At 65.5% G+C, this 52,590-nt stretch carries 63 protein-coding genes (1 of these 63 only partly in view); 26 read left to right on the plus strand and 37 right to left on the minus strand.

Translation table 11 applies throughout. The annotated features are described in order from the left end of the window. The 3 genes from U3A55_RS02470 to U3A55_RS02480 form a co-directional block, all read right to left on the minus strand. Positions 1-243 (minus strand): DUF5518 domain-containing protein (locus U3A55_RS02470; RefSeq protein ID WP_330989941.1); only part of this gene is annotated, 243 nt, incomplete at its 3' end. A gap of 42 nt (positions 244-285) precedes the next feature. Continuing rightward, complete coding sequence (locus U3A55_RS02475) at positions 286-1,332, minus strand: extracellular solute-binding protein (RefSeq protein ID WP_330989942.1); 1,047 nt, start codon at positions 1,330-1,332, stop codon at positions 286-288. A gap of 40 nt (positions 1,333-1,372) precedes the next feature. Next, positions 1,373-1,543 carry a hypothetical protein gene (locus U3A55_RS02480; RefSeq protein WP_330989943.1) on the minus strand — a complete coding sequence of 57 codons (171 nt, stop codon included), beginning with the start codon at positions 1,541-1,543 and terminating at the stop codon, positions 1,373-1,375. Positions 1,544-1,744: 201 nt separating this feature from the next. Between U3A55_RS02480 and U3A55_RS02485 the strand changes: the two genes are divergently transcribed. Both U3A55_RS02485 and U3A55_RS02490 read left to right on the plus strand, forming a co-directional pair. Next, on the plus strand, positions 1,745-2,029 hold the full coding sequence (locus U3A55_RS02485; protein ID WP_330989944.1) for a translation initiation factor eIF-1A: 285 nt from the start codon (positions 1,745-1,747) through the stop codon (positions 2,027-2,029). 98 nt (positions 2,030-2,127) lie between these two features. After that, entirely contained in the window at positions 2,128-3,372 is a 1,245-nt protein-coding gene (locus U3A55_RS02490) for an inorganic phosphate transporter (protein ID WP_330989945.1), read from the plus strand. Between the two features lie 153 nt (positions 3,373-3,525). On the opposite strand, the gene U3A55_RS02495 is transcribed toward U3A55_RS02490, so the two are convergent. After that, the gene (locus tag U3A55_RS02495) at positions 3,526-4,095 is read right to left on the minus strand and encodes a hypothetical protein (protein WP_330989946.1); all 570 of its coding nucleotides are present in this window, start codon (positions 4,093-4,095) and stop codon (positions 3,526-3,528) included. A gap of 122 nt (positions 4,096-4,217) precedes the next feature. Between U3A55_RS02495 and U3A55_RS02500 the strand changes: the two genes are divergently transcribed. The 3 genes from U3A55_RS02500 (at position 4,218) to U3A55_RS02510 (ending at position 6,854) form a co-directional block, all read left to right on the plus strand. Further along, positions 4,218-5,276, plus strand: a complete 1,059-nt coding sequence (locus U3A55_RS02500) for a hypothetical protein (protein WP_330989947.1) — start codon at positions 4,218-4,220, stop codon at positions 5,274-5,276. Positions 5,277-5,393: 117 nt separating this feature from the next. Then, entirely contained in the window at positions 5,394-5,915 is a 522-nt protein-coding gene (locus U3A55_RS02505) for a hypothetical protein (protein ID WP_330989948.1), read from the plus strand. 30 nt (positions 5,916-5,945) lie between these two features. Then, entirely contained in the window at positions 5,946-6,854 is a 909-nt protein-coding gene (locus tag U3A55_RS02510; RefSeq protein WP_442978257.1) for a tyrosine-type recombinase/integrase, read from the plus strand. Between the two features lie 12 nt (positions 6,855-6,866). Here U3A55_RS02510 and U3A55_RS02515 read toward each other — a convergent pair whose 3' ends face one another. Further along, positions 6,867-7,061: a hypothetical protein gene (locus tag U3A55_RS02515; protein ID WP_330989949.1), complete on the minus strand. Its 195-nt coding sequence runs from the start codon at positions 7,059-7,061 to the stop codon at positions 6,867-6,869. Between the two features lie 198 nt (positions 7,062-7,259). Continuing rightward, on the minus strand, positions 7,260-7,589 hold the full coding sequence (locus tag U3A55_RS02520) for a hypothetical protein (RefSeq protein WP_330989950.1): 330 nt from the start codon (positions 7,587-7,589) through the stop codon (positions 7,260-7,262). Positions 7,590-7,898: 309 nt separating this feature from the next. On the opposite strand from U3A55_RS02520, the gene U3A55_RS02525 reads away from it, so the two are divergent. Both U3A55_RS02525 and U3A55_RS02530 read left to right on the plus strand, forming a co-directional pair. Then, positions 7,899-8,390: a hypothetical protein gene (locus tag U3A55_RS02525; RefSeq protein ID WP_330989951.1), complete on the plus strand. Its 492-nt coding sequence runs from the start codon at positions 7,899-7,901 to the stop codon at positions 8,388-8,390. Then, positions 8,390-9,322 carry a tyrosine-type recombinase/integrase gene (locus U3A55_RS02530; RefSeq protein ID WP_330989952.1) on the plus strand — a complete coding sequence of 311 codons (933 nt, stop codon included), beginning with the start codon at positions 8,390-8,392 and terminating at the stop codon, positions 9,320-9,322. Before U3A55_RS02525 ends, U3A55_RS02530 begins: the two co-directional genes overlap by 1 nt. A 23-nt stretch (positions 9,323-9,345) precedes the next feature. Here the strand turns inward: U3A55_RS02530 and U3A55_RS02535 are convergent, their stop codons facing one another. Both U3A55_RS02535 and U3A55_RS02540 read right to left on the minus strand, forming a co-directional pair. Next, entirely contained in the window at positions 9,346-9,609 is a 264-nt protein-coding gene (locus tag U3A55_RS02535) for a type II toxin-antitoxin system RelE family toxin (RefSeq protein ID WP_330989953.1), read from the minus strand. Continuing rightward, on the minus strand, positions 9,602-9,880 hold the full coding sequence (locus U3A55_RS02540) for a ribbon-helix-helix domain-containing protein (protein WP_330989954.1): 279 nt from the start codon (positions 9,878-9,880) through the stop codon (positions 9,602-9,604). Before U3A55_RS02540 ends, U3A55_RS02535 begins: the two co-directional genes overlap by 8 nt. A gap of 560 nt (positions 9,881-10,440) precedes the next feature. Between U3A55_RS02540 and U3A55_RS02545 the strand changes: the two genes are divergently transcribed. Further along, positions 10,441-11,385: a hypothetical protein gene (locus U3A55_RS02545; protein WP_330989955.1), complete on the plus strand. Its 945-nt coding sequence runs from the start codon at positions 10,441-10,443 to the stop codon at positions 11,383-11,385. On the opposite strand, the gene U3A55_RS02550 is transcribed toward U3A55_RS02545, so the two are convergent. From U3A55_RS02550 to U3A55_RS02585, 8 genes are all read right to left on the minus strand, one after another. Next, complete coding sequence (locus U3A55_RS02550; protein WP_330989956.1) at positions 11,382-12,026, minus strand: hypothetical protein; 645 nt, start codon at positions 12,024-12,026, stop codon at positions 11,382-11,384. The two genes, U3A55_RS02545 and U3A55_RS02550, sit on opposite strands and share 4 nt — an antisense overlap. Before the next feature lie 290 nt (positions 12,027-12,316). Next, positions 12,317-13,081 carry a Nif3-like dinuclear metal center hexameric protein gene (locus U3A55_RS02555; RefSeq protein ID WP_330989957.1) on the minus strand — a complete coding sequence of 255 codons (765 nt, stop codon included), beginning with the start codon at positions 13,079-13,081 and terminating at the stop codon, positions 12,317-12,319. Positions 13,082-13,233: 152 nt separating this feature from the next. After that, positions 13,234-14,034: an agmatinase gene (gene speB / locus U3A55_RS02560; protein ID WP_330989958.1), complete on the minus strand. Its 801-nt coding sequence runs from the start codon at positions 14,032-14,034 to the stop codon at positions 13,234-13,236. Next, the gene (locus tag U3A55_RS02565; protein ID WP_330989959.1) at positions 14,035-14,415 is read right to left on the minus strand and encodes a translation initiation factor IF-5A; all 381 of its coding nucleotides are present in this window, start codon (positions 14,413-14,415) and stop codon (positions 14,035-14,037) included. Positions 14,416-14,468: 53 nt separating this feature from the next. Then, positions 14,469-15,533 carry an aminotransferase class I/II-fold pyridoxal phosphate-dependent enzyme gene (locus tag U3A55_RS02570; protein WP_330989960.1) on the minus strand — a complete coding sequence of 355 codons (1,065 nt, stop codon included), beginning with the start codon at positions 15,531-15,533 and terminating at the stop codon, positions 14,469-14,471. A gap of 53 nt (positions 15,534-15,586) precedes the next feature. After that, positions 15,587-15,757: a hypothetical protein gene (locus tag U3A55_RS02575; protein ID WP_330989961.1), complete on the minus strand. Its 171-nt coding sequence runs from the start codon at positions 15,755-15,757 to the stop codon at positions 15,587-15,589. A gap of 30 nt (positions 15,758-15,787) precedes the next feature. Beyond that, positions 15,788-17,449, minus strand: a complete 1,662-nt coding sequence (locus tag U3A55_RS02580) for an ABC1 kinase family protein (protein WP_330989962.1) — start codon at positions 17,447-17,449, stop codon at positions 15,788-15,790. 2 nt (positions 17,450-17,451) lie between these two features. Continuing rightward, positions 17,452-17,799 carry an Hsp20/alpha crystallin family protein gene (locus U3A55_RS02585; RefSeq protein ID WP_330989963.1) on the minus strand — a complete coding sequence of 116 codons (348 nt, stop codon included), beginning with the start codon at positions 17,797-17,799 and terminating at the stop codon, positions 17,452-17,454. Between the two features lie 88 nt (positions 17,800-17,887). Here U3A55_RS02585 and U3A55_RS02590 point away from each other — a divergent pair, with 88 nt between their 5' ends. The 3 genes from U3A55_RS02590 to U3A55_RS02600 are packed head-to-tail and all read left to right on the plus strand — an operon-like array spanning position 17,888 to position 21,983. Beyond that, positions 17,888-19,093 (plus strand): molybdopterin molybdotransferase MoeA, encoded by a 1,206-nt coding sequence (locus U3A55_RS02590; RefSeq protein ID WP_330989964.1) that lies wholly within the window; start codon positions 17,888-17,890, stop codon positions 19,091-19,093. Then, positions 19,090-20,961: a molybdopterin biosynthesis protein gene (locus U3A55_RS02595; RefSeq protein WP_330989965.1), complete on the plus strand. Its 1,872-nt coding sequence runs from the start codon at positions 19,090-19,092 to the stop codon at positions 20,959-20,961. The genes U3A55_RS02590 and U3A55_RS02595 overlap by 4 nt, the downstream gene beginning before the upstream one ends. Beyond that, on the plus strand, positions 20,958-21,983 hold the full coding sequence (locus U3A55_RS02600) for a dipeptidase (RefSeq protein ID WP_330989966.1): 1,026 nt from the start codon (positions 20,958-20,960) through the stop codon (positions 21,981-21,983). The genes U3A55_RS02595 and U3A55_RS02600 overlap by 4 nt, the downstream gene beginning before the upstream one ends. Here the strand turns inward: U3A55_RS02600 and U3A55_RS02605 are convergent. The 7 genes from U3A55_RS02605 to U3A55_RS02635 are packed head-to-tail and all read right to left on the minus strand — an operon-like array spanning position 21,963 to position 26,812. Further along, positions 21,963-22,607, minus strand: a complete 645-nt coding sequence (locus U3A55_RS02605; protein ID WP_330989967.1) for an HAD family hydrolase — start codon at positions 22,605-22,607, stop codon at positions 21,963-21,965. The two genes, U3A55_RS02600 and U3A55_RS02605, sit on opposite strands and share 21 nt — an antisense overlap. A 40-nt stretch (positions 22,608-22,647) precedes the next feature. After that, the gene (gene lwrS / locus U3A55_RS02610) at positions 22,648-23,013 is read right to left on the minus strand and encodes an LWR-salt protein (RefSeq protein WP_330989968.1); all 366 of its coding nucleotides are present in this window, start codon (positions 23,011-23,013) and stop codon (positions 22,648-22,650) included. Next, a complete protein-coding gene (locus tag U3A55_RS02615; RefSeq protein ID WP_330989969.1) occupies positions 23,014-23,289 on the minus strand; it encodes a 4a-hydroxytetrahydrobiopterin dehydratase in 276 nt (91 codons plus the stop codon). It abuts the gene before it with no gap. A gap of 37 nt (positions 23,290-23,326) precedes the next feature. Next, positions 23,327-24,628 carry a glutamyl-tRNA reductase gene (gene hemA, locus U3A55_RS02620; protein WP_330989970.1) on the minus strand — a complete coding sequence of 434 codons (1,302 nt, stop codon included), beginning with the start codon at positions 24,626-24,628 and terminating at the stop codon, positions 23,327-23,329. Next, on the minus strand, positions 24,625-25,278 hold the full coding sequence (locus U3A55_RS02625) for a precorrin-2 dehydrogenase/sirohydrochlorin ferrochelatase family protein (protein ID WP_330989971.1): 654 nt from the start codon (positions 25,276-25,278) through the stop codon (positions 24,625-24,627). Before U3A55_RS02625 ends, hemA begins: the two co-directional genes overlap by 4 nt. Next, on the minus strand, positions 25,279-26,349 hold the full coding sequence (gene ahbB, locus U3A55_RS02630; RefSeq protein WP_330989972.1) for a siroheme decarboxylase subunit beta: 1,071 nt from the start codon (positions 26,347-26,349) through the stop codon (positions 25,279-25,281). Between the two features lie 46 nt (positions 26,350-26,395). Then, positions 26,396-26,812: a DUF5778 family protein gene (locus U3A55_RS02635; protein WP_330989973.1), complete on the minus strand. Its 417-nt coding sequence runs from the start codon at positions 26,810-26,812 to the stop codon at positions 26,396-26,398. Between the two features lie 92 nt (positions 26,813-26,904). On the opposite strand from U3A55_RS02635, the gene uppS reads away from it, so the two are divergent. Then, positions 26,905-27,804, plus strand: a complete 900-nt coding sequence (gene uppS, locus U3A55_RS02640; RefSeq protein WP_330989974.1) for a polyprenyl diphosphate synthase — start codon at positions 26,905-26,907, stop codon at positions 27,802-27,804. Positions 27,805-27,846: 42 nt separating this feature from the next. Here uppS and U3A55_RS02645 read toward each other — a convergent pair whose 3' ends face one another. Further along, positions 27,847-28,446 (minus strand): DUF5789 family protein, encoded by a 600-nt coding sequence (locus tag U3A55_RS02645; RefSeq protein ID WP_330989975.1) that lies wholly within the window; start codon positions 28,444-28,446, stop codon positions 27,847-27,849. Between the two features lie 354 nt (positions 28,447-28,800). After that, entirely contained in the window at positions 28,801-29,409 is a 609-nt protein-coding gene (locus tag U3A55_RS02650) for an undecaprenyl diphosphate synthase family protein (protein WP_330989976.1), read from the minus strand. Positions 29,410-29,492: 83 nt separating this feature from the next. Between U3A55_RS02650 and U3A55_RS02655 the strand changes: the two genes are divergently transcribed. Next, positions 29,493-30,791 (plus strand): DUF92 domain-containing protein, encoded by a 1,299-nt coding sequence (locus U3A55_RS02655; RefSeq protein WP_330989977.1) that lies wholly within the window; start codon positions 29,493-29,495, stop codon positions 30,789-30,791. On the opposite strand, the gene dnaG is transcribed toward U3A55_RS02655, so the two are convergent. The 3 genes from dnaG to U3A55_RS02670 all read right to left on the minus strand — a co-directional run bounded on the left by dnaG (position 30,783) and on the right by U3A55_RS02670 (position 33,915). After that, on the minus strand, positions 30,783-32,081 hold the full coding sequence (dnaG, locus tag U3A55_RS02660) for a DNA primase DnaG (protein ID WP_330989978.1): 1,299 nt from the start codon (positions 32,079-32,081) through the stop codon (positions 30,783-30,785). The two genes, U3A55_RS02655 and dnaG, sit on opposite strands and share 9 nt — an antisense overlap. A 53-nt stretch (positions 32,082-32,134) precedes the next feature. Continuing rightward, positions 32,135-33,553 carry an MFS transporter gene (locus U3A55_RS02665; protein WP_330989979.1) on the minus strand — a complete coding sequence of 473 codons (1,419 nt, stop codon included), beginning with the start codon at positions 33,551-33,553 and terminating at the stop codon, positions 32,135-32,137. A gap of 83 nt (positions 33,554-33,636) precedes the next feature. Next, on the minus strand, positions 33,637-33,915 hold the full coding sequence (locus U3A55_RS02670; protein WP_330989980.1) for a PadR family transcriptional regulator: 279 nt from the start codon (positions 33,913-33,915) through the stop codon (positions 33,637-33,639). A 59-nt stretch (positions 33,916-33,974) separates the two neighbouring features. On the opposite strand from U3A55_RS02670, the gene U3A55_RS02675 reads away from it, so the two are divergent. Next, the gene (locus U3A55_RS02675; protein WP_330989981.1) at positions 33,975-34,862 is read left to right on the plus strand and encodes an HFX_2341 family transcriptional regulator; all 888 of its coding nucleotides are present in this window, start codon (positions 33,975-33,977) and stop codon (positions 34,860-34,862) included. Here U3A55_RS02675 and U3A55_RS02680 read toward each other — a convergent pair. Both U3A55_RS02680 and U3A55_RS02685 read right to left on the minus strand, forming a co-directional pair. Continuing rightward, positions 34,859-35,086, minus strand: a complete 228-nt coding sequence (locus U3A55_RS02680; protein WP_330989982.1) for a hypothetical protein — start codon at positions 35,084-35,086, stop codon at positions 34,859-34,861. The genes U3A55_RS02675 and U3A55_RS02680 overlap by 4 nt on opposite strands. Positions 35,087-35,146: 60 nt before the next feature. Next, on the minus strand, positions 35,147-35,812 hold the full coding sequence (locus tag U3A55_RS02685; RefSeq protein ID WP_330989983.1) for a DUF1405 domain-containing protein: 666 nt from the start codon (positions 35,810-35,812) through the stop codon (positions 35,147-35,149). 130 nt (positions 35,813-35,942) lie between these two features. On the opposite strand from U3A55_RS02685, the gene pdxS reads away from it, so the two are divergent. Continuing rightward, on the plus strand, positions 35,943-36,851 hold the full coding sequence (gene pdxS, locus U3A55_RS02690; RefSeq protein WP_330989984.1) for a pyridoxal 5'-phosphate synthase lyase subunit PdxS: 909 nt from the start codon (positions 35,943-35,945) through the stop codon (positions 36,849-36,851). Positions 36,852-36,881: 30 nt separating this feature from the next. On the opposite strand, the gene U3A55_RS02695 is transcribed toward pdxS, so the two are convergent. Next, entirely contained in the window at positions 36,882-38,069 is a 1,188-nt protein-coding gene (locus tag U3A55_RS02695) for a PQQ-binding-like beta-propeller repeat protein (protein ID WP_330989985.1), read from the minus strand. 52 nt (positions 38,070-38,121) lie between these two features. Beyond that, positions 38,122-38,997: a homoserine kinase gene (locus tag U3A55_RS02700; protein WP_330989986.1), complete on the minus strand. Its 876-nt coding sequence runs from the start codon at positions 38,995-38,997 to the stop codon at positions 38,122-38,124. Between the two features lie 137 nt (positions 38,998-39,134). Between U3A55_RS02700 and U3A55_RS02705 the strand changes: the two genes are divergently transcribed. Genes U3A55_RS02705 through U3A55_RS02720 form a run of 4 tightly spaced genes read left to right on the plus strand, consistent with a single transcriptional unit; the run spans position 39,135 to position 41,985 of the window. Beyond that, entirely contained in the window at positions 39,135-39,305 is a 171-nt protein-coding gene (locus tag U3A55_RS02705) for a hypothetical protein (RefSeq protein WP_330989987.1), read from the plus strand. A gap of 38 nt (positions 39,306-39,343) precedes the next feature. Then, positions 39,344-40,657 (plus strand): NAD(P)/FAD-dependent oxidoreductase, encoded by a 1,314-nt coding sequence (locus tag U3A55_RS02710; protein WP_330989988.1) that lies wholly within the window; start codon positions 39,344-39,346, stop codon positions 40,655-40,657. A gap of 48 nt (positions 40,658-40,705) precedes the next feature. Further along, positions 40,706-41,281 carry a TetR/AcrR family transcriptional regulator gene (locus tag U3A55_RS02715; RefSeq protein WP_330989989.1) on the plus strand — a complete coding sequence of 192 codons (576 nt, stop codon included), beginning with the start codon at positions 40,706-40,708 and terminating at the stop codon, positions 41,279-41,281. 41 nt (positions 41,282-41,322) lie between these two features. After that, positions 41,323-41,985, plus strand: a complete 663-nt coding sequence (locus U3A55_RS02720) for an MBL fold metallo-hydrolase (protein ID WP_330989990.1) — start codon at positions 41,323-41,325, stop codon at positions 41,983-41,985. Here U3A55_RS02720 and U3A55_RS02725 read toward each other — a convergent pair. Next, a complete protein-coding gene (locus tag U3A55_RS02725) occupies positions 41,982-42,530 on the minus strand; it encodes a DUF6149 family protein (RefSeq protein ID WP_330989991.1) in 549 nt (182 codons plus the stop codon). The genes U3A55_RS02720 and U3A55_RS02725 overlap by 4 nt on opposite strands. 129 nt (positions 42,531-42,659) lie before the next feature. Between U3A55_RS02725 and U3A55_RS02730 the strand changes: the two genes are divergently transcribed. From U3A55_RS02730 to U3A55_RS02740, 3 genes are all read left to right on the plus strand, one after another. Beyond that, on the plus strand, positions 42,660-43,898 hold the full coding sequence (locus U3A55_RS02730; protein ID WP_330989992.1) for an NAD(P)/FAD-dependent oxidoreductase: 1,239 nt from the start codon (positions 42,660-42,662) through the stop codon (positions 43,896-43,898). A 128-nt stretch (positions 43,899-44,026) separates the two neighbouring features. Then, a complete protein-coding gene (locus U3A55_RS02735) occupies positions 44,027-44,233 on the plus strand; it encodes a hypothetical protein (protein ID WP_330989993.1) in 207 nt (68 codons plus the stop codon). Positions 44,234-44,279: 46 nt separating this feature from the next. Beyond that, positions 44,280-44,696: a DUF7124 domain-containing protein gene (locus U3A55_RS02740; RefSeq protein ID WP_330990057.1), complete on the plus strand. Its 417-nt coding sequence runs from the start codon at positions 44,280-44,282 to the stop codon at positions 44,694-44,696. On the opposite strand, the gene U3A55_RS02745 is transcribed toward U3A55_RS02740, so the two are convergent. Beyond that, positions 44,693-45,478, minus strand: a complete 786-nt coding sequence (locus tag U3A55_RS02745; protein WP_330989994.1) for an ABC transporter permease subunit — start codon at positions 45,476-45,478, stop codon at positions 44,693-44,695. The two genes, U3A55_RS02740 and U3A55_RS02745, sit on opposite strands and share 4 nt — an antisense overlap. Next, positions 45,471-46,367 (minus strand): ABC transporter ATP-binding protein, encoded by an 897-nt coding sequence (locus tag U3A55_RS02750; RefSeq protein WP_330989995.1) that lies wholly within the window; start codon positions 46,365-46,367, stop codon positions 45,471-45,473. Before U3A55_RS02750 ends, U3A55_RS02745 begins: the two co-directional genes overlap by 8 nt. Before the next feature lie 89 nt (positions 46,368-46,456). On the opposite strand from U3A55_RS02750, the gene U3A55_RS02755 reads away from it, so the two are divergent. Then, positions 46,457-47,008 carry a DUF5815 family protein gene (locus tag U3A55_RS02755; RefSeq protein WP_330989996.1) on the plus strand — a complete coding sequence of 184 codons (552 nt, stop codon included), beginning with the start codon at positions 46,457-46,459 and terminating at the stop codon, positions 47,006-47,008. 141 nt (positions 47,009-47,149) lie between these two features. Beyond that, positions 47,150-50,437: a carbamoyl-phosphate synthase large subunit gene (gene carB / locus U3A55_RS02760; protein WP_442978256.1), complete on the plus strand. Its 3,288-nt coding sequence runs from the start codon at positions 47,150-47,152 to the stop codon at positions 50,435-50,437. A 29-nt stretch (positions 50,438-50,466) separates the two neighbouring features. Here the strand turns inward: carB and U3A55_RS02765 are convergent, their stop codons facing one another. Beyond that, a complete protein-coding gene (locus tag U3A55_RS02765) occupies positions 50,467-50,742 on the minus strand; it encodes a hypothetical protein (RefSeq protein WP_330989998.1) in 276 nt (91 codons plus the stop codon). Between the two features lie 36 nt (positions 50,743-50,778). Then, positions 50,779-51,837: a glutamine-hydrolyzing carbamoyl-phosphate synthase small subunit gene (gene carA, locus U3A55_RS02770; protein ID WP_330989999.1), complete on the minus strand. Its 1,059-nt coding sequence runs from the start codon at positions 51,835-51,837 to the stop codon at positions 50,779-50,781. Positions 51,838-51,934: 97 nt separating this feature from the next. On the opposite strand from carA, the gene U3A55_RS02775 reads away from it, so the two are divergent. Both U3A55_RS02775 and idi read left to right on the plus strand, forming a co-directional pair. Continuing rightward, positions 51,935-52,348 (plus strand): Lrp/AsnC family transcriptional regulator, encoded by a 414-nt coding sequence (locus U3A55_RS02775; protein ID WP_330990000.1) that lies wholly within the window; start codon positions 51,935-51,937, stop codon positions 52,346-52,348. Positions 52,349-52,389: 41 nt separating this feature from the next. Further along, a protein-coding gene (idi, locus tag U3A55_RS02780) for an isopentenyl-diphosphate Delta-isomerase (RefSeq protein ID WP_330990001.1) crosses the window boundary here: on the plus strand, positions 52,390-52,590 show its 5' end (the start). The gene runs 378 nt beyond the window's last position; the window shows 201 of its 579 coding nt (coding positions 1-201); its start codon is at positions 52,390-52,392; its stop codon lies beyond the right edge, outside the window.

Below are 52,590 nucleotides of genomic sequence, written 5' to 3' on the forward strand. Positions count from 1 at the left end.
GAGCGCGGCGAACTCGATGGAGACGAAGGGGAGCGCGGCGGAGAACAGCGCGAGCACGAGAATGATCGGGAGGGAGGCGATGATGCCGGAGATCGCGCCGACGCGCGCGCCGTCGCGGGGACCGTTCTCTTGGAGGTAGCCGGCGGCCGCGCCGCCGAGGAGGGGTGAGACGCCCGTGAAGGAGAGGACGACCGTGACCGCGGCGCCGATGAGGGCGTTACCGAGGGTGTTCTCTTTCGCCATACGCGTCAGGACGCGGTCCCGGGATAAGTCGGTTGTGTCGGCTCAGGCGCGGGCGGCGGTGACCGTGCGCTGCCAGGCTGCGAGCCAGTCGTCGAGGGAGTCGGCGAGCGTGCCGTAGTCGAGACTGACGGTCGCTGTCGGGATGCGGACGTACTGGTCGAAGTCCTCGGGGAGCGCGGCGTTCTCGACGACGGGAAGCGCTCCGGTGAGCACGGCGATTCGGCCCTGTACGCTCGGGTTCAGGAGGAAGGACGTGAACGCGTCGGCGTTCTCGGGGTTCACGGCGTCCGCGAACCGGCCGACGCCCTCGACGTGCCGGTAGGCGTCGCCGTCGAGGAACTGCACGCGGTACCGTTCGAGGGGGAGGCGGTCGCGCGCGGCGAACAGCGGCGTCGTCGACGTGCCGACGAGCAGCGCGCCCAGGCCGTTCCGGTACGCGGTGCGTGCGGCCGTGCTCGACGGGACGAGGTGGGCGCCGGCGTTGAGGAGCGTGCGCCAGCGCTCGCAGGCGTCCTGAACGCCGAACTCGTGGACTGACCACGCGAAGAACGCGCGGCCGAGCGCGTCCGTCCGTGGGTCCGGAACGAGCGTCAGCGGCGCGTTCGCGGGCGCGAAGAACTCCGCGAACGTTGTCGGTGGTTCGACCTGCGTCTCGTCGTACACGAGACACACGTCGGAGCGCGTGACCGGGAAGACGCGCTCCGCGGGGTCGAACTCGTAGATATCGGGGACCTGGTCGTAGCCGGCCGCGGGCGAGAACAGCTCGTCGGTGCGGTCGCGCGCGGTGGCGAGCGTGGCGGGCGTCACACCGAGGAACGCGTCCGCGTCGACCGCTGCGCCGTGGAGGTGGCGGGCGACGTACGCTGACAGTGCACCCGGCGGCGTCTCCCAGGAGAGCGTAGTGCTCGTGCGCGCCCGGAACTCCTCCGCGAGCCAGTTCCCGGCGATTTCGGCGTCCGGGCTGGACGCGACGAACTCCCGGGTCGCGCCGGCGGTCAGGGCTTCCGGGGGCGTATCGGGGTCCGCACAGCCGGCGAGCCCGGCGAGCGCGCCGGAGGCGAGCGAGGTGAGGAGGGCGCGACGACGCATCACTCGGTTCTCGTCACACGACGACCTTAGGCTTTTACGACTACACCCCGCCGTGCATCGCGTGGTTCTCGTCGTCGACGAGGTTGTGAAGGCGTCGCTCCGAGGAACTGAACTGTCGCTGACAGCGCTCGACCCACGAGGTCGTCTCCTCGATGCTGGGGTGGTTGGCGGTCGATGCGGGCGTAGCGGGTCGTGTCGTACTCTGGCTCATCTAGGTGGTGTGTGTTCGGGTGGGTAGCGGGCGGAACTGGCTGGGGAGTGCTGGCGTGCGGCTGCGAGTACGGATAGCATCACGAGTAAGCCCAAACGCGGGACTATCATAAATGTTCATGCTACTACTGGGTGTTGCCACAATGCTGGATGCTACCACGGATATCGGATGACTTTACCGTCTCCCCGACCAAATTATGCTGTGAGCGAAGAAAGTGGCCGCCGGAACCTCCGGATGCCAAACGACGACGAAGTCTTCGCCGTGGTCTCCCAACACAACGGAGGCAACCACGTCGAACTCAAGTGCGCAGACGGCAAAACACGCATGGGCCGCATCCCCGGCCGCATGAAGTACCGGGTCTGGATCAACGAGGGCGACGTCGTCCTCGCCGAACCCTGGGACTGGCAGGACGAGAAAGCCAACGTCGAATGGCGCTACGACGACCAGGCAGCAGAACAGCTCCGCGAAGAAGGCCACATCGACTAACCCGACTTCTCACGTCGTTTCCCGCCGCGTAGCAACGCGTCTCGCGACGGTGATGCCCGATGTTATTTCCGTCCGGTGTGCGACCGTGTCGTAGACCGATGGTCTCACTATTGCTGATTAGCGGTCTCGCCGCCGCAGTGTTCGTGGGATTCAATATCGGGGGTTCCTCGACGGGCGTGGCGTTCGGGCCAGCCGTCGGCTCGCGCCTCGTTCGGAAAGTAACTGCGGCAACCCTGTTCGTCGGATTCGCGTTTCTCGGGGCGTGGACCGTCGGCCGGAACGTCATCGCGACGATGAGCAGTAGCATCGTGCCCGCGATTCAGTTCACGCCCGCTGCGAGCGTCGCCGTCCTGTTCTTCACCGGGGCGTCACTCCTCATCTCGAACCTCTACGGCGTCCCCGCTTCCACATCGATGACCGCTGTCGGCGCTATCGTCGGACTGGGTCTCGCGACGGGAACGCTCAATCAGGCGCTCATGTTCGTCATTGTCTCCGCGTGGATCGTCGCACCGCTGTTGAGCTTCACCGTCGGACTCGTCATCGGTCGATACATCTACCCGTACCTCGACCGCTACGCCGCATTTACGAAGTTCGACCTCCACTTCATCCAACTCGACCGGTCGGGGCGGATTCCACGCCCACACCTGAACCCGAACGCGACACCACGCGACATCCTCGGGTCGCTCTCCGTGATAGCTATCGCCTGCTACATGGCGTTCTCCGCGGGCGCATCGAACGCGGCGAACGCCGTCGCACCACTCGTCGGCGAAGGCGGGTCACTTACGGTCGACCAGGGCGTCCTCCTCGCGGTGGCGGCCTTCGCTCTCGGCAGCTTCACTATCGCTCGCCGCACGCTCGCGACGGTGGGAGACGACATCACCGAACTCCCAATCCTCGCGTCACTAATTGTCTCCGTCGTCGGCGGCACGATAATCACCGTCCTCTCCTATCTCGGCATCCCCGCGAGCCTCGCGGTGAGCACGACATCCACCATCATCGGCCTCGGATGGGGGCGGGCGAGCCGAGCGGCGACACTGGCCGAGTTAGCGACACCGACGCCCGACAACTCCGACATGGAGCTAGCGACGGGCGCGCTCCTCACCTCGCGGGCCGAGGACGCCCCCGCGAGTCCGACAATCGGAGACCTCGCGCGACACGAAGAACCGGCCGAGAAGCCGGACGAAACACCGAGTGTCCCGGCGGTCGGCGAGGAAGGACCGGCGGACCTCGACGAGCGAAGCCTCTTCGACTCCGGCGCAGCCAAACGCATCGTCACGATGTGGGTGTTGACACCATCCCTGGCAGTAGCCGCATCCTACCCGGTGTTCGTGCTTCTCGTGTGAGCGCCTCGTCCAACTACTGAGCGGCCCGACCGCGGTCACGCAAGCAAGTAAGAAAGCTGGCCTCGGCACTCACGACTCACAATCTATCCATAGTGAATGTGTTTAGCGCGGCTATAGACGCCGCTCAATCCGCAATCCGTTCACTCTCTCTTGCTACTCCTCTCGCATGTGTGCCAGAATTTGGAAGAATCGAAATGCGGGTTCATCGAAGCTCTTCTTTGTTTCTGATGCACGTTCACGGAGTTCACTTACCCGGTTGTTGTACTCGCCGTTGATTACGAGTTCAATTGATTCGTCATAGTCGCTCTCGAACTGTTGCGTCATCTCTTCCAACCCGTCGGTCAGATGACCCTCGGATACATACGGCGACCAGAATTGAAACCTGTACTCCTCGGCATCGTCAAAAACGTCGGTGACTAAGTCGTAGTCCTCCTCGAATTTGTGGAACATACGTTCGAGCGAGTGCTGATAACTCTCATTTCCGTATTTGCTCCACCATCCCTCCTCGTCGGGGGAGCCTGAATATAGTGAGCCTCGGATGTGAGTGACGACCTCACAAGCATAGACCGTCTGTTCCCCGTTTGTTGATTTGACGCCAAGCACGTCGAGTTCCATCTGTCGACCCGCTTCCTTCGAGCGTTGATTGTAGGAGACGAGTTCACAGTCGTTGATGACCCGAAGGTATGCCCCGACAATTAGCTCGCCAATCTGGGTCTGAATCATGGCTCCAAAATGAGGAGTCCAATTATAAACCGATGCTAGATTTGGATGAGTTGAATATGTCCATACAGCCGTAGCCGATAGGCAGTATTTACATGTGCAAGCTAACTCACTAAAAGTACAGAATGAATTTGAAACGTCGAGGAGAACAGGCTTTGCTTATTGTTTTCCTTGTCACTTTGGTCATTACTAGCGCAGTATTGACCTACTTTCTCTATCTAAATCCCGCCCAGCACTTCTCGGAACAGATACTTATTCGGCGAATCGAGGTTCTTGTTGCGAGTTTAGCCCTAATCGCAAACGTGGGGCTGACAGTGGGACTTATTTACATCTATCTCAACCAGAATCGGGTTCTTCGAGACGAGATGTCGATTTTAAAGAGCCAACAAAGGCTGATGCGCTCAGAACAGCAACCGGAGATTGATGGCCCCTACAACGTCCAGATATTTGGCAAGGACAATCAGGGGATTCAATCTGCGGAAAATGGCGATAACCGCCAATACCAACTCTCCGATATAGATTGGTTCCCAGACGGATTGAGCATTACTGGCACTATTGAATCAAGGGATGAGTCTATTACTATCGATGTTGGCGAAAATTCAGAAGAGAATTCCGTAAACCCGCCAGAGAATGGTGTCCGTTTCCTGTTGTCAAACAGTGGAGGAGGGGCTGCCCGGAAGTTCCGGCTGTGGTCTTGGATTATTGTACATGAGGGGCCACATGAAGGGATGTGGGCCCGTTCCCCATTGAAACGATTAGACCGATACTCCTTACATGAGTATGCGGATAACGTGATTCAATCCGGTGAACAGGATATTGCGTTTCAGGGAGAAATCCAGCTTAAATTCCGAGACCCACCAGAAGAAGAGGAGGAGATTGGGACCTTTGGTACATACTCTTTTTCAGAAGGGGTCGAAAAATTGGCGCGGGAGGGCACGAAAGAGATTGAAGTTGTCCTTGAACTCCGTTATGAGGATACATTTGAGGAGGATTACGAAGACCAATTCTTCCACCATCGAGCAAATATCTCTCGAGGTTTGGATTGGGCGGAGTTTGTAAAGGAAGATTATCCAACTGTCCGTTACGTGAACGAATCTGAGCAGCAGAAGTCAGGAATCGAAAAACTCCGTGCAAAATGGGGTAGCTTGAGACAAAGACTCAGCCATCTTCGACAAAGAGACTGAGTTGACGATTATCATAGATATCGATTCCTTCCATACTCCCCCTACAGTCACCATATCCATCGTTGCTATCCATAGGCCTAGGAGCGTCCAGGCGCAATTGTCTGTTGTGAGATACGAATGAGTGATGAAGAGCCACAGCAGACCGAGTGGGAGACCGAGGTCGGCTTGTCCGAGGAGACGACCTACGTCGCCATCTACCCGAGTCGCAAGCACGCCGAGGAGTGGATGGAGGAGGCCGAAGAGCAAGGCTATGGGAGTCGGTCAAAGTACCTCTACGAACTGATACAGGAGGCCCGTGCTGCCCGTCAAGAAGGGTTCCTCGCATACAGTCAGAACGAATCGAAGGTGGAGGAGCTTCAACTGCAAGTCGAGCAGTTGCAGGACGACCTCGAAGACGCTGTGACTCTGAGCCGGGAGAAATCGATATCGAACACGAAGAGTTCGTCACCGCGTTCCTCACCGACCGCTACCAGGAATTCGAACGCATTCTCAAGGAAGTCACCGGAAGCGGTGTCCTCACGGGTATCGTCAAAGACGCCGTCGAAGAGCAACTGTTCGACCTCGCGGAAGAGAACAAGGTCGAGTATAAGCAGGGGTATGGTTGGCGACTCGCCCACGACGACGCCGACGCGGAGGTAGTCGAGGCATGACGGAAAGACCCGCGAAAAAATTTACGAGAACGAGCACGACGCAGTCAATGACTTCATCGAGCGGAAGCGCGACATGGGGCGGAGTCGTCGAACGCTCAACGCCTACTCACGGACGCTGAAATCGTTCTTTCACGAGGAATTCCCTGACCTCGCACCCGAAGACGTCGAGGTGCGCCACATCGAGGACTACGTCGGGAAGCTCGCTGCCCGTAACCTCTCACAGAATACGAAGCGCAGATACCTCGAATCCCTGTCGTCGTTCTACGGGTGGACGATGAAGCGTCCACGGTTCGAAGACATCACGGGGAACCCGGCGGCGGTAGTCCTCGAAGACATCCCGCAGAAGTACCGCCAGCGTCCCGACTGCGCGACGTGGGAGAACGCGAAGAACATCGTCCACAACATCGCTGATCCGCGGAACAAGGCGATTGCCGTCATCCTCGCAAAGACGGACTGCCGGATTCGGGAGGCACTCGAAATCGAACGGGACGACCTGATGCTCGACGACGGTTTCATTCGCCTCCGTGAGCGCAAGGGCGGGAGTCAGACGGTCGTGCCCGTGGACGAGGAGGTGAAACACGCCATCAAGCGGTATCACCTCGTTCGCCCGGACAACGACTCCGAGTATCTGTTCCTGAGCGTCCGGGGGAATCGGGTGAATACAACGCAGGTGCAGCGGGCCGTTCGAGACGCCGCGGTTGAGGCAGGCGTGATGAATGAGGGTGAGACGCGCTTCCACCGCAAGTTCACGCCTCATACGTTCCGAACTGTTTTCACCACCCTCATGCGCAACCAGGGGATGAAGGACCACATTCTCCAGCACATTCGGGGAGACGCGAACAACCGAACGATGGATGTCTACACCCGCGTCGACCGGAACGGCGCTCGGCAGGAATATCTTGAGTGCATCAAGTCTCTCGACTTGTAGTGTGACTCTCGACTAATCTCGTCGTTCTTCAAGACCGCGAATAATCAGTTCACCGCCCTTCCCGAACATCTTACCGCGAATCTGCTCGAACTGTTCTGGATTCTCCTCTGCAAATCGTTCGATAGAACGACCCACCGCGGGACGTACAGGACCGTCAATGACTTTGGGACGATCTTGCATCATATCCGCTATCGGTGTTTCGACCATACTGTAAGGTCACGAACTGCTGTTTGAAGAGGATTATGCCGATACTCAGGTGTCCCTTCGCAGAGACGCGAAGAGACTCGTTCGTCTGACGGTCCACGACGTGGGTCCCTGTGTTCTATCGGACATCCTCTGCACCGGGAGAGACGACGAGCGTCTTCGGTCTGAGGGAAACGAGAATCGTTGTGTCTTCTAACTGTCTCAGAGCGCACCGCTCCACGTCAGGTATGCTATGGCCGCGACGGGGATTGACGAGTATGCCCAGGCCAGCGTGTAGTACCATCCGGGGAGTGATTCATCGAATCCGTATGTGTAGAGGGCGAGGCCAGCAACGAGAAGTCCGATATTCGCGTACCAAGTGAGCCAGTCGCTGACGAACGAGTAGTCGTATAAGTGAATGTTGATGGCTGCGACATTCGCCCAAATGGCAGGCCGGCTAATGTACTGTTTCTCAACGAGCAATCCGAGTAGTATCAGCGCAATCACGTCCAGATTCTCGATGACGACTGGAGGAAACATCTCAATCCACATACCTCGTACTTGTTGAGTGTCAAGATAATGCTTGTCCGAGCGGAGTGAATCTAATCGTAGTTTGAGCCCGTAAACCGCTTAACTAGAGCCCATCGGTGTACCTGCTTTCGCGTCTTCTATTCGCCTTTTGATTACGACTGTCCTCTCTCAGAGGGTAGCAGACGTGATTCTCTAACGTTCGTTCACTTCTTTCCCGAAATGTATGGATAGAACGCTGGCCTCGGCACTCACGGAAGCTCCGGTTAGTATTAACTATAAAAAATTTGAGTATTGTAGCTATGATGCACAGAGCAACGGAGGTATCGTTAGATGACTGGCTGGAAAGAGAATATGGGTATGTCGCAAGACACCGGACTGGTGAAGATCTACGCGCCGATGAGCCACAAGGAAACGTGGCAAGAAGAAGCGGACGAGAAAAATTATAAGAGTACTAGTAAGTACCTACACGAACTGATTCAAGAGGCACGGGCAATCAGAGAGGAAGGCTTCCTCGCGCCCCAGGGCAGCGACCAGGAAGTCCAGCGGCTCAAGAAGAAGATCGAAGAGTTGGAAGACCGGTTGGCACAGGCAAAGCAGCAGAATCGTGACTCGGTGACGATTGACGATGCCGCGTTCCTGAAGCAGTTCCTCACCGAGGAGTATCAGACGTTCGACGAAGTGCTACAGAAGGTCGTCGAGAGCGATACGGTCGACGAATTGCTTCGAGAACCGGTCGAGGACGAGCTCTACTTCTTGGCTGCTCGTGAGGAGGTCGAGTTCGAGCACGGGCACGGGTGGCGACTTGCTGGAGGTGATGAGTAATGGCGGACGACTGGTACGAGACGGTCTACGAGAACAAGCACGACGCCATCAACGACTTCATCAAACAAAAGCAGACGACGGGCCGTAGTCCTCGAACCCTGAACTCCTACAGCCGAGTGTTGAAGCGGTACTACCACGAGCACTTTCCTGGCCTGACACCGGAGGAGACGGAGGTACGGCACATCGAGGAGTACCTGCGTATCTTGGATGATCGCGGAGTCAGTCAGAACACGAAACGCCGCTACCTCGAATCGCTGTCGGCGTTCTTCAGCTACGCGATGAAGCGCCCCCGGTTTGAGGAGATTACGGGGAATCCTGCTGGTGTCGTTTTGGAGGAAATCCCGAAGCAGATTCGGCAGCGTCCGGACTGTGCGACGTGGGGGAACGCGAAGAAGATCGTGAAGGCGATTCCGAACCCGCGGAACAAGGCAGTCGCCGTGTTACTGGCCAAGACCGGATGTCGTTTGGAGGAGGCGCTGGAGATCAAGATGGACGACTTGATGCTTGAGGACGGCTTCGTCCGACTGCGAGAGCGGAAAGGTGGGAAGCAGACAGTGGCGCCGATTGACCGTGAGACGATTCGGACGATAAAGCGGTTCAAGTTGATCCGGCGAGACACAGATCTGGATTATCTGTTCGTGAGTATCCGTGACGACCGGTTAACGAAGACGGTGATTCAGCGTGCCGTGCGTGAGGCGGCGGTCAGCGAGGGCATCATGGAGGACGGCGAGGATCGGTTCCACAAGAAGTTCACACCGCATACCTTCCGGACGGTGTTCACGACCTTGATGCGGAATCAGAGGATGAAGCAACACATACTCCAGTATATCCGTGGGGATGCGGAGAGCGAGACGATGGACATCTACACGCGGGTCGATAGAGACGACGCGCGGGAGGAGTACCTGGACTGCATCAAGCCGCTGGGTTTGTAGCTACGCAGATCCGGATGGGAAGCTCAGGGCGGGAGGTGTCGGTCGTAGATGTTCCGGCGATGCCCGACAGCTTCGACAATCAGGCGGTCGTCATCCCGATTCCACGTGATGATCGCGCGGTAGTCGCCGGCCCGGAGTTTGTAGTAGGGATAGCCGGTAAGCTTCTCTAGTCGGTGGGAAGTCCAGTCTTTCGCCTCGTCAAGTTTCTTCACCAGTCGCTCTTGTGCTTCGCTGTCGAGGCCTTCGAGTAGGTCGAGCGCTTTCGGCGTCCACTCGACCTCAGTCATCGATGCCGAGACGGTCCTTCACGTCGTCCTGTGAAACCGTGTCGCCATCCTCGCGCTGCTTGCGGCTCTCGGCGAGATGCTCCAGTGCCTCCTCGGAAAGTTGTGTCGGCGGTTCGACGGCGTCACGGAGTGCGTCGCGGATGAACTCGGATTTGCTCGCGTACCCGCGTTCTTCCCACACGTCGTCGACCTCGGCGAGAAGCGTCTTTGGGACTCGAACGTTGATCTTCTCCATCTCTCCGTCCGTGCCAGCGTCACTGTCCGTGCTCATATGCTGTGATACGGATGTATTACACAAGAAGGTTCGCTCTCCGAACGAGACGAGAGAATCCGCTTAGTGAACTCCTGAGGATAGGTTGATAACTGTGACACGGCAGTCACCGATTTCTCGGCGACGGGCTCTGATCGTTGGCGGTGCGGGTGCTACGAATCCATTCACAGGGTGTTCAGAACGCGGAGATGGTGATATCAAACCAGGAGCCCCGAAGCGTAATATAACTTTGGGTAATTCTAATACGGCCCTGTACTAACTTTTGGAGAAGCTCTCAGTATTCCTCTTTCATATTGTCTGAAGCCCCGTTGTAACCTTCGATGACGTCTCTGAGGATGCCTTCAATATCTGCTTCTTCATCTGTATGATTGGCGCTAATTCCAGCATGATATTTTGAATCCTCCTGATTGATTGAGTTACCTACTCATAGATCACAGATAGCTTTAATGCGGTTTTGCCGTCTTCTATTCCTCGGTTCTCTAGCAGGGTTTATACTAACTTCTCTAGATGCAGCCGGCCAGGCAGGAGCAAGCGGAGCACAGATAAACAATACTCAGGCCATGACCCAGTTCATAATGTACACTACCTATTCCGCATACCAGTGTACACCAGAAGCCGGAGGCTTCGAGAAAGGTACAACTTTTGGAGGAGGGACTTACTGGGGATCATGGACAGAAGTAAGGGATCAGACAAACCGGCATGGAGACTTCGAAAAATTAAATGCCTCCTACGGAGGTAAAGAACTGAACTGCTACGGCGTAGAAAACAAACTCCCGCTCTCACAGGGGGCATGGGAAGAAGTAGAAGAAGGGATCCGTGAAGACGACTTCTGGATAAACGACCAGGAAGGAGAATACTCCAAAAGACAGTTCACTATAACCGAGAAAAACTCAGGTCCTCAAGGCGTCCAATTAGGACCATGCGTAGCGTATAATGAAGAAAGTAGTGGTGTTAGTGTAGACTTTACGTTCTATGTTACGGATGAAACAGTTCCAAATATAATCAGATACTATCATACTGGGACAAATAATCCGGTTGATCCAAATCGAGGTCTAGGTATGACTGAGGTTAATGATTTTCAGGGAGGGAGTTCTTTGAGTCCGAGTGACTGTATGTTTCCAGATGATGGCTATGCAGGATTGACAGATGAAGGCCCTATAGGTACTTTAACCGTTATAGGAGCTGATGGCGCTTTACAGAGAAGCACTGAGGTAGATGCTTTCGGCGAAGTTGACAATCTTATTGGTGGAGGAGACGGTTGGGATAATCGTGATGTTAAGGAATGGAAGCTCTGCCCAGGAACTAAAGGATATATTCAGGTGAATACAGGGAAAAACAGTAACGAACAGGGGCCCAGCGGCAATTGGAATGATAGAGGGTCTCAAGATTATAGTGTTGAATATGAAAGATTTCCTGGGAGTCCTGATATAGAGGCAGCGGGTAGTGGTAAAGCAAATACGATCCATCCTTTCATAGTCCTTACTGAGCATAAAACAGGTTGCTAACTTACACCCAAAACTTCTGCGTATTCTTCATCTATCTCTGGAGATACATCATTATACCCTTCAACTACTTCTGTTAAAACACCTTCTACGTCTGCATCACCGTCTATATACCCGTGACTTTCATCTGACATTGGTTTTGTATATGAGTCGTCTTCTATAACATGTGCTTGTAGACTTAGCCCGTCTTCAAGTTCTAACCACGCCAAATACACTGCTTCATGTTCTTCACTGTATGCATCGAATCGTTCTTCAAGTATTGCAAGTTCCGGGAATTCTTCCAGAGTGTAGTTTTCTTGTGGGAGTTGTTCACCAAGTTCTTTGAATTCTATCCAACCTTCATAGGTATCATCCCAGTATCCTTCTAGTGTCTGTTCTGCCTGTGATTCGTCTTCTTCGTATTTCTCGGGAGCATCTCCGTTGGATCCATCGGTTGTGGTAGTGTTACTTTCTTCTGTACCGGTACCGTCTCCCTCTGTAGCTGTTGGATCGCTTCCTCCTTCAGCTCCTGGTTCTTCTGTAGGTGTTCCTGTCGTACTTGAGCCAGAGTTTCCGTTATTGTTTTCGTTGTTGTTACCTGAGCATCCGGCCAATATTCCGATTCCGATGAGTCCACCAATCCGTACAAAACTGCGTCGTCTCATCAATTACTTGTGTAGTGTCAGGCAATGATTAAGTAGTTTCGGGGTGATTAATGGCCGGTGTTTCGCAAACGTGGTGCCAGTTTTGTGGGTGTGTCTAAACTCTTACCAACAGGATGGAATCTAGAACCTCTCTACGTTGATTTCCGGAAGTTGTGGGACGAATAACGGTCCCACAATCGAAGGCCTCGGCACTCATAGGGCTCGTCGTTCCGCGGGTGCCAGCCCGGGTCGGAGCGGTGGCATCGTCATCGGCCGTTCGGACGTAGCGCGTTCCGCCGTTTAGGGGTTTCCTAGATGCCGGTGGGCGCGTCGAGCACGGTCGTCTCGACGCCCCAGTCAGTCGCGAGGTCCGCGAGCGCGTTCACGCCGAAGGTTTCGGTGGCGTAGTGGCCGGCGAGGTAGACGTGGACGCCGGCTTCCTTCGCCTGATGGTAGAGCTTCTGCTTTCCCTCGCCGGTGATGAAGGCGTCCGCGCCGCGTTCGACGGCGTCGTCGAACCAGTCCGCGCCGCTCCCGGTCACGACCGCTACGTCCTCGATTTCGCGGGGGCCGAAGTCGAGGTGGCGGACGCCGCCCGCGCCGTGGTCCAATTCGGTTTCGAGTGTCTCCCGCACGCTCGCGGGGTCGAGCGCGTCCGCGGTGCCCGCGAGTCCGATGTATTCGGGTCCCATCGCGCCGAAGCGCTCTCGGCCAGCGAGGCCGAGGAGATCCGCGACACCGGCGGCGTTCCCGAGTTCCGCGTGGCCGTCGAGCGGGAGGTGAGAGACGTAGAGCGCCACATCCTCCCGAATCAGGGGTTCGACTCGGTCGAAGTCGCGGCCGGTCACGCGTTCGATGCCACCCCACGACAATCCGTGGTGTGTGACGAGGGCGTCCGCATCCACCGAAACAGCGCCTTCAATCGTCTCCACGGCCGCATCTACCGCGAACGCGACGCGTTCGACCTCCCGGTCGCCGCTCCCGAGCTGGAGGCCGTTCGCGCTCGCGTCGATATCCGCGTAGTCGCTCGTCCGTAGTTCCTCGTCGTACCGCGCCGCGAGTTCGGAGACGTCCATACCGGCACATGGCCCGCCCCCGGCATAGGTGCGGCGAACATTCAAGTACGAACCCGCGGCCAACCGGGAGCGTGCAGTAACAGTCAGTCCGGGGCGTTCCGCGGTTGCGCGTCACACCGCCCCGGAAGCCCGCGAGTGACGCCTGTTCGCCCTTACTCGCTGGCGGCGTGTGCGAACACGAAATCCCGAAGGAGCTTCGCCCCTAGCACCGCGGCCTGCCCGTCATCACGGTCGTTCACCTCCACGATATCGAACGCTGACGCCACAGGGGCGAGGTCGCGGACGAGCCGCCGCATTGTTCGACTGGAGAGCCCACCCGGTTCCGGCGTTCCCGTCCCGGGTGCGAACGCCGGGTCAGCGGCGTCCACGTCCACCGAGAGGTAGACCTCCTCGGAGAGCGACGGCGACCACGACTCGACCTCCGCAGGCTCCACGACAGTCACGTCGTCCTCGCGGGCGCGCGCCCACTCGTCCTCGCTCCCCGAGCGCGCGCCGACGATGTACGCCTCGTCCGCCACTGAGAGCGCGTGCCGCGTCACGGTTGAGTGACTCAACGTGTTCCCGTCGTACTCCTCGCGGAGGTCGAGGTGAGCGTCGAGCGCGACAAACACGTCGGGGTCTATCGCCCGCACGCCCGCGACGGACACCGTGTGTTCGCCCCCGACGAGCAGCGGCACCGCGTCGTCCCACACCACGTCCGTGAGCGTCCCTCGAAGGTAGTCGAGGTACTCCTCGGCATCGTCCCACGCGCGTACGTCGCCCGCATCGTGTACGCCGAGCGTCGAGAACGACTGGTCCGTCCGGTGGTCGTAGTCCTCGAACGTCCGCGCGAACGTTCGGACGCGGTCCGGCCCGAACCGCGTCCCCGGCTGAAAAGACGTCGACACGTCGAGCGGTGCGCCGACGACCACGTACTCCGCGTTCTCGCGGTCGGCGGTCGCACCGGGAAACATCTATTCGAGGACTTTCCGCTTCCCCTCCCACTCCAGGTACTCGATCTCGTCGTCGGGGTCGACGGAGATGTCGTCGGGGAGTTCGATGGTGATAGTCTCGTACGTGTCGAGGTCCATCACTTGCACGACGTTCTCGGACTCTTTCGCGACGACCTGACCGCCCTTTCGGTTGACGATGGGCACCCAGACTTTCGCGTCGACAGGCTGGCTGAAGCTCCGCTTCTTCTCGTCGAAGACGCCGCGGGCCTCGACGCGCGCCTTCGCACTCCCGTGCTTCCCGGGCTTCGCGGTGGAGTACGCGTCGATTTTGCACGCCGCGTCGTCGATGATGACGTAGTTCCCTTCCTGGAGTTCGCGAACCTGCTTCTGCTCTTTCGCCATGCACCCGGATTCTCGACGTGCGAGTATAAACCGTTTGGAACGCGACGACCGTCCTACGCGCGGAGGACGGCGCTCACGCGCTCCAATCCGTCTTTGAGTTCGTCGGTCGGCAGCCCGAATCCGATGCGGACGTAGTCGTCGTACCCGAAGCAGTCCCCGGGCGCCAGCACAACGCCCGCGTCCTCCACCACCGTCCGACAGAACGCCCGCGAGCCATCGTACTCGCTCGGAACTGTGACGAACCCGTTCACGCCCGTCGGGTCGTGCCAGTCGAGGCCGTGCTCGTCGAGCCAGTCCGCGACGATGTCGTGGTTCCGGGACGCGACCGCGTGGTTCTCCGCGAGGATGTCAGATTCCTGCTCGCCGAGCGCTTGCCGGGCGACGTGCTGGCCGAAGGCACCGGGCGAGATAGTCGTGTAATCCTTCCACTCGACCGCGGCGTCCACGACCGCTCGCGGACCGCACAGCCACCCGAACCGCAGGCCCGCCAGTCCGTACGACTTCGAGAGGCTGGACGTGCTAACTCCATAGTCGCCCAGGCTCGCCACGGGCGGCATCGGGTCCTCGGCCAGAAGACGGTACACTTCGTCCCCGAGCAGGTAGGCGTCGTGCGCGGCCGCAACCTCGTACAGTTCCTCGACGGTCTCCGCGTCGTGGTGGCGGCCGGTGGGGTTGTTCGGGTTCACGAACGCCACTACGTCCGTTTCCTCTCGAACCGCGTCCCGCACCGCCTCAATGTCCAACTCCCACGTCGGCGGTTCGAGCGGGACCTCGGTCACCTCCCCGATAGTATCGGGGACGGCGGTGAGCGCCTGGTAGGTCGGCGTGACGACGACCGCGTGTCCCCCTTCGTCCATCAGTGCGTGGTACGCGAGGAAGTTCGCCTCCTGCGCGCCGCACGTGAACGCGAGTTCGTCTTTCGTCCGATTGTGCCGGCCCGCCACTTCTTCTCGGAGTTCGGGGTCGCCGTCGGTCGGGATGACGTACCCGAGCTCGCCCGGGTCGGTGTCGAAGCGCTCGCTGTCGAGACTCCTGATACCCGACTCCGCGAGCATGATGTCCGCGTCGTGTTCGTACTCGTCGAACCACCGTTCCAGGTCGAACGTCGCGATGTCCATACCCGATACAGGAACAGAACCGGGAAAAATAGGCGGGCGTCGCCCGGCCCGCGTCACCTGTCGCGTATCATCAACCCGAGTGAAGCGAGGAACGTGATGACGCTGGCGAGTAGGACGACCGGAACGACAGTCCACCGCTCGTTTACTGTGTAGAGAAGTCCCGCGAGCAGCACGAGATAAATCGAGACGAGAAGCCAATTCGTCGGCGACCTGTATTCTTCCATAGTATCTTGGGTGGTTGTTCAAGTGGTATTTTATTTGTTTCTGCGCTCGCGGAGGCTCTGTCGCGTGAACTGCGGGGTCGCCTGCAACCGCTTTCGCTTCCGGAACGACCGGTAGAGGTAGAACGCGGTGACGGCCGCGAGCCCCGCGGTCACGGCGGCCGCGCGGAGGTGGGCGTCCGCGTACAGGTAGGACGTGGAGAGCACGGACACCGCGAGCAGGAGGCCGAGCACGATGCGTTTCCCGAGGCGGTCGATGACGTCGTTCGAGTCCTCGATGTCGGCGCGGACGTAGAGGTCGTCGCGGTCGATGCGGTCGAGCGCGCGTTCGAGTTTCGGCGGGACGCGGACGGCGGACTGCGCGGACCGCGAGAACTGGTCCGCGGTCTCCTCGACGACCTGGCGCGCGCCCTCCTCGCGATAGCCGGTCTCCCCGAGGTAGTCGGTCGCGACCGAGACGAAGTCGAAGTCGGGGTCGAGCGTCACGCACACGCCCTCCACGACCGTCGCCACCCGGAGGACGAGCGCGAGGTTCGCGGGGAGGCGGAGCGGGAAGTCGTAGATGGTGTCCTCGACTCGCCCCACGATTTGCTGGACGCGGTAGGTCTCGATGGATTCGCCGCGAGCGTCCCGAATCGCGAGCTCCATCACCTCCGCCATCGTCGCGCGGTCCGCCTCCGGGCTGAGCGTCCCGAGTTCGACGAGCGTGTCGAGGATGGCTTCGATGTCCTGGTTCGCGACCGCGATGTAGAAGTCGACTATCTTCCGCTGGACGAACTCGTCCGCGCGCCCGCTCATCCCGAAGTCGTAGAAGACGATGGTGCCGTCGTCCTGCACCGCGAGGTTCCCCGGGTGGGGGTCGGCGTGGAACACGCCGTCCTCGATTATCATCTGGAGGTACGCGCGCTCCAGCGTCTCCGCGACCGCGTGCCGGTCGACGCCGCGTCGTTCGAGTTCCGCCACGTTCGAAATCTTCGTGCCCGGGACGTACTCCATCGTGAGCACGCGGTCCGTCGAGTACGCGTCGTACACGTCGGGGATGGTAATGCGGTCGTTCCCCGCGAAGTTCCCTCGAATCTCCGCGAGCATCTCGGACTCCCGGTCGTAATCCATCTCCTCCCGAATCGTCTTCGCGAACTCGTCCGCGAGGTTGTCGAGGCTGAACGCGCGCGCCTGCCCGACGAACCGCTCGACCAGCGGGAGCGTCCACCGAATCACCCGCAAATCGGCCTCCACGAGGTCCTCGATGCCCGGCCGCCGGACCTTCACCGCGACCGGGTCGCCGTCGAGTTCCGCGGTGTACACCTGGCCGAGGCTCGCGCCGCTGATGGCGTCCGCGTCGAAGTCGTCGAACGCCTCGTCCACGTCGCCCACGTCCGCTTCGAGCACCTCGCGCGCCTCGTCCCAGTCCGCGGGCGGCACCTGGTCCTGCAAGCCCTCCAGTACGTCCACGTACTCCGGCGGGAGGATGTCCGGCCGCGTGGAGAGGAGTTGACCGAGCTTGATGAACGTGGGACCGAGCGTGAGCAGGCTGTCGAGCAACCGCTGGGCGCGCCGCACCCGCATCTCGCTCGTCACTCGGCGACGCCCCCCGAACACGAGGTATTTCCGGCGGTCGCGGAGGTACGCGACGATGAGTGGGAAGAACTGCCAGAGCACGACGACGAACCGTCGGTACGCGCGCAGCACCGCCACCGTCAGCCCTCGATGGCTATCTCGCGGCCGCGCCCCGTCTTCGGGAGCGTCACGGTCAGCACGCCGCCGTCAATCGACGCCGTCGCGTCCGCGTCCGTCGCGTCCGGCGGAAGCGGGAGGTCCGCGTCCAGGAAGAGCGCGCGGTCCTCCCGGTGGTAGGAAAAGCCCTCGGGGGCGTCCTTCTCGCGGCGCGCCTCCACGCGCAGTATGCCGTCCGCCACGCGCACGTCGGTGGTGTCGGCGGTCGCGCCCGGGACGTCGACGACGACCCGGTAGGCGTCCTCGGATTCGAGGAGGTCCACGGAAACGGCGTCCGGCAGTTCGCGGAGCGCGTCGCGGAAGCCAGTCATACCCACGCCTTCGCGCGCCGGGTCGAAAAAACCGACGGGCGTTCCGCGACCCGCTGGCTTTAGACGGCCCACGGCCCAATACGGGGGTATGAACGCAGACCGCCACGAGGCCGGGTTCAAGAACCGAACCCGCCTCGCGGACGCCGTCGACACCCTCCGCGAGGTCGTCGACCCACACGGCCGCGCGGAGCGCGTCCCGCTCGCCGACGCGGACGGCCGCGCGCTCGCCGAGTCCGTCACCGCAGCGCGCGACGTACCACATTACGACCGCGCCGCGATGGACGGGTACGCCGTCCGCGCCCGCGACACCTTCGGCGCGGGCGACCGCTCGCCCGCCGTTCTCCGCGAAACCCAGGGCGACGTGGGGTCGGATGAGGCTGTGCGCGTCCACACGGGCAGCGCCCTCCCCGAGGGCGCGGACGCCGTCGTGATGGTCGAACACCTCACCGAGGTCGGCGACGAAATCGAGGTGTTCGACGCCGTCGCCGAGGGCGAGAACGTCGGTCCCGCCGGCGAGGACGTATCGGCGGGAACGCCGCTGTTCGACGCCGGCCACCGCCTCCGCCCGAGCGATTTAGGCCTCCTCCGCGGCACCGGAGTCGATGCCGTGGACGTGTTCGAGCGCCCGTCGGTCGCGGTGATTCCGACGGGCGAGGAGCTCGTGGACGCCGACCCCGGGCCGGGCGAGATGGTGGAGACGAACGGCCTCACCGTCTCCCGGCTCGTCGAACGCTGGGGCGGCACGAGTCGATACCGGGACGTGGTGACGGACGACGCCGCGGCGCTCCGCGACGCCATCGAGCGCGACCTGGACGCCGACATCGTGGTGACGACGGGCGGGTCGTCGGTCGGCGAACGCGACCTCGTCCCCGACGTCGTCGCCGACCTCGGGGAGGTGCTCGTGCACGGCGTCGCGCTCAAACCCGGCCACCCCGTCGCGTTCGGCCGCGTCGAGGGAACGCTCGTCGTGATGCTCCCCGGCTATCCGGTTGCCTGCATCGTCAACGCCGTCCAGTTCCTCCGACCCGCAATCGCGTGGGCCGGCGGCTTCGAACCCACGCCCCCTCCCGGTCGAGAGGTGACGCTCGACCGGAAACTCGCGAGCGAACCCGGCACGCGGACGTTCGCGCGCGTCACCGTCGCGGACGACGTGGCGACGCCCGTGCGGACCTCGGGGTCGGGCATCCTCTCCTCGGTCGCGCTCTCCGACGGCTGGGTCGCCGTCCCCGAGGACGTGGAGGGCTACGCCGCCGGCGAGACTGTCACCGTCGAATTCTGGGAGGGCGAGCGATGACCCGCAAGGAGTTCCGCGACCTGTCGTCGATTGCGGAGGCGCGCGAGGTCGTTTCCGGCCTCGATATCTCTCCGGGAACCGAACTCGTCCCGCTGGAGGACGCCCGCGGCCGCGTGCTCTCGGAGCGCGTGGACGCCGACCTCGACGTTCCGGGCTTCGACCGCGCGTCGATGGACGGCTACGCGGTGCGCGCCCGCGACACGTTCGGCGCGACCGAAGCAGATCCGGTCGTCCTCGACCGGATTGGGACTGTGCACGCGGGCGAGACGCCGGACGTGTCGATCTCCGCGGGCGAGTGCGTCGAGGTGTCGACTGGCGCGGTCGTCCCGGACGGCGCGGACGCGGTCGTGATGGTCGAACGCACCGCCGAACGCGACTCGGGCGACCGCATCGAGGTTCGCACGGCGGTCGCGCCCGGCGAGGACGTGATGGTCGCGGGCGCGGACGTGGCGGCGGGCGAGCGCGCGCTCGGCCCCGGAACCCGCCTCACGTCACGCGAAATCGGCCTCCTGTCCGCGCTCGGCGTCGCGGACGTCCCCGTCCGAGCGAAACCCCGCGTCGGCATCGTCTCCACGGGCGACGAACTCGTCCGACCGGGCGAACCCCTCGACTCCTCGCGCGGCGAAATCCACGACGTGAACACGTACACCATCGCCGCCGGTGTCGAGGAGGCGGGCGGCGACCCCGTGCTCTACCCGCACGCGGGCGACGACGAGGCGGAGATGGAACGCCAGCTCCGCACTGCGGCCGACGAGTGCGACCTCGTGCTCTCCTCCGGGTCCACGAGCGCGAGCGCCGTCGACGTGGTCTATCGGGTCGTGGAGGACCGCGGCGACCTCCTCCTGCACGGCGTCGCCGTCAAACCCGGGAAGCCGATGCTCGTCGGCGAACTCGGCGGGAGCGCGTACGTCGGCCTCCCCGGCTACCCCGTGAGCGCGCTCACCATCTTCCGGGCGTTCGTCGCCCCCAAAATCCGGGACGCTGCCGGCCAGCCCACCCCGCCCTCCGCGACCGTTCACGGTCGGATGAGCGCGCGCGAGCGCTACGGCGAGGGCCGCACCCGCCTCATGCCGGTCGGTCTCGTCACCGACGGCGACGGCGGCACGCTCGTCTATCCCGTGGACAAGGGGAGCGGCGCGACCACCAGCCTCGTCGAGGCGGACGGCGTCGTCACCGTGGACGCGGACACCGATTACCTCGACGAGGGCGAGCGCGTGGAGGTCCAGTTGTTCTCGCCGGACGTACGCCCGCCCGCCCTCCTCGGCGTCGGCGAGGACGACCCCGCGCTCTCCCGCGTCCTCGACAACGTTCGAGGGCCGCGCTACCTCTCCTTCGGCACGCGCGAGGGCCTCCGCCGACTCCGAGACGGACTCCCCGACATCGCCGTCGCCAGCGGCCCGCTCGACCGCGACGTGGCGGGCGACGAGCTCGCCGCGTGGACCCGCGAGTGGGGGCTCGTCACCGCCCCGGACGGCCCCGACAGCCTCGCCGCCCTCGTCGACGGCGACTACCGGTTCGTCAACCGAACGACGGAATCCGGGCTCCGAACGTCGCTCGACGCTGCGCTCGACGACCTCGCGGTCGACCGCGACACCGACTCCCTCACGGACCGAATCGACGGCTACGACTTCACCGTGAAGGCGCACGCAAGCCCCCCGCGAAAAGTCCTGGAGGGCCGCGCGGACGCCGGTCTCGGCCTGCGCGCGACCGCCGACGACCTCGGACTCGACTTCGTCCCGCTCGGGACGGAACGCGTCCGCGTCTTCGTGAATCCCGACCGCCGCGAGAAACCCGGCGTCAGCGCGCTCACCACGGCGCTCTCCGACCTCGACGAAGTACTCGCGGACCTCCCGGGGTACGACCGATGACCGCCATCGACGGCCACACCGACGTGCTCCTCCAGTGCGTCGACGCCGCCGACCCCGTCGCTGCCCTCCGCGCGCGAACGGGCGGCCACCTCGACCTCGAACGCGCCCGGGAGAGCGGCCTCTCCGCGGCCTTTTTCGCCGCCTTCCCGCCCAGTCCCGAGATGCCCGACCCGGTCGTCGAAGCCGAGTCCTATCGCTATCCGTTCGCGCCGACGCCCGACTTCGAGACCGCGCGGGACAGCGTCTACCGGATGCTCTCCCTCCTCCACCGCGCCGCCCGCGAACTCGACGGCCTCCGAATCGTCACCACGTCCGACGACCTCGACGCCTGCCGCGACGGGGCCGCGCTCGGCGCGATACCCCACTTGGAGGGCGCGGAAGCCGTTGCTCCCGACCTCTCGAACCTCGACTTCCTCTACTCGCTCGGCGTCCGGTCGCTCGGCCCCGTCTGGAGCCGCCCGAACGACTTCGGGCACGGCGTCCCCTTCCAGTACCCGAGCGACACCGACACCGGCGACGGCCTGACCGACGCGGGCCGCCGCCTCGTCCGCGCGTGCGACGACCGCGGCATCCTTGTGGACGGCGCGCACATGAACGCCGCGACGCTCCGCGACACCCTCGTCGAACTCGACTCGGCGATGGCGGTCACGCACACCGCCGCGCACGCCGTCACCCCGCACTCGCGGAACCTCACGGACGACCAGCTCCGCGCCGTCGCGGACGAGGGCGGCGTTATCGGATTGACGTTCGGCGCGAGCAGCTACGCCGACCGCCCCGACCCCGACGCGAGCGCGAGCGTCCACGACATCGCCGCGCACGCCGCCCACGTCGCGGACACCGTCGGCGTCGACCATGTCGCGCTCGGCTCCGACTTCGACGGCGCGAGCCTCGTGGACGAACTCGACGACGTGACAGACCTCCCGGTCCTGTTCGACGCGCTCCGCGACGCCGGCTTCGACGAGGACGACCTGGAGAAAATCTGCCGGGAGAACTGGCGGCGCCTACTCGGCGGCGTCCTGTAGGAGGGCGTCCACGCGATTCGTTCGGCGGTCGCCGAGCACGCACCGCCCCCGGACGCCGGGGTCGTGGCGTTCCACGTGCACGCCGTGCAGGCCCGCGTTCGCCGCCGCCGTCACGTCCGCCTGCCCGTCCCCCACGTAGACGCCGTGCGTTCCCGGCTGGACGCCCAGCTCGGATATCGCGAGTTCGAGCGGCCGCGGGTCCGGCTTGTATCCGGTCTCCGGCGAACAACAGAGCCGGGTGTCGAACCAGTCCGCGATGTCGAGGTGGTCCAGCACGGGCTCCGCGAGGAACTCCGCGCAGTGCGTGACGAGACCGGTGGGGCGGTCGAGATCCGCCAGCGCGGCCGCGTCCTCGTGCAGGTACGTCGCCTCCGCGCGCGCCGCCGGGTCCTCCACGGCGTCGAGCGCCGTCCAGAACGCGTCCGCGTCGTACCCCCACGCCTCTAGCTGGTCGTCCCGACTCCCGCCGAGGCCGTGCCACAGAATCTCCGCCTCGCGGTCCGAGAACGCCGTGCCGAGGCGCTCCCCGACCTCGTCGAACACCTCTCGCGCGTACGACCACTCCACGTCCACCAGCGTTCCATCGAGGTCGAACAGCCAGTACTCGTACTCAGACGCCGCCATCAACTCCAGAAAGGGCGCGGACGCGTAAGTACCTCCGGCTCTACTGCTTCTCTACGCTGCTCCCGAAGTACTTGTTCACGACCTCGGAGACGGCGTCGGCCTTGAACACGTCGAGGTTGGATTCGATTTCGTCCGTGAACGCCTCGTAGTACTCGTCGTCCGTCTCGAACCCACGGTACTCGACGGCGAGCACGGGCACGTCCAGCGCGTCCTCCGTGAGTTCCCGGAAGTGCTTCCTGTCCTCGAGTTCGCCCCGCCAGAGGTTGTCCCGGAAGAACAGCCACCCGGAGTCCCCGGGAGTGTCGGCCGCCCGGTACATCCGCGTCTCGAACTCGTTCGGCTCCACGGACACGTCCCGTGTGGGTTCGACGCGAAACCGCACGTGGAAGACGTAGCGCGCGTCCATCTATCGGAGCGCGTTCGACTCCTCCGCCAGTTCGATGTCCTTCCCCGTGATACCGCCCTCCTCGTGGCTCGTGAAGCGCACCGCGACCTCCTTGTACCGAATCACGATTTCGGGGTGATGGAACTCCTCTTCCGCGAGTTCGCCGATTTCGGACGCGAACGCGACGCCCTCGAGGTAGTCGTCGAACTCGAACACGCGCACGATTTCGTCGCCGTCGCGTGTCCAGCCCTCCGGCAGACGGTTCTCCACCTCGTCGTCACTGAGTAGTTCTGCCATACCAGAACGTCCCGCGCCAGCCCCAAAACAGTACTCGCTAGTCGTCCTCGGTCTCCGCGGCTGCCCACGCGCTCGGGTCGGCGTCCGCGAGCGGACTGCTGCCGTCGAGGTCGGGGTCGAACAGTTCGAGCGCGGTCGCGATGGTCTGCCAGTCGTCGTCCTCCGCCGCGTCACGCAGACTCCGCGTCGGCGCGGCGAGAATCTGGGAGACGAGGGAGTCCGCGAGCGCCTCCACCGTCTCGCGCTGGTCGTCACTCAACTCGTCCTCCGCGTCGAGTTTCGAGAACGCGGTGTCGAGTTCGCGCGCCTTCAGGCGTTCCGCGCTCTCGTACATCGTCGCGATAACTTCGTCCGCGCGCTTTCGCTTGTACTGCGCGAGCAACCGCTCGAACTCCTCCGTGACGATGCGTTCGACCTCGCGGGCGGCGTCAGCGCGCTTATCGCGCGTCGCCTCCGTCACCGCCTCGATGTCGTCCAGGTCGCGCACCGACACGTCCTCGACCTCCGAAACGGCGGGCGCCACGTCCCGGGGCTGACCGAGGTCGACGAGGAACGTCTCGCCCGCGCCCTGCACGGTTCGCTTCGTCACGACGGGGTCGTCGCTCCCGGTGGCGGTGACGACCACGTCCGCGGACGCGACGTGCTCCGAGAGCGCGTCCAGGCTCACCGCCGCGCTCGCCGTCTCCAGTTCTTCGAGCACCCACTCGGCGTGCGTGACGGTGCGGTTCGCGACGACGAGGTTCTCCGCGTCGCTCGCGTCGAACGCCTTCGCGGCGAGCGCGCCCATCTCTCCCGCGCCGACGACGAGAGCGCTCGCGCCCGCCAGTCCGGTCTCGCGGTCCGCGAGCCGGGTCGCCGCGCTCCCGAGACTCACCACGCCCTCGTTGATTGTGGTCTCGTTCCGCGCGCGCTCCCCGACGTGTAACGCCTTCGTCACGGCCTCGCGGAGCACGGGACCGATGGCGTCCGCGGCGCGCGCCCCCTCGAACGCGTCGCGGAGCTGTCCCATGATTTGGTCCTCGCCGAGCACGACGGATTCGAGGCCGGCGGCGACCCGGAGGAGGTGGCGGAGGCTCGCCTCGTGGTTCATGCCGACGACGGGCGCGTCCCCGAAGACGGCGGCGAGCGCGCGGTCTCCGGTGGACTCGTCGTCCGCCACGACGTACCCCTCCACGCGGTGACACGTCTGCACGACGAACGCCTCCCGGACGCCCGGCTCGTCGAGCAGCGCGCCGACCGCGTCCGCGTCGCTCCCGAGTCTGGCGGCCTCGATGTCGTCCAGGGTCGCGTGGTCGTGCGAGACGCGCACGCCCGCGATGACGCCCATGTTCCCGTTCACGGTGTGTACTGCTCCCCGAGTTCGTCCGCGAGGACGACCTCGGCTTGTTGGCGAGGATTCGCCCCACGCGTACGTAAAGCCTTCCAAACCGACGGCGCTCGCACCAGCCGCCGCACCGCCCTCCGCCGGTCCTCGGGCGGAACGCCAGCGGCCTTCAGTTCCTCACGCACCGTCCCCGAGAGCTCCGCCATCCCGCCCGCGCCCGCTATCTCGTCCTCGACGCGTTCCCGGAGGTGCTTCGCGAGCGCCGGACTCGACCCGCCCGTCGAAATCGCCACCGTAACCGGGTCGTCCTCGACGGTCGCGGGCACGGTCACGCTCCCCGCCGACCGGCCGCCGGACTCGTCCGCGCGATTCACGAGCGCGCCGTGGTCGCGCGCCGCCGCGGCCGCTGCGTCGTTCACGCCCGCCGAATCGGTCGCCGCGACCACGAGCACGGGGTCGACGCGCGCCACCCACTCGCGGACATCGTCGGGGTCGGGCGCGTCCCGGACGAGTTCGGCGTCCGCGAACCCCGCGTCCGCGAACGCGGGACTCACGACTATCACGTCCGCCTCGCTCGCGAAATGACGGGCCTTCCGCGCGCCGACGCGCCCGCCGCCGAACACCAGCACGGTCTCGCCCGTGAAGTCGTGCGCCAGCAGCGCCATCTACGCCCCCGATTCCGTCTCCGTGTTCGCGTCCGCGCGCTCCGCCATCCGAATCCCCGTCTTCTTCAGTATTCGCGTCGAGAACAGCGTGTCCCAGTCGTCCTCGCTGACCTCCCAGTACTCGCTCATCACCTCTCGCACCTGCTGGATGCGCTCCTCGCTCTCCGCCTCGCTGCGGCCGTGCGTCATCGCGAAGAAGTTGTACGGCCACACGCCCTCGTGGCGCGGCCGCTCGTAACAGTGCGTCACGAAATCGAGACCCGCGACCGCCGGCCCGACCTCCGACACGGCGTCGTCCGGCACGTCCCACACTGTCATCCCGTTCTCCGTGTACCCGAGCGCGTAGTGGTTCGGAATCACGCCCACCCGCCTGACCTTCCCCTCCTCGTTGAACCGCCGGAGCGTCTCCACTACCCACTCCGCGTCCTGCCCGATGTCGTCCGCCACGTCCGCGTACGGCGTCGACGTTATCGGGAGGCCGTCCTGAATCGCGAGCACGAGGTCGCGCTCGGCCGGCGTCAACACGCCCCTATCACTCCGGTCGGGACTCGGCCCGAGGTGCGAGAGGTCCACGTCCCCCTCCTGAATCGGCCCGTCGACGAGGAACTTCGCCTCCACCCGGAACTCTCGCTGCTTCGGCAGATTGTACGTCTCCTGTCCCGTCTCCGCTTCGATTTCCGCGAGAACGTCGTCGACGCGCGCTTCGTCCGCGACGGACAGCACGAACCACATGTTCAGGTAGGGGTGTTCGCGCTCGTAGTTGTGCGCGACCTCCCGGTGGTCGTTCACCAGTTCCGCTATCTCCTCGAACTCGTCCTCGGGCGCGTGCATCGCCACCAGCGTCGCCTGCCCGCCGATCTCCTCGGCGTTGATGAGCGCGCCGAACCGCGTCAACACACCGTCGTCGTCCAACTCCCGAACCAGCTCCACGAGGTCCGCGGCGTCCACGTCGATACCCCGCCCGCAGAGCGCCTCCGCGGCCGGCTCGAACGGATGACGGACGACCGGAAACCCCCCCTGGAACGCGTTGATGACCGCGCGCTCCCGGTCGTCGAGGTCCGTCTCTGTCATACACCCGATTGGGGCGCGGATACAGATAAGACCACCCGTTCCCCGGCTACGCGAAGTACTCCTCGTCCGTCACGCCGACGACCTCGTCCGCGTTCTCGACCTCGCGCAGGGCGTCGAGGACGGCGTCGTGGTCGTCCGTCGCCTCCCAGTACAGCACCACGTCGTACGTCCCCTCCCGCATGAGCTGCTGGCACTCCCAGACGAACTCGTCGCCGTCGATGGTGCGGCCGTGGTGCTGGTTCACGCCGAAGTCGTCGCTGTCGTTCCCCGAGTAGACGTACGTGTCCTCGTCGGTGACGTGCGCGGAGATGGCGTCGCCCGCGTCGAGCGTGAGCTGGTGCATCATGCTCTCCTCCTCGCCGGTCAGGCTCGTGTGCACGACCGCGCCGTGAAGCTCGATGTCCCCGGGCTTGAGGAGTTCGACCGCGCGCCGGTAGAGATCCGCGTTCAGCGTCTCCGTCATACCCGGGAGTGGGGGAGAGCGCGCCATACGTCTCACGGTCCCCGTCCGCGACTCCAGAAGGCTGATACCCCTCCGCTGCCGACGGACTGGTGATGCGAGACTGGCTGCGCCGCCGCGTCCGCGCGGGCTACGAGCGACTGCTCTCCCGCGAGGTCGACGGCGCGCCCGAACACGTCGCCGTCATCCAGGACGGCAACCGCCGGTACGCCCGCGAACGCGGCGACGAAGCCACCGACGGCTACCAGGCCGGCGCGCGCACCACGGAGGAGATGCTGGACTGGTGCGCCGACCTCGGCGTCGAAGAACTCACACTCTACGCGTTCTCCACCGAGAACTTCGAACGCCCCGAGGAACAGCAGGAACACCTCTTCGACCTCCTCACCGAGAAACTCCACGAGTTCGCGGACGCAGACCGCGTCCACGACCGCCGCGTCCGCGTGCGCGCCATCGGCGAAACCGACCGCCTCCCGCCCCGCGTCCGGGACGCCATCGCGTACGCGGACCGCCGAACGCGGGGCTACGACGGCTTCACGCTCAACGTCGCGCTCGCGTACGGCGGCCGCGCCGAACTCCTCGGTGCCGCCCGCGACGTCGCCCGCTCGGTGCAGTCCGGCGACCTCACGCCCGACGACGTGACCGTGGACGAAATCCAGGAACGCCTCCACCCCGACCGCGTCCGCGACGTGGACCTCATCATCCGCACCGGCGGCGACGAACGCACCTCCAACTTCCTCCCCTGGCACGCCAACGGCAGCGAGGCCGCCGTCTACTTCTGCGCACCCTACTGGCCCGAATTCTCCAAAATCGACTTCCTCCGCGGCATCCGCACCTACCAGGCCCGCGAGAAATCCTGGCAGCGCGCCCGCCTCGAACGCGCCGTCGCCCTCGTCCGCGCGTTCGGCAGCGCCGAACTCGACGACGCCCGCGCCATCATCGACCGCCTCCGCGCCCGCCACACCGTCGACCTCCCCGACGAAGAACCCGCGGACTAGCGCGCGACCTGGTATAGCCGATACCGGCTGAACTGTCGCGGTCTAGACACCAAGCCACTCGTCGCTCCGGACCTGATAGCCGTTCGCGCGACAGAACTCCGCCGCTCGCCGGCGCACCGCCCGGGAACTCGGGAGAGCGTCTTTCTCGTGGATTCGGTCGACGACCCAGTCGCCGACGACGCGAATCCCGTCGTCGTCGTCGTCGGCGTCGATGGCTTCGAGCTCCTGGAACGTCATCTCGTACGCGTTTCGCTGCGTCCACCCGAACTCGGCGTCCTGGAGCGCCCTGCTGGCTTCGACGACTCGCTTCATCGCCGCGGCGACTGTCGGCCGTCGTACCTGCGCCCGGACGGCGGTCGGCGAATCGTACACGTCCGCGTCCGTCTCCGGGACGACATCGGCGAGACTGTAGTCACGCGCGACCGATTCGATTTCGCGGTCGCCGACCGCCGCGACGACTTCGGCCCCCGTCGCCGGGAACTCCAACACGTCGAGCTCGGTTTCGAGGTCGCTGAGGTCCGCTTCATCGGCCGGTGGTTCGCGTTCGTCCCCCCGCTCTAGCTCCATATCGACCTCTCGCTCCCGCTGGCGTCGGTCGGCGTCCTGTGCTTGCTTGTCTCGTCCGCGCTTGTCGTCCGCCATTCATCCCACTTCGCTCTCCAGCCGGATACCACTATGGTCGACGACGGCCCCAGCCGTTCCAGCCCGCTGAGTGCGTGATACACGACCAGTACAAACCAGAGCGCCGGTACTCCGCGTCACCACTCCGCGCTCGCGAGAACCCGGGTCCACCGAGCTCGATTCACCGGCCGAACTAACGCAAATCGGAGATTTGCCGAATTCGGTCTAGCGACCGAACTTGTGCAAGACCTGCGGCCTTGCTAAGTTTGGACGGTTCGCTGACGCTCACTGTCCAAACTACTGTGAATCGGAGATTCACTGAATTCGGTCTAGCGACCGAATTAGCGCAGGGCCGCAGGCCCTGCTGAGTTTGGCCTAGCGGCCAAACCTCCGCTGGCGGTTCTGGTAATCCCGTATCGCGCGGAGGTAGTCGCGCTTCCGGAAGTCCCGCCAGTTCACGTCGGTGAAGTAGAGTTCGGCGTAGACGGACTGCCATATCATGAAGTCGCTGAGCCGCTCCGCGCCTGTTTTGACGACGAGGTCGGGTTCGTCGGGGAAGACGAGGCGGGACTCGATTTCGGACTCGTCCACGTCGTCCGGCGTGAGGTCGCCGGAGTCGACGGATTCGGCGATGGACTGGACGGCGTCCGCGAACTCGTGTTTCCCGCCGAGACCCACTGAAATCTGAATCGGCGCGTCGGCGCGCTCGGTGTCGCCGGGGCCGCGAACGGCGACCTCGCGGGGTGCGTCAATGCCGGCGAGCTCGCGTTCGAGCGTCGGAACGGCGGCTTCGTCGAGCACGCTCACGTACACCGTCACGCGCTCCGCGCCGTAGTCAAACGCCCACGCGAACGCGTCACTGAGCGTGCCGTACGCGCCCTGTTCGAGGAGGTCGCGTTCGGTGATGACGAGCGCGACGTGGTCGGGGGTCGGCGCGCCGTCCCGGCGCACGCGGAGCGCGAGGTAGTGGTCGTAGACGCCCACATCCCGTCTCCACGGCCAGCGGCCTAAACCCCTCCGCTGTTCGGGAGCCTTAAGTGCGGCGCAAGTGAAGCAACGCCGATACCGTGACTCTCCCGCTTCGGCGGGCGGCGGCGTACGCGTTCTGCAGTCTCCTCGCGCTCACCGCCCCCTTCCTCGGCCCGTTCACCGCCGCGCCGTTCGCCGCGGTGGCGGCCGCCGCGTACGTCGTCCGGGACGGCCCCGTCTTCCGACTGCTCGCGTTCCCCTGGGACGAACACGCGGAACGCCTCCGGACGTTCGTCGGGTTCGCTCTCGCCAGCGCCGGTCTCGCCGTTCTCCTGCCCGCCGTCGACCTCCCCGTCGTCGTCTACGTCGCGACCGTGCTCGCGCTCACGTTCGGCGACCTCGGCTACCGCGCCGTCCTCGATATCCGGGAGTCCCGCGTGTACGCGACCGCCGGGTTCGCCGTCCTCGGCACGACCGCCGCGTTCCTCGGCCAGCTCGCGGTCGTCGAGGCCGGCGCGACAGCCGCCACACCGCCGACGTACGCCTTCTTCGCCACGACCGCCGCGCTGCTCGCCGCGCTCCTCCGCGCCGTCTTCACCGAACGCGACTCCCCCCTCCTCCTCGCCGTCATCGCCCTCCTCCTCTGGCTGTTCTGGACCGTCGCCGACCCGGTCTCCTGGGAGCGCATCGGCGTCGCGCTCGCGCTCACTGTCGGGTTCGGCGCGCTCTCCTTCGTCGTCGGCTCCAGCTCCATTCCCGGCCTCCTCACCGGCGTCTTCCTCGGCCTGCTCGCCGTCGTCCTCGGCGGCTACGGCTGGTTCGCCGTCCTCATCACGTTCTTCGGCCTCGGAAGCTTCGCCACCAAGTACCGCTACGAGGAGAAGAAATCCCGGGGCGTCGCCGAGGAGAACGAGGGCGCGCGCGGCAGCGGGAACGTCCTCGGGAACTCCGCCGCCGCGCTCGTCGCGCTCCTCCTGTTCGCGTCCGCCGACCACCTCCCGTGGGGCGCGCACGTCTTCCTCTACGCCTACCTCGGGAGCGTCGCCACCGCGCTCGCCGACACGCTGTCGAGCGAAATCGGCGGCCTCTACGGGCCGCCCCGCCTCCTCACCACGCTCAAACCCGTCGAACCCGGGACGGACGGCGGCGTCACCTGGCAGGGCGAACTCGCCGGCGTCGCGGGCGCCGCACTCATCGCCGCCATCGCCCTCGCCGCGTTCTCCCTTCCCGTGTTCGGCGCGCTGCTCGTCGCCGCGGGCGGCCTCGTCGGTATGACGGTCGACAGCCTCGTCGGCGCGACGCTCGAAGGCGGGCTGTTCGGAAATCAGTCCGTGAACTTCATCGCCACCGCGTCCGGCGGCGTCGCCGCCGCCGTCCTCGCACTCCTGTTACTCTAACTCGGAAACCGTGTGCACCCGGACCGCCGCGGGCTGTTTCACGTACTCGCCGCGCTCCGTCCCGACGATCCGGCCGACGCCGCGCTGCGCCGCCACGTCCAGCACGCGCTGCGTCACCGCGCCGTCCAGCACGACCAGCGCCGGCACCGGCTCCGCGTCGACGAGCGCGTCGAACACCTCGCTCGCCGCGACCACATCGAGTTCCGCACGCTCGCCGTCGAAAAAGTGGGCGTCGCCCGACCCCGCGACGCTCGCCGCGAGGTCCGCTAGCGACGCCGGCTCCGCCGGCTCCGCCGCCTCCGCTGACGCCGAAACCGTATCGTCGTCGTCGGTCCCGCTCGCGCCGTCCTCGCGTTCGTCGTCGGATTCTCCGCCTGATGCGGGTTCGGGCGGCGCGTCGGTGGATGGTTTCGACGGCGCGTCGGTCGGCGTCGCCGCCGGTGCGGGGACGGTTTCGGTGCTGCCGTCCGTCACCGCGGTGGGGACGGGGTCCGCGCTCGCGTACGGCGTCTTGTTCCGGAGCGCGGCGTCCACTTGCTCCCGTGTGAGGTCTTCCACGGACTCGTCGTCGGGCGCGCGAGCGACGTAGTCGATTTCCCCCACCTGTTCGAGTTCGCGGCGGATGAGGTCGCCGCCGCGGTCGCCGTCCAGGAAGACGGTGGTCGTGCGCTCCCGTGTGAGGTCGGCGACGGCGTCGGGGACGTTCGTCCCCTCGACCGCGATAGCGTTCTTCACGCCGTATCGGAGCAGGCGTTTCACGTCAGAGCGTCCCTCCACGACGACGACCGCGTCCGAGGATGCGACGTGGGGGCCCGCCGGCAGCCCCTCGTACTCCGTGATGTCCGCTTCCTTCACGGACTCCCGGACTTCGTTCAGGATTTCGTCGCTGTCGAGCACGCCGTCGTCGAACGCGGTCGCGAGGAGTTCCTTTGCGCGTTCTTTCACCTCGCGGCGTTTCGCGGCGCGCACGTCCTCGATGTCGGTGGTGTGGACGCTCGCGCGACATGGACCGATGCGTTCGACCGCCTCCAGCGCCGCGGCGAGGACGGCGGTTTCGACGCGATCCATGCTGGACGCGATGGTGATGGTGCCGGTGGAACGACCCTCGACGTGCTCGACGCTCACGTCGATGCGCCCGAGCTTCGACGAGTTCTGGAGGTCGGGGATGTCGAGGTCGTCCCCGAGCAAGCCCTCGGTCTGCCCGAAGGCGGCGCCGACCACGTCGCTGCGTTCGATAACGCCGTCGGCGGTGAACTCGGCGTGGATGAGGTATTTCGCGGTGTCTTCCATCGGCGGTGTCGGGAAAAAATTCGTGACGGCGATGGAAATACCTGTCGTCGCCGCTAGGTCAGGGGTTCGCCCTTCGTCTCACGGCCGAATAGGAGGACGACGAGGCCGCCGAGCGCGAACGCGACGGCGAGCGGGGTGAGCGCGACGAGGTAGCCGACCTCGACGAGCGCGCCGGCGAGGATGGGGCCGATGACGGCCGCTATCTTCCCGACGCCGCCCGCGAAACCGTTCCCGGTCGCCCGGGCTTCCGTGGGGAAGAGTTCGGGCGTGTACGCGTAGATAGCGCCCCACGCGCCGAGCGTGAAGAAGGAGGACGCGAGGAGCGCGAGGAAGAACGCCCAGAATCCCGAAATTCCGAGGCCGAACCCCGCGCCCGGCATCGCGCTCGCGAACACGAACGTGAACGCGCCGGACGCGAGCAGGTAGGTGCCGAGCGTGAGTTTTCGCCCGACTTTCTCGACGAGGTAGGCGGCGCTCAGGTAGCCGGGGAACTGGACGAGCGCGATGAGGAGGAAGTAGACGTAGACGCCGCCGAACGTCAGGCCCGCGAATTCGAGGGAGGGGACGGTGCCGCTCGCGCCGAACGTCTGTGGGAGCCAGATGAACACGCCGTAGTACCCGAAGTTGATGGCGAACCACGCCGCCGAAATCATCGCCGTCTGTGCGCGGATGTCGTCCTCGAACAGCCGGCGGAAGCCGGGGGAGTCCATCGGCGTCACGTCGTCCGCGTCGATGAGTTCCACGTCCTCGCCGTTCTCCTCCGCGATGGCGCGCAGGCGGTCGTTCGCGGCGTCGACGTTCCCCGTGCGTGCGAGGTAGTACGGGGTCTCCGAGAGCTGGGTGCGGATGACGAACACGAGGAGGCCGGGGAGGGCGGACGCGACGAACAGGAGCCGCCAGCCCTCCACCGCGCCGAATACGGGCACTGAGACGGTGCCGCCCGAGGGGAGGAAGGCGAGGAAGAACCACGCGAGGCCGACGGCGAGCCCGTAGCCGAGCGGCCAGAACGCGTCGAGGTACACCAGGTACCTGCCGCGGCGGTTCGTGGGGAGGTGTTCGGAGAGGTAGGAGGTGTCCACTGCGAGCGCGCCGCCCAGTCCGACGCCGGTCAGGAAGCGGAGGGCGAACCCGCTGTAGAAGCCGACGGCGAGCGCGGTGAGGCCGGCGAACACCGCGTAGGTGAGGACGGTCCACTGGAACGCGGGTTTGCGGCCGTACTGGTCAGCGAAGTACCCCCAGCCCCAGTTCCCGACGACCATGCCCATGAGGCTCGCGGACCCGAGGAAGCCCGCGGTGAGGCCGCTGAGGCTCCACGCGTCGAGGAGGACGGGGAGGGTGAAGCTGATGAGGATGACTTCCATGCCGTCGAACGCCCACGCCGTCCCGCAGATGGCGAGGAGGCGGCGGTGGAACGCACCGACGGGAATCCTGTCTAACACCGCCGACACCGGAACGCTTCGTTGTTCGGACATTCGCGTACTCGGCACCGACGATTCAATACCCCAAAAAGATTGCGACTACCTGTTCGATATCCGATGTCGGAGAATATTTTTCTTCAATCGGCGAGCGTGTCCGCCATCCATTCGAACTGCGCGCGCAAGTCCGCCGCCCCGGTCTCCGTGAGCGCCACGCGCTCGTGCGCGCCGTCCGCCGTCCGCTCCACGAGCCCCTGCGATTCGAGGCCGTCGATAGCACCGTGGTACGTCTTCGGCCGCACCCGGCTCTCGTAGCGCTTCTCCAGCGCGCGCTTCACGCCGCTCACCGTCGGGTCGTCCAAGCCGGCGATAGTGATGCACACGTCCCGCCGCAACCCCGACTGCAACCATCGAGACATACCCCGACCGTCGAGCGCCGACGAGTAGTCTTTTGCCGTTCACGACCCCACGACCGGGTATGCAGACGCACGTCATCCCGGTCGGGTTCGACTACGACCGGCTCATCGCGCCGCTCGTCCGCGACAGACTCGACGTGGACCGCGTCGTCCTCCTCGAAGGGGCGGTCGGGAGCGAGGCGAACGTCGAGTACTCCCAGCACCTCGCGGAGAAACTCGAACAGGACTTCGAGAACCTCCTCGGCGCGGAGACCGACCGGGTGTCGGTGAGCGACGTGTACGACTACGACGCCGCGTTCGCGCAAGCGTTCGACCTCATCGCCGAGGAACTCGACTCCGGCGGCGAGGTCTGGGTGAACATCGCCTCGATGCCGCGCACCGTCTCGTTCGCGTTCGCGACCGCCGCGCACTCGCTCGCCGTCGAACGCGAGGAAGACCGCTCGCGCATCCACACCTACTACACGGCCCCCGAGAAGTACCTCGAAACCGAACTCGCCGAGGAACTCCGGAAAGAAATCGAGTTGCTCTCCGACCTCGACGCCGGCGACGTGGACGGCGACCGAATCACCGAGCGCGTCGAGAGCGCGCGCGCCCTCCTCGACGAGTTCGACGAACGCGGCACCACCATCGGCGCGAAGGAAATCGACGGCCGGCACGTCGTCGAAATCCCCGTCGCGTCCTTCTCGAACGTCAAGCCCTTCGAGGAACTCGTGCTCTTCACGCTCGGCGAACACGGCGAGTTCGCGAGCGTCAGCGATCTCGCCGAAACCCTCGCGAGCGACCTGGGCGAGGAGTACACCGACTCCTTCCGCTCGAAAGTCATCTACAACGTCGACAGACTGGGGCCGGGCGGGAAGGGCTACATCGAACAGGAACGCGAGGGGAAATCCCACCGCACTCGCCTCTCACGAATCGGAGAACTCTGGGTTCGCGCCCACGAGAACGACTAACGGCGCCGCTCCCGACTCATTCCGACCAGCCGCACGAACTGGTAAGCGGCGAACGCGAAGAACGCGACCGCGAACACGTCGCTCGGTACGCGGTACGGGAGCGTATCGGTCAGTTCGCCCGCGCAATACGCGCCCGCGACCAACACGAGGGCGGCCTGAACGGTCCAGGGGAGTCGGCTGATGAGGCTAGTGAGGCTTGGTGGATAGCCCGCGCGTTCGCCCATACACGGGTTGCTCGACGAGCGTATATAGCCATGTTGGGTCGATGAAACAAGCTGTCTGGTTCAGGCGCGCTTCAGCTTCTCAGCTCGTGTCGCGAGCGCGAGGAACGTCGCGAGCAGGGTGAGGCTGAGGGCGGCGACGGCGGCGAGGTCGTGCGCGCGAAGGGAGTGGTCGATGGCGCCGGCGACGTACTCCGCGCGGAGGGTCGTGTGGTGGAAGTCGCCGACGAGGGGGGCGAAGTAGTCCACCACGTCGTTGAACCAGTACCAGCCGGCGGCGAGCGCGACCGCGGGAATCGAGAATGACGCGTACCGGTGAATCACGAACGCCTCGACGGCCATCGCGGCGTGGCTCAGGACGAGGAACCAGTACATCGCCCACCAGAGTTCTCCCTGGCCGTTCACGACGAGCTGGACGAACGGCGTCCACAGCCCGAGTTTGATGCAGCCGAAGAAGGCGAGCGCGTGCAGCCACTCCGCGTCCCAGTCGAGCCGGTACGCGGCGAGCGAGAGGCCGATGAAGAGCGTCGCCACGGGGCTGTCCGGAACGACGGCCCACGCGACCAGGGGCGTGCTTTCGAGCTGGAAGCGGTAGTACCAGAACCCGAAGACGGTGCCGACGAGGTTCACGAGCACGATGAGCGGGAGCAGGCGGAACGCGAGGTCTTCGAGCCACGCGGGGAGGGGCGCGACGTACCGCGGGAGGTCGTTGCGCGCCGGAATCGTCATACCGGGGCATCGACGGACTGCATCAAAGCGTCTGCGGTATCGGCGGTCGGTCGCGGCCGACCGCCCGCGGTCGCGGTAGTTCGTTCGGGTAACCAGACGCGTTAAGGTACTCCCGGCGGAACTGTCGTGTATGAGCGAGGAGACCGACATCGAGGAGTTAAAGCGCGGAACCGACCTCGTGAAGCGCGGGTTCGCGCGGATGCAGAAGGGCGGCGTCATCATGGACGTGGTGAACCGCGAGCAGGCGCGCATCGCGGAGGACGCGGGCGCTGTCGCGGTGATGCACCTCGAAGCCGTCCCCGCGGACATCCGCAAGCGCGGCGGCGTCGCGCGGATGGCCGACCCGAGCGGGATTCAGGAGGTCATCGACGAGGTCTCCATCCCCGTGATGGGGAAGGTCCGCATCGGCCACCGGAAGGAAGCCGAAATCATGGAGGTCGCGGGCGCGGACATGATAGACGAGTCCGAGGTGCTCACGCCCGCGGACGACACGTACCACATCGACAAGCGCGACTTCACCGCGCCGTTCGTCTGCGGCGCTCGAAATCTGGGGGAAGCCCTGCGACGCATCCACGAGGGCGCGGCGATGATTCGGACGAAGGGCGAAGCCGGCACCGGGGACGTGAATCAGGCCGTCCACCACCAGCGCACCATCAAGAGCGCGATTCGGAAGCTGGAGGGCATGAACTACGAGGAGCGCGAGATGTGGGCGCGCGAGCACGAAGCCCCGAACGACCTCGTGCACGAGACCGCCGAAATGGGTCGGCTCCCCGTCGTGAACTTCGCCGCGGGCGGCATCGCCACGCCCGCGGACGCCGCGCTGATGATGCACCACGAGTGCGACGGCATCTTCGTCGGCAGCGGTATCTTCGGCGCGGAAGACCCCGAGAAGATGGGGCGCGCCATCGTCGACGCCGTCAACAACTACGACGACCCCGAACGCCTCGCCGAAATCGCCTCCGACATCGGGAGCGGCATGAAGGGCGAGGCGAACGTCGACCTCCCCGAGGAGGAGAAGATGCAGGGCCGCGGGAACTGACTCGGTCGATTTTCTCTTTCGTGACGCCGGTTACTGCAGGACGCGGAGTGACGGCTCGTCCCCAACGTAGTCGACGAACGCGATGCGGTCCCCGACGGCTATCGGCGTGTTGAACCCGTCTCCCGCGAGCGACCACGCTATCGTTCCGGCGTCCCCGTCGCTCTGTTCCGTCCGAACGCTCGCCAGGCCGAACCCCCGGGAACTGGCGAGAACCATGTCTCCGACGACGCTGATGCCCGAATGTACCGAGCCGTGCAGTCCGTGCTCGCCCATTCGCCACGCGACATCGCCGGTACGCACGTCGAGCGCGACGACATCGTCGGGGTCCGTTACGTACACGCGGTCGTGCGCCACCGCGGGCGGCGACCAGCACCCCGTCGCCCTCCACGTCCACTCCCGGTCGCCGGTCGCGGCGTCGAACGCGTGCACGCCAGACCGTACGTCCGAGACGTAGACGGTTCCGTCGGCGATCGTCGGACACGACCGTACCTTCCGGAGTGTGCGCCGCCACCGGACGCTCCCGTCCGCCGGGTCGACGGCGGTGATTCCGGCCGCGTCGGGGAACACCACGAGGTCGCTGCCGACCGCCGGCCCGACGTTCTCGAACGCCAGGAAGTCGTCCGCGGACATGTGGTCCGCGTTCGCGTTCCGCCAGCGCACCTCCCCCGAGTCGGCGTCGAGCGCGAGGTACGCGTCCGCGGACCGCACGAACAGCCCGCCGTCGCCGAGCGTCGGCATCGGCACGCTCCCCGCCGAGAGCGGCGTCTCCCACAGCGTCCCCGCGCTCTCGCTCATCGCGGAGACGTGCGCCGTGCTCGTCCCGTCGTGACTGCGCTCGGTGGTGACGTACACTCGTTCGCCGTCGAGGCACGGCGTCGCGGCGACCCTGCCCTGCGTCTCGATTCGCCGCGCGAGCGCGTCGTCCGCGAACGGAACGAGACGCAGCCCGTGCTGGTCGCCGACGACGAGGTGGGTCTCGGACGCGACCGGCGACGTGGCGACCGACCCCCGCAGGCCGTACGACCGCTCGGTTTCGGGCGGACTCGACGGAACCGACCCCGCGGCGTAGCTCGCCCGATGCGTCGATTCTCGGCCGTACGACTCCCAGCCGGACGGCCCGCTGATTCGTTCACTGGCGTCGTCGGTTCGGCCGAGCGCGCTACACCCGGAGAGCGCGAGCATACCGGCCGCGAGTATTTCTCGTCGCTGGAGGGGCATGACTACGACTACGAACGACGCGGATTAAAAAAAGCTATCGGGAATAGGATACTTACAGTATTTCTGCGCCGGTGCCGACGCCGGACTGGTAGGCGCGGGCGTCCACGCCTTCCTCGTTGAATCCCTCGATGAGCGCGGACGCGACCTCGCGCTGGCGGCCGGGGTAGCAGACGGCGAGGACGCTCGGGCCGGACCCGGAGATGGTCGCGCCGGTCGCGCCGGCTTTCTTGGCGTGGTCGACGGCGCGCGCGTAGCCGTCGATGAGCGCGGCGCGTGCGGGGGTGACGACGTGTTCTCGCATGCCGCGGCCGACGAGCACGGGGTCGTCCTGCTCGAAGCCCGCGGTGAGCGTCGCGGCGCTCCCGACGGTGTCGACGAGGTCCTCGATGGCGACGGAGTCGGGGACGACGCGGCGCGCGTCCCGGGTGGAGACGACGATTTCGGGGAGGCAGGCGACGAGCGACACGTCCGTGGGAATGGACGTGACGCCGTCGTCGCGGACGATAGTGAACCCGCCGAGGATGGCGGGCGCGACGTTGTCCGCGTGCGCCTCCCCCGAGACCGCCGCTTCGCCCTCCGCGGCGACGCGGACGAGTTCCTCCGTCGTGAGGCCGCAGTCGTAGAGCTCGTTCAACGCGACGGCGGCGGCGGCGGCGCTCGCGGCCGACGACCCCAGTCCCGACGACGGCCGGACGCCCTTCTCGATGGTGATGTGAGCGGGGGCGTCGAGTTCGCGCGCGACCACGCCCGCCGTGTTCCGCGCGGGGTCGGTCGGGATGTACTCGCTCCCGTACCCCTCGATTTCGAGCGTCGTCGCTTCCGCGCGCTCGACGGTGACGTAGTCCGCGGGTCGGTCGAGCGCCACCCCGAACACGTCGAAGCCACTCCCCAGGTTCGCGCTCGTCGCGGGCGCCCGTACCGTAATCATGGCACGGAGTAGCGAGGGCGGGGGGAAAAGACTAGCGGGTATCCCGGGGACGGCGTCTCCCAGCAGACACGACCGGGCAGTGTCTGAGACCAAACCCACCCGGAGAGTTATCAATCTCCGGGTTGACAATTCATAGCATGACTCCGTCGGACGACGGCCGCAACCCCCTCTCGCCGTACTATCCGAGCGAGGTCCCGAGCGTCCGCGGGCACGGTCGTCGGTGGTTCGCGGTGCTGGTCGCCCTACTCCTGCTCGGAACCACGTTCCTGGCGCTGGTGTTGCCGCTCCTCGCGTTCCTCCCGCCGTAACCGTAACCGTAAACCGCGCCGCTCGCGGAGCATTGGACATGATTGGCATCGTCGGCGGCGGTATCGCGGGTCTCGCGGCCGCTCGACGCCTGCAAGCCCACGGGGAGGACGTGCGCGTGTTCGAGGCGTCGGACGCGCTCGGCGGGCTGGCCGCGACCTACGAGACGGCCGGCGACCCCATCGAGAAGTACTACCACCACCTCTCCGCGAGCGAGGAGACCATCGTCGACCTCATCGACGACCTCGGCCTCTCCGACGACCTCGACTGGCCCATCGGGAAGAACGCCTACTACATGGACGGCACCGTCCACCCGCTCGATAAGCCCTGGGAGATCCTCGCCTACCCCCACCTCAGCCTCTACGACACGTTCCGCCTCGCGATGCTCACGCTCGAAGTCGACGTGCGCGGCGGCATCCCCTCCTTCGACACGTACGAGAACCTCGAAGACTTCGAGGACGTTCCCATCAAGGAGTTCCTGCTCGAATACACCACGCGCGGCGTGTACGAGAACTTCTTCGAACCCCTCCTGAACGCGAAGTTCGGCAGTCGGAAGGAGGACGTGTCGGCGGCGTGGCTGCTCGGCCGCGTCAAGTTCCGGGGCGAGCGCGACCTGCTGCGCGGGGAGCCGCTGGGCTACCTCGACGGCGGGTTCGGGCAGTTGCTCGACCGCCTCGTCGCGGACGTCGGTCGGGAGAACATCACGACGAACGCGCGCGTGACGAACGTCGGGTTCGCCGACGGCGCCGCCACCTCGCTCTCCGTCGACGTTGAGGGCGAGACGGAGACGCACGACGTGGACGACGTGGTCGTCGCGGCGATGCCGAACGTCCTCGAAGCGCTCACCGGCTACGAGTGCGACATCGAGTTCCAGGGCACCGTCTGCTCCGTGATTTCGATGGACGAGTCCCTCACGGACACCTACTGGCTGAACATCGGGGACGACGCGCCCTTTGGCGCGCTCATCGAGCACACGAACTTCATCCCGCAGTCGAACTACGGCGGCGAACACCTCCTCTACGTCCCGAAGTACATCCAGAGCCCCGAGGAGGCTGTCTGGCAGATGGACGACGACGAGGTGGAGGAACTGTGGCTTTCCGGCATCGAGGACCTGTTCCCCGCGTTCGACCGCGAGTCCGTGAACTGGATTCGGACCGCGCGAAACCCGCGGACCGCGCCGGTGTACGAGCGTGGCTACCTCGACATGGTCGTCCCCTACGACCTCTCGGACGAGGTGGCCGACGGCGTCTACTACGCGGGCATGGCGAGTCGCGCCCAGTACCCCGAGCGCAGCCTCAACGGCGGTATCGTCGCCGGCTACGAGTGCGCCGATCTGATCGTCGAGACGCAGTAGCGTGGTGACCGATGGACTTTTCCCGCTAGCTGACTAACTGGTCAGTCAATGAGCGAGACGAAGGAGGAGATACTGCGGGCGACCTACCATGCGCTCTGCAACCACGGCTTCGCCGACCTCACCATGCAGGCCATCGCCGACGAGGCCGGCGTCAGCAAGTCCCTCCTGCACTACCACTACGACACCAAACAGGACCTCATCACGTCCTTCCTCGGCACGTTCACCGAGCGATTCGAGGAGGACCTCGACTCCCTCGACGCCGACGACCCCGCAGAACGCCTCGACCTCATCGTCGACCGTCTCCTCTTCGGCCAGGACGACAGCGACCAGACCGACTTCGGCCGCGCGTTCCTCGAACTCCGCGCGCAAGCCCCGCACGAACCCGCGTACCGCGACCAGCTCGCGGCGAACGAGGAGTTCCTCCGCGGCGTCCTCGCCGACACCATCGAGGACGGCATCGAACAGGGCGTCTTCCACGACGTCGACCCCGAGCGCACCGCGCGCCTCATCCGCGCCACCGTCGACGGCGCGCGCTCCCAGCACGTCACGCTCGGCGACGACACCCGCGAAATCGTCCGGGACGCACTCGACGACCACGTCATCAGCGACCTCCGCGTCGACTAGGCGGCGCGAACACTCTTCCTCCTCGCGCCCCCACCACCGATATGGTGCGCGAACTCGCGGACGGCGTCTGGCACATCGACCTCTCCGGGACGAACGCCTACCTCGTCGCGGACGACGCGCTCACGCTCGTCGACGCGGGAATGCCGTGGCACGCCGACGACATCGCGACCGCCGTCGCGGACGCCGGGCACGCCGTGAGCGAGGTCGAGCGCGTCCTCCTCACGCACTACGACCTCGACCACGTCGGCGGCCTCCCACGACTCAAGGGCCTCGACGCCACCGTCTACGCGGGCGAACGCGAGACCGACCTCGTCGCGGGTCGCGAGAAACCGAGCGTGTTCGACCGGAAGGGCGCGTTCCAGCGGCTCACCGGCCTCCTCACCGCGCCGCCGTCCGCGCGCGTCGAACCCGTCCGGGACGGCGACACTATCGGGAGTTTCACCGCCTACCATACGCCCGGCCACACACCCGGTCACGTCGCGTACGTCAGCGAACAACTGGGCGTCGCGTTCCTCGGCGACCTCGTCCGGGAATCCGGCGGCGAACTCGAACCGAGTCCGTGGTACCTCAGCCACGACACGGACGACGTGCGCGCGTCCATTCGCGACCTCGCCGACCGCGCCCCCGACTTCGACATCGCCTGCATCGGCCACGGCACGCCCCTCCTGGAGGGCGGCCGGGACGCGCTCCGCAGGCTCGCCTAAGCGTCGATTTCGTCCGTCCGGTCGCCCTTCTTCACGTCCCCGTCCGCCGTTTTCACGTACACGTCGTCGGCGTACCCCGCCTCCGCGTTCGCGAACTCGCCGTCGTCCAGTTTCTCCGGGGTCGCGGGCGCGTCCGGCAGGCCGTCCGCGGGCGCGAACTCGCCGAGCGGGTTCTCGACCGTGATATCGTGGTCGGCGAAGAAGGACTCGTAGCGCTCGTAGTGTTCCTCGACCTCGTCCGCGGGGAACTCCATCATCTCCGTCCAGCCGTGCGCGTAGAAGTCGAACGACCCGACGACGTGCGTGATTTCGCGGGCCTCGGCCTCCGCGTACCCCTCCTGGAGCGCGACGAGGTACATGTCGATAGTTGCGTCGAAGAACGCCTCCAGGTGCGCGCGGCGCTCCTCGGTACGGTCGTCGTCCGCCTTCTCCAGAAACACGTCGACGTGGAGGTCGACGAGCCAGTCGTGCATCCGCTCCGAGACGACGGGGAGCGTGAGCGCCTGCTTCGTCGCGAAATGCCGGACGTTCTGCGCTATCTTCATGTTCTCGTAGTGGGGTCGCGTCCACCTAAATCGCGGGGTTACCGGGTGCGCGCGCCCGTCCCCGGCAACCCGTGCCGGCACCGTAGGCGGATAGCAACCCACTTTAACCCCGAATACGACACTCTCGGTATGACCGAGTCGTACGTGATAATCGGGGACGGGATTTCGGGGAGTTCCGCCGCCGAGACACTCCGCGAGGAGAATCCGGACGCCGACATCACCGTCGTCACGGACGAGGGCGAACCCCTCTACAATCGCATTCTCATCAAGGAGTTCGCGAAGGGGAAGCTCCCGGAGGCACCGATTTCCATCCACGACGAGGACTGGTACGACGAGCGCGACATCGATCTGGAGTTGAACACGCTCGTCACGGGCCTCGACACGGACGCTCACGAGGTGTACACGCACGAGAGCGAGACGCTAGAGTACGACAAACTCCTCGTCGCAACCGGCGGTACGCCCGCTCAGCTTCCGGTTCCGGGGAGTGACGCGGACGGCGTCCACCACTTCTGGACGTTCCAGGACGCCCGCCGCATCCGGGAGGACGCCGAGGAGGCTGACTCGGGCGTCATCGTCGGCGCGGGCCTCCTCGGAATCGACCTCGCCGCCATCTGCGCCGCGCAGGGCGTGGACGCGCACTACCTGATGCGGGGCGACCGCTGGTGGCGGTACGCACTCAGCGAGGACGGCGCGGACATCATCCACGAAGCGCTCGACGAGAAGGGCGTCACGCCCGTCTTCGACTCGGGCGCGAGCGAGTTCGTCACGGACGACGACGGGAACGTCGTCGAAACCATCGACTCGAACGGCGAGCGCTACGACTCCGAGTTCGCGGGCGTCGCCATCGGATTGGACTTCAACGTGGAATTCATCCAGGACGCCGGGTTCGACATCGAGACCGGCATCCTCGTCGACGAGTACATGCGCACCGGCGTCGAGGACGTGTACGCCGCGGGCGACATCACGGAGTTCTACGATGTCGTTCTCGAGGAGCACGCGCAGAACGGCTCGTGGGGCTCCGCGAAACAGCAGGGGTCGGTCGCGGCGAAGGCGATGGCCGCCGACGACGTCGAAGAAGATGTCGAGGAGTTCCGCTGGGTGTCCTCGTACTCCATCACGCACTTCGACTTCCCCTTCCTCTCCTTCGGCTTCCCGACGACGGGTGACGACGAGTGCGAGCGCACGTACGACGACCAGGAGTGGCGCCGCCTCACGTTCAAGGACGGGAAGCTCATCGGCGGCGTCCTCATCGGTAACCTCGCGCCGCAGTCGAAGTACAAGCAGCTCATCCGGGAGGAAGCGCAGGTCGCAGACCAGCAGGACGTCCTCCTCGAGGAGAACTTCGACCTCGACGACCTCGACTTCTAACCCCGCCCCGTTTCCACGCTTGTTCCGTCCGTTTCCTTCGAGTCTCTAGCCGTATCTTGCGACTACAGCAATCCTTATACGCTTGTGTGTTATACACTAGCATAGCCTGCGGTGGCTGGTGTACCAAGATGAACCCGACAGTGCGACTCGAACGCGCGGACGCCGTTCCCCAGGACGCCCGCGTCCGCGACTTCGACGAACTCGACTCCGACGCACAGCACGCCCTCCCCGGTGCGGTCGACGGCGACCCGGTCACACTCGACTCCTCGACCGCGCTGGAGGACGGCGAAATCGTGAAGTACACCGGCTACTACCGCATCTCCGTCGCGGAGTGAAACGAAGGCGTTTTCCCCGCTCTCCCCCCACTTCTTCGCCATGAGCATGAGCGGCGGTAGCGGGGACATGACGCTCGCGTTCGAACTGTCCGCGCTCCAGGCACTCGCGAAGCCCGGGACGGCGTTCGCGGACGCCCGGCAGTGGACGGAGTACGTCGGCGTCGTGAGCGACGAACCGACGTACGTCGTCACGAACTTCACGCGCAAGCGCCGCATCCGACAGGACTTCTTCAGCGGCCCGAAGGGCAAGGAGGAGAGCCTCGACTCCGTGAAACAGCAGTTCGACACGGAGCGTCACGTGTTCGTCGGGACGAGCGACGAGGACGAGGCGCTCGCGGGCGAGGTCGGCTGGGAGTTCCTGCACGTGGAGGACGCCGCGGACGCCGCGGGCTGGGAGCTCGCGGACGAGACGGAGGACGACGACGCGTTCGAGAACGACGAACAGCGCGACGACTGGCCCTAGACGTCGCGCCGGCGGAAGTACTGAACGCTCGCCGCGACCAGCACGAGGGTGGCGGCGAGCAGGATTGCGGCGGCGGGGAGGTCGTACGTGTTCTCGACGAGTATCGCGGTCGGGTCGAAGTACCGCATCGGCGCAATCGCGCCGAGCCACGCGTAGTCCGTCGTCGTCACGACGGTTTCGAGGAGGAACAGGCCGAACACGGTCGCCATCGCGGCGCGCTGAGCGACGCTCGCTCGGTCGGCGGCGACGCTGAACGCGAGCCCTATCGCCGCACAGCACAGGAGGTAGGGAAGCGAGAGCAGGTGGACGGCGAGCAGGTCGGTGGCGGCGACGGGATATCCGATGGCGCGCGTCGAAACCCAGGTGACGGCGGCGACGACGGCGTTCACGAGCAGAATGCCCGGCACGACCGCGAGGTACTTCTCGACGACGACGCGACCCCGGGAGACGGGAAGGGAGAGCAGGAGGTCCATGCGTTCGGACTCCACGTCGCCCGCGACGGTGCCGGCGGCGCTGTACGCGAGGTAGACGCCGAGCAGTATCACCCACGCGAAGTGGTAGAGTTCGGTCGCGAGGAAGCCCTCGATGGTGCCGAACGCCTGCAGGCCGAACGCCTCCACGAACACGGGCGGCAGCGCGTCCACGTACTCCTCGATGTCGAACCCGCCGGCGAACGACGGGTAGAACGCCGCGTACAGCGCGCTGAACGCGGACAGGCCGACGGAGAGCGCGAGCGCGCCCCGGAACCGCTTTCGCGCGCCGTACCGCGCGAGCTCAAGCATCGCTATCACCGTAGAACGCCAGGAACACGTCCTCCAGTGGCGCTTCCTCCACGTCGAGTTCCCGCAGGTCGTAGGCGTCGAACGCGTCCACGAGGTCGTTCACGTCGCCCGCGAACGTGAACGAGAACGCGGTCTCGTCGCCGTCACGCCACCGCGACACGTCCGAGACGCCCGCCACGTCGAACGCGCCCTCGGGCGGGTCGCCGGCCACCCGCACCCGGACGTGCTTCCCGCTCCGGTCGAGCAGGTCGCGCACGTCCTCCACGGTGACGAGTTCGCCCCCGCGGAGCACGCCCACGCGGTCGCACACCCGCCTGACCTCGCTGAGGACGTGACTCGAGAACAGCATCGTCGTCCCGCGCTCGCGCTCGTCCCGAACGAACTCGTTGAACCGCTCCTGGAGCAGGGGGTCGAGACCCGACGTGGGTTCGTCCATCACGACCACGTCCGGGTCGTGCATGAACGCCTGCACGAGCCCGAGTTTCTGGACGTTCCCCGTCGAGTACTCGCGTATCTCGCGCTCCACCGGCGGCGTGAACAGGTCGAGCAGTTCCGCCCTGCGCTCCCCGCCCTTGACGGACTTGTGGAGGTCGAGCACCTCCCGGCCCGTCGCCTGTTCGTCGAACCGCGGGTTCGACGGCAGGTAGCCGATTCGCTCCAGGGCGTCGAGGCGCTGGGACTCGACGGCCATGTCGCGGCCGAGCACGGACACCGTGCCCGCCGTCGGGGACTGCAGGCCGAGCAGAGTGCGGATGGTCGTCGTTTTCCCCGCGCCGTTCGGCCCGAGGTACCCGAACACCTCCCCGGACTCGATGGCGAGCGAAAGGTCGGAGACGGCGGCGAGGTCGCCGTACCGCTTCGTCAGCCCGTCTATCTCGATGGCGGCCATGGGCGGCACGACACCGCACGCCCGGATGAAGGTTGTCCCCCGCGATGGTATGCGGAGGGCTTACCCGCGTTCGCGCGTCACACTCCTGTATGGCTGAACCCCGCGTACCGGACGACGACGGCGGCGATGGGGGCGGTGGCGGTGCGAGCGACGGCGTGGTCGAACTCCCCTGCGGGGAGCGCGTGGAGACGACGGCGTTCGACCTCGGGATGCGCGAGTACGACTGCGACTGCGGCGAGTCGCACGCGGTCGTGATGGACATGCATCCGCCCGGGCGCTTTCTCCCGGAGTCCATCGTGGACATCCTCGAATCCGCGGTCGAACCCGCGGAGGACGACGCGTTCGAGGAGTTCGGTACCCCCCACCTGATGGGCGCGGTGATGGAGGACGTGCCCGAGGAGGTGGCGACGTACGACGCGAGCGGCGAGGGCGAGGTCGGGTACGCGTTGCTCTGGGTGTTCGACTTCGATTCCCGCACGCTCCACGAGTACGTCGTCGAACTCGTCGTGGAGCTGATGGACCACGCCGTGAGCCACGCCGAGAACCCGGGCGCGCAGGGCGAGTTCGAGGACGCGATGACCGAGTTCGACGTGGGCGCGTTCGTCGAGGAGTATAGGAAGGAACGCGACTGGGAGGCCTGACGCGCGGGCTTTTTCGCCGTCGCCAGCGGTCGCGTAGCGGTGCGTTCGCGACGCTCCCGGCGGACTGGCCGCGCCCGCCCCCTTGTTTCGATTTTCGTAATTCAATTTCGAGCCGCGTAGTTTTTCGTCGGACTTATTACGATGACCGAACTGGATTCGGGTAGTATGAGTGACGACCGGACCGTGCTCCTCATCGGGAGCGGCCCGATACAGATCGGACAGGCGGCTGAGTTCGACTACTCCGGCGCGCAGGCGTGCCGCGCCCTCCAGGAGGAGGGAGCCCGAGTCGTCCTCGTGAACTCGAACCCCGCGACCATCATGACCGACCCCGAGATGGCGGACGCCGTCTACATCGAACCCATCACGACGGAGGCCATCGCGGAAGTCATCGCGGAGGAGAACCCCAACGGCGTCATCGCCGGATTGGGCGGACAGACTGGGTTGAACGTCACCGCGGAACTCGCGGAGGAGGGCGTGCTTGACGAGTACGACGTGGACGTGATGGGCACGCCGCTCGACACCATCTACGCGACGGAGGACCGCGACCTCTTCCGCCAGCGGATGCACGACCTCGACCAGCCCGTGCCGAAGTCCACGACCATCAGCCTCGACGAGGGCGAGTCCCTCCAGGCGTTGAGCGAGGACGACATCGCGGACCGCGTGGAGGACGCGGTCGACCAGGTCGGCGGTCTCCCCGTCATCTCCCGCACCACGTACACGCTCGGCGGGAGCGGGTCCGGGGTCGTCCACGAGATGGAGGAACTCAAGCAGCGCGTGCGCAGCGGCCTCCGGCTCTCCCGGAACTCCGAGGTCCTCATCACGGAGTCCATCTCGGGCTGGGTGGAACTGGAGTACGAGGTGATGCGGGACGCCGGCGACTCCTGCATCATCATCTGCAACATGGAGAACATCGACCCGATGGGCATCCACACGGGGGAATCCACGGTCGTGACGCCCAGTCAGGTCATCCCGGACGAGGGCCACCAGGAGATGCGGGACGCGGCCCTCGAAGTCATCCGCGACCTCGGTATCGAGGGCGGCTGTAACATCCAGTTCGCGTGGCACGACGACGGCACGCCCGGCGGCGAGTACAGAGTCGTCGAGGTGAACCCGCGCGTCTCCCGCTCGTCGGCGCTCGCGTCGAAGGCGACCGGGTATCCCATCGCACGCGTCACCGCGAAGGTCGCGCTCGGGAAGCGCCTCCACGAGATAACGAACGAAATCACGGGACAGACCACCGCCGCGTTCGAACCGGCGATCGATTACGTGGTGACGAAGGTGCCGCGGTGGCCCAAGGACAAGTTCCCCGAGGTGGACTTCGAACTCGGCACCGCGATGAAGAGTACGGGCGAGGCGATGTCCATCGGCCGGACGTTCGAGGAATCCCTGCTCAAGGCGCTCCGGAGCAGCGAGTACGACCCCGCCGTGGACTGGGAGACGCTCTCCGACGACGAACTCGAAGTCGACTACCTCGAACGCGCGACGCCCGACCGGCCGTACGCGATGTTCGAGGCGTTCGACCGGGGGTACACGGTCGAGGAGGTCGTCGAACTGACCGACATCGCGGAGTGGTACGTGGAGCGCTACGCGAACGTCGCGGACGCCGCCGCGGACGCGCAGAACGGCGACTTCACGAGCGCCGCGACCGCCGGGTTCACGAACCACGAGATAGCGTCGCTCGCGGGCGGTGAGTTCGCGGACGCGAACGAATCCTGGCTCCCCGCCGAGCAGGACGAGGACGCCGTGACGGACGGCGCGGGCGCGAGCATCGACAGCGTCGAGCAGGACGTGCCCGGCCGCACCTACAAGCAGGTCGACACGTGCGCTGGAGAGTTCGCGGCGCAGACGCCCTACTACTACTCGTCGCGCAAACCCGAGTGGTTCAGCGGTCCCTTCGAGGGCGACGCGGCCGCGGGCGAACTCGTCGTGGACGACGACGAGCGCAGCGTCGTGGTCGTCGGCGGCGGCCCTATCCGCATCGGGCAGGGCGTCGAGTTCGACTACTGCTCCGTCCACGCGGTGCGCGCGCTCCGCGAGGAGGGCATCGACGCGCACGTCGTGAACAACAACCCCGAAACCGTCTCCACGGACTACGACACGAGCGACGGACTGTTCTTCGAACCCATCACCGCGGAGGAGGTCGCGGACGTGGTGGAGGCGACGGACGCGGACGGCGTGATGGTACAGTTCGGCGGACAGACCTCCGTCAACATCGCCGACCCCCTTCAGGACGAAATCGACCGCCGCGGCCTGAACGCCGACATCGTCGGAACGAGCGTCGACGCGATGGACCTCGCCGAGGACCGCGACCGGTTCAACGCGCTGATGGACGAGTACGGAATCAGCCAGCCGACCGGCGGGAGCGCCACGTCGAAGGCGGAGGCGCTCGACCTCGCGCACGACATCGGCTACCCGGTGCTCGTCCGCCCCTCGTACGTGCTCGGCGGGCGCGCGATGGAAGTCGTGTACGACGACGACGAACTCGAAACGTACATCGAGGAAGCCGTCCGCGTCAGCCCCGAGAAACCGATTCTCGTGGACGAGTTCCTCGCGGACGCCGTCGAACTCGACGTTGACGCAGTCGCTGACGGCGACGACGTGCTCATCGGCGGCGTGATGGAACACGTCGAGGAAGCCGGCGTGCACTCCGGCGACTCCTCCTGCGTGATTCCGCCGCGCAGCCTCGACGACGACACGCTCGCCCGCGTCCGCGAAGTCACGGAGGACATCGCGGACGCCCTCGACACCGTCGGCCTGCTGAACGTCCAGCTTGCGGTGCGCGAGGAGCCCCGCTCCTCGGAACGCGCGAACGGTGAAACCGTGAGCGAGGTGTACGTTCTGGAGGCGAACCCGCGCTCCTCGCGTACCGTGCCGTTCGTCTCGAAGGCCACGGGCGTCCCCATCGCGAAACTCGCGGCGAAGGTGATGGCGGGCCAGACTCTCGACGACCTCGGTGTCGACGAGGGCGTGCCCGAACAGTACAGCGTGAAGGAGGTCGTGCTTCCGTTCGACCGCCTCGAGGGCAGCGACCCCCGGCTCGGCCCCGAGATGAAGAGCACGGGCGAAGTGATGGGCACGGCACGGACGTTCGGGAAGGCCTACGAGAAAGCCCAGTCCGCCGCCGGGAACACGCTCCCCGACCCCGGCGCGACGGCCGTGGTCGACCTCGACGTGGACGGCTTCGCGGAGTACTACGAGGTCGCCGCGTTCGAGGACGTGACGGAGGCGCTCCGCACGGGCGAAATCGACCTGCTCGTCACGGACGACCCCGACGACCTCCGCACCGCCGTCCGCGAGGACGTCCCCTACTTCTCCACCGTCGCGTCCGCCGCGGCCGCCGTGGAGGCGCTCGCGCACCGCGACGACGACCTCGATGTCCTCCCCGTCAGCGACCGCCCCATCACCCACACCGACTGGGGCGCGAACTAACACCCCGCGTTCTCCTTCCTCGTCGCCGGTCAGGCTATTGCGAGTGTGAGCGCTCCGGCGAGTACGAATGCGCCGAGACCGTACCAGGGTTCGCGGCGGAGCGTGCGGGCGCCCGCGGCCGTCCGGCCGCCGATGTCGACGCCGAGCGCCAGCCCCACGAACAGGGCGGCGAGCGCGACGCCGACTCCCGGAAACCCGTGCTGTTCGACGTACGCGGCGACCGCGCCGACGGCGACGCCGACGATGGCGGCGTGAACCTCCGTGTACGTGAGCGTGTTTCCGGAACCGACGGCTGTCGGACTCATACGTCCGCTACGAAATCGCGCGAAAAGAAGGTTTGGTCAGTCCGCGCTGACGGGCGTGCGGGACTCCGCGAGGTCGAGCACGTCGTCGAAGAACGCGAGCGAATCGTGGGGGCCGGGGTTCGCTTCGGGGTGGTACTGGCGCGTGATGACGTCCAGCTCGTCGGATTCGAGGCCTTCCGGCGTGTCGTCGTTCACGTTCACCTGGGTCACGTCGAGGTCGCCGGGTTCGGCGACGGTGTAGCCGTGGTTCTGCGTCGTCATCACGACCTTGTCCGTCCGGAGGTCGCGCACGGGCTGGTTCACGCCGCGGTGCCCGAACGCCATCTTCTCCGTGCTGCCGCCGAGCGCGTTCGCGACGACCTGCTGGCCGAGACAGATGCCCGCGAACGGGTACTCGCCGACGAGCGTGTCGACGAGGTGTTCGGCGGCCTCGAAGTTCTCGGGGTCGCCGGGGCCGTTCGAGACGAATACGATGTCGGGGTCGATGTCGCGGACCGCCGTGGGCGTGGTGTCGTAGGGGAGGACGTGGACCTCGGCGTTCCGCGCGGTGAGCGAGTCCACGATGGAGCCCTTCGCGCCGCAGTCGACGAGCGCGACGGTCGGCCCGCTTCCCGGGTGGTGTTCGGGTTCGGTGACGCTGACCTGCGCGCCGATGTCCGTGATGTCGGACATTCCGGGGCAGTCGGCGAGCTCTTCCTTCGCGGCCTCGGGGCTGGCGTCCGGGCCGGCGGCGATACCGACCTTCATCGCGCCGCCCTCGCGGATGTCGAGCACGAGGTCGCGGGTGTCGACGTGGTCGACGGCGGGCACGCCCTCCTCGGTGAGCCAGTCGGCCACGTCGTCGGTGAGTTCGCGCGCGACGACGGCACTCGGGTGGACGCGGTCGGACTCGAACCGCTCGGTTCGGACGCCGTAGTTCCCGATGAGGGGATAGGCGAACGTGAGCACCTGTTCCTCGTAGGAGGGGTCGGTCAGGGACTCCTCGTAGCCCGTGTACGCGGTGGTGAACACGAGTTCACCCTGCGCGCGGCCCGGTGAGCGGGCGCGGGCTGAAACGACGTCCCCCGTTTCGAGCGCGAGGTATGCGTCCGGCATTACGAGATTCAAACGAACTAACGGCACTTAGTCCTTACCTTCGTAACTGAGTTACGAAATTCGCAACGCTATTGTGGGCGGGGGGAGTTCCCTCGGTATGGACGACCTCGACCGGGAGATACTCGACATCCTCCGACGGGACGCCCGCACGCCCTACACGGAGATAGCGAGCACGCTCGACGTGAGCGAGGGCACCGTCCGGAACCGCGTCGACCGCCTCCGCGACGACGGCGTCATCGAGCGATTCACCGTCTCCACCCGCACCGGGAACGTGAAGGCGATGATCGAAGTGTCGGTCGCGGTGGACGTGGACACGCACTCCGTCGGCGACCGCATGACTGACTGGGACGAAGTCGACTTCGTCTGGCAGGTCTCCGGCGAACTCGACATCGTCCTCGTCGTCGACGCCGCGGACACCACGCGCGTGAACGAACTCATCACGAAAGCCCGCGAACAGGACGAGGTTGTAGAGACCAAGACGCGACTGATTCTGGACGAGAAACTCGGCTGAACATCCGAAGGGCTATTCCCGTCCCCCTCCCTCCCACCTGTATGAGCGACACGGAGACGGGAGCGGACGTACGCACGCCCGAGGAAGTCGAGAACGCGGAACAGGACGTCGTCACGGTCACGCCCGACGACGAACGCACCGGCCTCGCGAACCGACTCGACGCCCACACCGGCGACGGCATCCGTCACCGCGCCTTCACCTGCCTCCTCTTCGACGAGCAGGGACGAATTCTCCTCGCGCAG

It is taken from the genome of Salarchaeum sp. III (assembly GCF_036418315.1).
GTDB lineage: Archaea > Halobacteriota > Halobacteria > Halobacteriales > Halobacteriaceae > Salarchaeum.

Excerpts from the sequence above, each read along its gene's own strand:
- U3A55_RS02475 (WP_330989942.1), bottom strand. The coding sequence starts at position 1,332 with ATGCGTCGTCGCGCCCTCCTCACCTCGCTCGCCTCCGGCGCGCTCGCC.
- U3A55_RS02480 (WP_330989943.1), bottom strand. The coding sequence starts at position 1,543 with ATGAGCCAGAGTACGACACGACCCGCTACGCCCGCATCGACCGCCAAC.
- U3A55_RS02490 (WP_330989945.1), top strand. The coding sequence starts at position 2,128 with ATGGTCTCACTATTGCTGATTAGCGGTCTCGCCGCCGCAGTGTTCGTG.
- U3A55_RS02495 (WP_330989946.1), bottom strand. The coding sequence starts at position 4,095 with ATGATTCAGACCCAGATTGGCGAGCTAATTGTCGGGGCATACCTTCGG.
- U3A55_RS02500 (WP_330989947.1), top strand. The coding sequence starts at position 4,218 with ATGAATTTGAAACGTCGAGGAGAACAGGCTTTGCTTATTGTTTTCCTT.
- U3A55_RS02505 (WP_330989948.1), top strand. The coding sequence starts at position 5,394 with ATGAGTGATGAAGAGCCACAGCAGACCGAGTGGGAGACCGAGGTCGGC.
- U3A55_RS02515 (WP_330989949.1), bottom strand. The coding sequence starts at position 7,061 with ATGGTCGAAACACCGATAGCGGATATGATGCAAGATCGTCCCAAAGTC.
- U3A55_RS02520 (WP_330989950.1), bottom strand. The coding sequence starts at position 7,589 with ATGTGGATTGAGATGTTTCCTCCAGTCGTCATCGAGAATCTGGACGTG.
- U3A55_RS02525 (WP_330989951.1), top strand. The coding sequence starts at position 7,899 with ATGACTGGCTGGAAAGAGAATATGGGTATGTCGCAAGACACCGGACTG.
- U3A55_RS02530 (WP_330989952.1), top strand. The coding sequence starts at position 8,390 with ATGGCGGACGACTGGTACGAGACGGTCTACGAGAACAAGCACGACGCC.
- U3A55_RS02535 (WP_330989953.1), bottom strand. The coding sequence starts at position 9,609 with ATGACTGAGGTCGAGTGGACGCCGAAAGCGCTCGACCTACTCGAAGGC.
- U3A55_RS02540 (WP_330989954.1), bottom strand. The coding sequence starts at position 9,880 with ATGAGCACGGACAGTGACGCTGGCACGGACGGAGAGATGGAGAAGATC.
- U3A55_RS02545 (WP_330989955.1), top strand. The coding sequence starts at position 10,441 with ATGACCCAGTTCATAATGTACACTACCTATTCCGCATACCAGTGTACA.
- U3A55_RS02550 (WP_330989956.1), bottom strand. The coding sequence starts at position 12,026 with ATGAGACGACGCAGTTTTGTACGGATTGGTGGACTCATCGGAATCGGA.
- U3A55_RS02555 (WP_330989957.1), bottom strand. The coding sequence starts at position 13,081 with ATGGACGTCTCCGAACTCGCGGCGCGGTACGACGAGGAACTACGGACG.
- speB (WP_330989958.1), bottom strand. The coding sequence starts at position 14,034 with ATGTTTCCCGGTGCGACCGCCGACCGCGAGAACGCGGAGTACGTGGTC.
- U3A55_RS02565 (WP_330989959.1), bottom strand. The coding sequence starts at position 14,415 with ATGGCGAAAGAGCAGAAGCAGGTTCGCGAACTCCAGGAAGGGAACTAC.
- U3A55_RS02570 (WP_330989960.1), bottom strand. The coding sequence starts at position 15,533 with ATGGACATCGCGACGTTCGACCTGGAACGGTGGTTCGACGAGTACGAA.
- U3A55_RS02575 (WP_330989961.1), bottom strand. The coding sequence starts at position 15,757 with ATGGAAGAATACAGGTCGCCGACGAATTGGCTTCTCGTCTCGATTTAT.
- U3A55_RS02585 (WP_330989963.1), bottom strand. The coding sequence starts at position 17,799 with ATGACTGGCTTCCGCGACGCGCTCCGCGAACTGCCGGACGCCGTTTCC.
- U3A55_RS02590 (WP_330989964.1), top strand. The coding sequence starts at position 17,888 with ATGAACGCAGACCGCCACGAGGCCGGGTTCAAGAACCGAACCCGCCTC.
- U3A55_RS02595 (WP_330989965.1), top strand. The coding sequence starts at position 19,090 with ATGACCCGCAAGGAGTTCCGCGACCTGTCGTCGATTGCGGAGGCGCGC.
- U3A55_RS02600 (WP_330989966.1), top strand. The coding sequence starts at position 20,958 with ATGACCGCCATCGACGGCCACACCGACGTGCTCCTCCAGTGCGTCGAC.
- U3A55_RS02605 (WP_330989967.1), bottom strand. The coding sequence starts at position 22,607 with ATGGCGGCGTCTGAGTACGAGTACTGGCTGTTCGACCTCGATGGAACG.
- lwrS (WP_330989968.1), bottom strand. The coding sequence starts at position 23,013 with ATGGACGCGCGCTACGTCTTCCACGTGCGGTTTCGCGTCGAACCCACA.
- U3A55_RS02615 (WP_330989969.1), bottom strand. The coding sequence starts at position 23,289 with ATGGCAGAACTACTCAGTGACGACGAGGTGGAGAACCGTCTGCCGGAG.
- U3A55_RS02625 (WP_330989971.1), bottom strand. The coding sequence starts at position 25,278 with ATGGCGCTGCTGGCGCACGACTTCACGGGCGAGACCGTGCTGGTGTTC.
- ahbB (WP_330989972.1), bottom strand. The coding sequence starts at position 26,349 with ATGACAGAGACGGACCTCGACGACCGGGAGCGCGCGGTCATCAACGCG.
- U3A55_RS02635 (WP_330989973.1), bottom strand. The coding sequence starts at position 26,812 with ATGACGGAGACGCTGAACGCGGATCTCTACCGGCGCGCGGTCGAACTC.
- uppS (WP_330989974.1), top strand. The coding sequence starts at position 26,905 with ATGCGAGACTGGCTGCGCCGCCGCGTCCGCGCGGGCTACGAGCGACTG.
- U3A55_RS02645 (WP_330989975.1), bottom strand. The coding sequence starts at position 28,446 with ATGGCGGACGACAAGCGCGGACGAGACAAGCAAGCACAGGACGCCGAC.
- dnaG (WP_330989978.1), bottom strand. The coding sequence starts at position 32,081 with ATGGAAGACACCGCGAAATACCTCATCCACGCCGAGTTCACCGCCGAC.
- U3A55_RS02665 (WP_330989979.1), bottom strand. The coding sequence starts at position 33,553 with ATGTCCGAACAACGAAGCGTTCCGGTGTCGGCGGTGTTAGACAGGATT.
- U3A55_RS02670 (WP_330989980.1), bottom strand. The coding sequence starts at position 33,915 with ATGTCTCGATGGTTGCAGTCGGGGTTGCGGCGGGACGTGTGCATCACT.
- U3A55_RS02675 (WP_330989981.1), top strand. The coding sequence starts at position 33,975 with ATGCAGACGCACGTCATCCCGGTCGGGTTCGACTACGACCGGCTCATC.
- U3A55_RS02680 (WP_330989982.1), bottom strand. The coding sequence starts at position 35,086 with ATGGGCGAACGCGCGGGCTATCCACCAAGCCTCACTAGCCTCATCAGC.
- U3A55_RS02685 (WP_330989983.1), bottom strand. The coding sequence starts at position 35,812 with ATGACGATTCCGGCGCGCAACGACCTCCCGCGGTACGTCGCGCCCCTC.
- pdxS (WP_330989984.1), top strand. The coding sequence starts at position 35,943 with ATGAGCGAGGAGACCGACATCGAGGAGTTAAAGCGCGGAACCGACCTC.
- U3A55_RS02695 (WP_330989985.1), bottom strand. The coding sequence starts at position 38,069 with ATGCCCCTCCAGCGACGAGAAATACTCGCGGCCGGTATGCTCGCGCTC.
- U3A55_RS02700 (WP_330989986.1), bottom strand. The coding sequence starts at position 38,997 with ATGATTACGGTACGGGCGCCCGCGACGAGCGCGAACCTGGGGAGTGGC.
- U3A55_RS02705 (WP_330989987.1), top strand. The coding sequence starts at position 39,135 with ATGACTCCGTCGGACGACGGCCGCAACCCCCTCTCGCCGTACTATCCG.
- U3A55_RS02710 (WP_330989988.1), top strand. The coding sequence starts at position 39,344 with ATGATTGGCATCGTCGGCGGCGGTATCGCGGGTCTCGCGGCCGCTCGA.
- U3A55_RS02715 (WP_330989989.1), top strand. The coding sequence starts at position 40,706 with ATGAGCGAGACGAAGGAGGAGATACTGCGGGCGACCTACCATGCGCTC.
- U3A55_RS02720 (WP_330989990.1), top strand. The coding sequence starts at position 41,323 with ATGGTGCGCGAACTCGCGGACGGCGTCTGGCACATCGACCTCTCCGGG.
- U3A55_RS02725 (WP_330989991.1), bottom strand. The coding sequence starts at position 42,530 with ATGAAGATAGCGCAGAACGTCCGGCATTTCGCGACGAAGCAGGCGCTC.
- U3A55_RS02730 (WP_330989992.1), top strand. The coding sequence starts at position 42,660 with ATGACCGAGTCGTACGTGATAATCGGGGACGGGATTTCGGGGAGTTCC.
- U3A55_RS02735 (WP_330989993.1), top strand. The coding sequence starts at position 44,027 with ATGAACCCGACAGTGCGACTCGAACGCGCGGACGCCGTTCCCCAGGAC.
- U3A55_RS02740 (WP_330990057.1), top strand. The coding sequence starts at position 44,280 with ATGAGCGGCGGTAGCGGGGACATGACGCTCGCGTTCGAACTGTCCGCG.
- U3A55_RS02745 (WP_330989994.1), bottom strand. The coding sequence starts at position 45,478 with ATGCTTGAGCTCGCGCGGTACGGCGCGCGAAAGCGGTTCCGGGGCGCG.
- U3A55_RS02750 (WP_330989995.1), bottom strand. The coding sequence starts at position 46,367 with ATGGCCGCCATCGAGATAGACGGGCTGACGAAGCGGTACGGCGACCTC.
- U3A55_RS02755 (WP_330989996.1), top strand. The coding sequence starts at position 46,457 with ATGGCTGAACCCCGCGTACCGGACGACGACGGCGGCGATGGGGGCGGT.
- carB (WP_442978256.1), top strand. The coding sequence starts at position 47,150 with ATGACCGAACTGGATTCGGGTAGTATGAGTGACGACCGGACCGTGCTC.
- U3A55_RS02765 (WP_330989998.1), bottom strand. The coding sequence starts at position 50,742 with ATGAGTCCGACAGCCGTCGGTTCCGGAAACACGCTCACGTACACGGAG.
- carA (WP_330989999.1), bottom strand. The coding sequence starts at position 51,837 with ATGCCGGACGCATACCTCGCGCTCGAAACGGGGGACGTCGTTTCAGCC.
- U3A55_RS02775 (WP_330990000.1), top strand. The coding sequence starts at position 51,935 with ATGGACGACCTCGACCGGGAGATACTCGACATCCTCCGACGGGACGCC.